Here is a 57,671-nt window from a genome sequence, read left to right on the forward strand (position 1 = left end):
ATCCCAAGGTGGAATCTATGGTTTGAGCTAAAAGAGCATCAAATTGCTCCATAATAGAAAAAATTCCTCCAAAAGGAGTGAGTTTCTCAGATTTTATTTGTATCTTTGCATGTCATATTAGAGTTTTGCTTGTCTTCTTTTCGCAACACTAAGGTAAGTGAAAATTCTGACATGGCAAAATCCTGGGCAACTTTTTGTTGCTCAGGCACTTATAAATAATATTAAACTATAGTGTTGCGGAATTAAGGTATACGAAAAAGCCCCAACCTTATGCGGGAACATAAGATTGGGGGAGAAAATGAATGTATGAGATGAGAACGGAAAATTATATGTGGAAATGGATGTTGGTGAGCCACTTCTTGACATCAAAACATGGACACTCCTTGTGGACACCGGGGAGATCTCTGTGGCCTAGGATCTCGGCTTCAGGATAGTCGGTACAGAGACTCTTCAGAAGCTCTCTCATCGCAGCCTTTTGGGCTGGCGTGCGGGTGTCGGCAGGACGACCATTGGCATCCAGACCACCCTCGTAACAGATGCCGATGCTGTGGGCGTTGTAATGACGGGCATGAGCGCCAGGCTCCGACTCCGGACGGCACGGATAAATCACTCCGTCTTTCGTGATGTAATAGTGATAACCGATGTCACGGAAACCACGTGCTAAATGACACGCCTCCAATTCGCCTACCGTGAAGTCCTGGGTGACTCGTGTGGCACTGCAGTGGATGACGATTAAATTGATCTTTCTGTTCTTGTTCATAGGCAACTCTTGTTAATGAATACTGAATACTGATTACAGAATACTGATTACTGATGATGGATTCATTCCTATCCCTTGCAGCTCTGCACGCAGACGGCAGAAGCAATGGCGGTAAGTACTGTGATGATAAGATTGATGATCTTCTTGATGGTTTCTTTTCTCATGGTCTGATGATTTACTAAAACTTGATTTACTAAAACTTGATTTACTAAAACTTGATTTACTAAAACTTGATTCAACTGAAATGTTCATAACTAGGGAGATATCCTAAAAAGGAAGCCCTATCACCCAGACACCCGTTCAGAGCTTGCTTTTGATGATTGTTGCAGATGATTCCTGCCTCTTGATGCTCTCGGAATGCCCCTGACGCCATACGGCTCCCTTCTTTCAGATTTTACTATTCTCGGCTACAGACTTACGTTGTCGTCGCCGCCTCCATCTGTCGTTCCGCTATCCGTGGTTCCACCGCCACCCTGCTGGGTGTTATCGGTGTTGCCACCGCCGCCTTCAGTCTGGCTGCCACCACCTCCGGTAGTCTGGCTGCCACCACCTGATGGATTATCCTTGCCGGTATCATCCGGATTTCCTGGATTCTCCGTTACAGGAGCTGCCAGATTGATGAGCTTGATCGTGGTGTCAAGATTCTCGGTCTTGAGCTCGCCAGTGGCTCTGGCTCTCAACTTCAACCCCAGGATGTACTTCGCCACGTTGTAGTTCTCCTTGTAGGTGCACCGCCCTTCACCTTCAGTCCGAGGGAGAAAATGGCGATGTCGGCAAACTTCACATTCTTGCCCAAGAGGAGCAACTCCTTGGTGCAGGCAGCTGCATCGGTCAGCATACCGAGGATGGCGCCCTTGCTGTAAGGGGTGTTGTGGCTAGCCATGTGAGCGGCGAGCTCTTCGAGTCCGATGGTCTCATCGGATACTACTCGTGGAAACCATTTGCCGCAAGCTTCGGCAATCTTCTGGTTCGTGTTCTGGTATAAGACAATTCTGATCATAACGTTTAAATGGTTAAATTATTAAAGTTAATCGGCGCTGCGCATTGCCCGTGGTTCTTTCTGAATCACAATGCAAAGATACAACATTCAGAATCCGCCATTCACGGTTTCTCACGTTTACTCACGGTTTCTCACTGATTTTCACGTCTTTTTCTGAAGATAAGCCCGGAAGGATGAATTTCTTCCTATGGCTCGCCCAGATAGTCGAAGATATGGCTACCTGTATCGGGCTGAATTCCTTCGACCATTTGGTGTAGCCGCTCTTCACCAGAACATCGTGGAGAGGCTTGCAGCGGTTGATCCATCTTCTGAGATGGGCACTTGCCACTTCGGGAGTGGCATCAGGGAAATACTCAAGAGCTAACTCTTGCTTGGAATAACATTTCTGTTCCATATTGATTGAAATTTAAAAGTGACTTGTTTACGATGCCTAAGTGACTTACTTACGAGCCGTAAGTGACTTGCTTAGGATGCCTGAGTGACTTACTTAGGATGCTGGAGTGACTTACTTCCGGGTGACAGGGTGACACCGGTGACAGGCTTTTCCAGAAATCTCTCTCACGTAGGCGGGCGGGAGGCTTTCTGGAAAATTTTCCTGCCTGCCCGCGTGAGGAAAGTTTTAGAAAACAGGTGTCACCGCCGTCACCCGTCATCAGAATGGAAGATTGCTGCTGGCATCGATTCCCTGGGAAATCTGATAGTTTCTGATCTCTTCTGCCGTACGGATGATGGCGATGAAACCACGACTGTGCTTGGTGCGTAACCTGTTGAATCCCAGGTCGCTGAATGCCTTGCTGATCTTCTGGCTGCTCAGCTTCTGAGTGATGTTGCAGCCGATGATCTGCATCGCTCGGGCTACGGACACAAACTCCCCTGTCTCTCCCTCCGAAGGCTTCCGGAAGTAGAGATCCACCAGTTCCTGTTCGAGGCGTGGCGTCTCGAATTTACTGTTGTGCCGGTTCTGCCGCTCTATCTCTTCATCCGTAAACCAGTAGCGGTAGCCGCTCTTGTAGAGGCGTAAGCCTGGGCATAGATGCCGGGATGATTGAAGGGATGCAGGCGAGGGGAGACGATGCTCTCTACCTCGAAAGGCAGCCAGCGGCGGGTACCCGTAGGATCGTTCAGAAACTCGGGATTGTTGCCCGTACCGCAGAAGCTATTGATATGCTTGCGCTGCTCGGCATAGTGGGCATAGGCGGCTCGCTCGTTGATATACTGCATCGTCACCGCAGCCTTCAGCTGGTTCATCTCCGAGGCAGACATCGTATCCAGCTCCTCGCAGCAGATGAGGGCGTACTGCGAGAGGGCGATGAGATCATCCTTCGTCATTCGCTTGGCATTGGTCTTCGTGTAGAAGTACTGCTTCAGCTCCGGCGGAAGGAGATGGTTGAACCAGGTGGTCTTGTTGGCACCCTGTCTTCCGATATAGACCAGGATGACATTGTTGACCGCCTCTTCGTCCAGCCAACCTGCAATCATTGCCACGAGCCACTTTTTCAGGCATTCCTCGAAGCTCAGCACGGAGCTGTCGGTATCCTTTACCTTCACGGTGGCAGCGAGTCCGGCGATGTAGTCCTTGTCGCCCTCCTTCCAGGGCGGGAGATGGGCGAAATAATCCTCGAAGGGATTGAATACGGGCGTATAATCGCTCTCGATGATATTGCGCATATCCAACTTGTTTACTTTCGCCGTGAGCGACATCTTGGTCCAGAGCGAGTTGACATGTCGGTCGAGGAGTATCTGCCATTTTGGCGGTTTGTCGGAAGCGGCGGAAGGTGATGCGCCTTCTGGGATTTCCTGGAACTCGTATCGCTGGGTGATGAGATTGTATCGGAGACGGATATGCTCATCGAGAAAAATTCTGATTTCCTCAACCGATGCGAAGCGGTTGTCACTGCCGCCGTTTCCACCGCCTCCACCACCACCTCCTGATGCCTTTCTGCTGGCACCGGGGGTGTTGTCGTAGCACGACTTAATGACCTGTTCCACATCATTATACTCAGGGAACTTCAGGAGAGCCCACTTCAGTACATCGGCATGGGCATAGCGCTTTCTGGCGAGCATATAGCCCGCCCGCATCACATATTTGTTGTGATTGTGCGGCTCGTAAATAATATTGTCGGCTGCGAGTTTCGGTTTGATGATTTGCTCGTAGTAGGTGTTGATGCGGTCCTGTTTCTTCAGCTGCTGATTCTTCTTCGTTGCCTCAGTATGAAATTTTGAAATTTCCTCGGCGGTGAAGGGTTTGGCACAGGATTTGTAGTATGCATCGGGATCGTAGGCGAGTCCGCTGAGCCGATTGACGTTCTTGCACTGGAAGTCGGCTTCTTTGCCAATGAGCTGCTGATAGTAGTCATTGCCCTTGGCGAAGGCAGCGGGGTAGTCATCTCCCTCATAGGGATAGATGACTCGGATACCATTTCCGCTCATCGTGATGTAGCAGAGCAGGGTATGCGGATCGTCGCAGAGTTTCTGTTTCAGGGCGTTGAGAGCTGTGATGTCGGGAGGCACCTCGGGGAAGAGCTCATCGAAATCTACGAGAGATAGGTGGGTGAGTTCCCGGATGTTGTCCTGACCTTTGCCTCCTTCGAGGTAGCAGGCTGGGGCGAAGAGGGGTGCATCCGCCTTAAAGGTTTTTTTGCCTGTTTGACGGTAAGACTGGGTGAGGAACATGAGTTTCTTATCGGTTTTCATGAATGAAACCAGGCTTTCGAGGTCTCCCTGTATGGGAGTCTTGCTGGTCATGTTTGCGAATTGTGATACTTTTTTCTTCATTTTATCATCTGCTATTGTTGGTAAAGCGGATTGTTCCGTTTACATGATTTAGTGAAAGGAGTTGGGGATAGGCAGTATCTCGCTGGTTTCATATCGCAAAGTTACAAAAAAGGATAGAAATGTTGATTCCCATAGTGGGAATTTTCAAGTATATTTTTTTAAATATTTTAAATTATTTTAATCATGTTTCATAGTAAAATTGACATTGACATGCATTTATTTGGCAAAACATTGTGCAAGATCATGCATGACAATGAGATTAACTGCGCAGATTTCGCAGCCAGCATTCAGCTGGGTCCAAAGTATCTTGCGGGAGTCTGAAAAGGTGAGGAAGTGTATAACCATGGTATTTATGTGAGAATCGTGGATGGGCTGAAAGGCTTTCCTTTGAAAGAGGATTATAAGTATATTAGAAAGAAACTTATCCGTGCTTCGTTTGGGGATGAGGTATAAAATAAAAGAACGCAAGCCCGCTAGGCGTTCCGCCGGATTTGAAATCCGGCGTCAAAAAATGTCCTTACCTATTTAGGCTCTGCGGATTTGCAATCCGCAGCAAAGGAGTATGCTTTTCCTTTTGTTGGGGGATTGCAAATCCCCCGGTTTTAATAGGTCGAACCTTTTTCTACGGCGGATTGCAAATCCGCCGGGACGCCTAGCGGTAGGTCTCCAAATCTGCGTAATCTGCGAAATCTGCGTGACCTAAAAAAATACTTACTGCTTATTCACAGGATGTCTTTTTCCTCAAGCTATACTTTCCGTGCTTATCGAATACAATCCAATAGAGCACAGGAAGGATGGTGGCGATGAGCACCATCGAGATGAGGGTTCCGAAGAAGATGACGGCTCCCATCGGAGACCACAATGTGTTGTTCTCTATCATCATCGGTAAAACACCTACAGAGGCGGCAGCCGAGGTGAGGAAGATAGGACGCATACGGCGCTCACCAGCCTGGAAGGCGGCATCTCTTACCGAAAGACCCTTGTCGCGGCGAAGCTCCTCGGCATAGTCGAGCATGATGATACCGTTTCTTACCAGAATACCCATCAGACTCACGACACCCAGAATGCAGGTGATGCTGACATCGAAGCCGGTAATCAGGAGTCCTATCGCTGCACCGAAGATGCAGAGCGACATGGAGGAAAGATTCACCAGAGCCAGGCTGATGCGCTTGAAATGGAAGAGCAGAATGAAGAAGATGATCAATACCGCTATCAGCACTCCCGATATCACCTGTGGCATGGTTTCGCCATCCTTTTCTGCCATACCGCCAATCTCCCAATCCAGATCGGTACCGAGCGGGAGTTTCGATATCTTCTCTTTCAGCTTGTTGGACAACTGGTTGGCATTATAACCTCTCAACGGTTCACCGACGATGGAAATGGTGCGTATGCCATTGCGTCGGACGATGCAGCCATCGTGCCAGTCGGGAGAAATCTTAGCCAGCTGACGGAGCGGCACACTCGATGTTCCGCCCATCACAGGGATGTATTCGTTGGCAAGGTCGCTGTCGTTCTCCGACTTCAGTACCATCTTCACCGGATAATCGCCTTCCCAGAGGGTGGACATCGGAATGCCATCACCAAAATGAATGGCAAGATCGGCAGAGAGCAGCGTCTTGTTCACACCCAGACGATTGGCCTCGGTAGCATCCGGCGTAACCCGGATGCCCGGCAACGGCTCCTCGAAATTGGTACGGATCAGATTGATACCTTCTATCTGATGCATGCAGGCGGCTATCTTCCTGGCGGCTGCCTTCAGATCGCTGATGCTGTCGCCGCTCACTCTTACTTCGATAGGGTAGCTGGCATTGTTGTAATCCATCTGCTTGAAGCGGATGTAGCAATCCGGGAAGTAGTTGGAGTAGCGGTCGGCATATCGGTCGAGTACCTCTTCAGTGGCACCGTTATCTACTGTATTCACGATGAACTGGGCAAAGTTGGGACCGCCAATCTGCGGAGCGTAGGTGGTATGGAAACGGGGTGAACCCTGTCCGATAAACGTGGTTACCGCCGTTACCTGCGAGTCGCGCTGCAGGACGTGAGCCATCGAATCTGCCACCTGTGCAGTTCTATCGGCTGTGGTTCCGTTAGGGAGATAGAACTCCACGGCAAACTGGTTTCTCTCGGCAATAGGCATCATTCGCTGCGGAAGATTCACGAAGATGACGGCACTGATGCTTACCAGTACCACGCCCACGATGAGGGTGATGCGAGGACTGGCGAAACAGTGCTTCAACAGCCAGGTGTAACCCATCTGAAGATAATCGAGCGGCTTCTTCCGGGCGTTGGGGGTAGGCTGACTGCTGATGCCCTGATGAATCACCCTATATTGTAAATAAGGTGTAAGCAGCAGCGAAACTGTGAGCGAGATGCTCAGGATGATGAACATTGCCCAAGGGAACGACTTGACGAAATCGCCCATGTCACCATGCATGGTAAAGAGGAACGGGAAGAAGGTGAGCGAGATGCTGAGCGTGGCGGAGAGTACCGACATGAAGAACTCACGTGGGGCAGCGATGGCTGCGTGCCAGCGCGACATGCCGTGGCCCAGCTTCTCCATATAGTTGTCGATAATGACAACGGAATCATCCACCACCATACCCAGGGTTACGATGAGGGCTGCCAGGGTGACGGTGTTCAGTTCCATACCGAAAAGATAGAAGATGCCCACCGAAGAGAAGATGGTGATCGGGATGCTGAGGGCGGATACCTCTGCCACGCGGCGTGGCATAAGCAGGATGACCACGATGATGACGGAGATGACCGATGTGAGCAGTTCTCGGAGGAAGTTGAGCACTGATTCGCTTACCACCTTGCTCTGGTCGGTGATGGTATTGATATGCACATCTTCGGGCAGGGTCTGCTCAAACTCATCCATCGCCTGGTGAACGTCTTTTCCCATCTTCACGATATCATTGCCCGGTCGCATCTCTATGGAGAGGAGCACGCATTTGTTGCCGTTGCTCTTGATGTATTTGCTCAATTTGGGATATTCTCTCCTGATCTGGGCAATATCCTTCAGGCGCACGATGTTGCCCTTGGGGTCGGAATAGACAATCTGTTCTGCCACATCGCGCTCGTTGTTGTAGGAGTCGGTGATGTGGATGGGCAGGTTGAGGTTGCCCAGCTCCAGGTTTCCACTCATGGTGGTGAAGCCCTGTAGGGCGAGCTGGTTGAGTACCTTGTAGGAACCGATGCCGTATTTAGCCAACTTGTTCTGGTCCAGATAGATACTGATCTGCTCGTTCTCCAGTCCGTAGGTACGGAGGTTGGAGATGGCATCGATGCGGCGCAGGCGGTCCTTCAACCGGTCGATGTAGGTGTTCAGTTCCCGATAGGTTTTCTGCTTGCTTTCCATCGTGATGAGCAGGGCAGAGGTATCGGCGATGTCGTCCACTGCCTGCAGGGCGAGAACGCCTGATGGGAGTGATGCCTTGAAGGCCTGCAGTCCGTGCTTGAACTTGCTCCAGAAGGCATCCCTGTCTTCTACATCATCGTTGAGTTCCAGAAATACGATCAGCATGCCGTCCTTGCTCTGGGTGTAGGTTTTCTTCTTGTTGACCTCCTTGTATCCGAAGATGAAATTCTCCAGCGGTTTTGCCACCCGTTCTTCCACCTCATCGGATGTGGCACCGGGATATACGGCAACGCAGGCACCCTGGCGGATGGTGAATTGCGGCATTTCCTGCTTAGGCATGATGTAGATGCCCAGAATGCCCACGAAAACGAGCATACCCATGAGGAGCATCACGATATTATGGTTGCACATCGCCGATTCGATGAACGAACGCTTGATGATGCGGTTGGGTTTTCTCGTAATGCGAGCCTTGATATGGTCGTGAAGAGCGGTGTCCTTGATATCTTGATTCATATCTTTTCCCTCCACAATTTATCGGTTGTTACTCTTTCCGGTATCCACCATCATACCTTCTGATACCTTCTGCTGACCATTGATGATGACCTGGTCGCCAGTATGAAGTCCCGAGAGAATGATGATGCCATCTCCCTCGAAATCGCCTATGGTTACAGGTTGCTGGTGCGCCTTGCCGTTTACTACGGTCCAAACGAATCGGGAGTTATCTACATCCAATTCAACGCTTTGCGGCGGAACGATGATATGAGCCGGTGCTGCTGCGCTGCCCTGAATCTGGGCATTGCAGACCATACCCGGGAGCAGACGACCCTGTGGATTGGTGATACCCACCTTGATGTCGTAGGTATGTGAGATAGGATTGGCATCGATGCCTTTTTCTGAGATGGTCCCATAGAAGACGGCTCCGGAAAGAGCGGCAACCGTCAGCTTCACCTTATCGCCTACGTGGAGATGCGAGATTTCTGCTTCGGGTACGGATACCTTGGCATTGACCTGAGCCACATTGGCGAGTTTCAGCACGGGCTGACCAGGAAGCACATAGGTTCCCATATCCACATTCTTGGCAGCGATGACGCCAGAAAACGGAGCTGTGAGTGTGGAGTGGGAGAGTTGCTGACGGGCGATGCTTTCGGCAGCCTTCGCCTGTTCCAGTTTACTTTCTATCTCCACCCATTTCATATCCGAGATGGTTCCTGACTGATGGAGGGGCAGGAATCTCCTGTAGGCATCTTCTGCCTGCTTCAGGGTGGTGAGGGTAGCCCGGTGAGCCTCCTTCACGGTAGTAGGGTTGATGGTGGCGAGCAACTGACCTTTGCTGACTCTGTCACCCTCATCTACACGGATGGAAGTGATATTTCCGGCGATTTCGAAACTGAGTGTTGATCCCATCTTTTCCTCGATGGTACCCACATAGTCTTTCGTTCCCCCCAGGTTTGTATTTCCTACAGAGATTGTTTCCACCTTGATATTCTTCTTTTCCATCTTCCTGGCTTTTTCCGTACATCCTGTCAACAGCAGGCAGAATCCCGTAATCATCAGACTGCATCCCATGAATATCAGACAGCTGCTACTGCATTTCATGAGCCATCCTGTCATACTATCTTTCTTTTTCATATCTTCTTCTTTTTGTTATTTTTTTGCAAAGGTATGAAATAATGGCGAATGTAAGGGGAACAAAGTATTAAATATGTTTAAGAACTAACGTTTTTTTAGAAAAAAGATGTACCTTTGCATATTGGAATAAACCATATAATTAAAATTCAATATGAAGAAAATCTTATCTATTGCTTTTGCTGCCTTATTGGCAACATCTTCTTTTGCCCAGAAAAGCGAAACGCTGCTGGAGCGCAACCAATTAGCAAAAACTCCTCCTATGGGATGGATGACATGGAACCTCTTTAAAGGTGACATCAGTGAACAGCTGATCAAGGAAACTGCCGATGCCATGGTAGAACACGGTTTCCGTGATGCCGGTTACGAATACATCTTTATAGATGACTTGTGGCAGGGAGGTCGTGACCGCCATAATAACATCATTCCAGACCCTAAGAAATTCCCGAATGGTATCAAGGCACTTGCCGACTATGTACACTCCAAGGGATTGAAGTTGGGTATCTATTCTGATGCCGCCCAGCTTACCTGCGGTGGATGGACAGCCAGTTATGGTTTCGAGGAGCAGGATGCCCGCACCTTTGCTTCGTGGGGTATCGACTATCTGAAATATGATTACTGCAATGCTCCAGAGGACAGTGCCACAGCCCGTAAACGCTATCATACGATGGCTCAGGCTTTGAGCAAATCGGGTAGAAACATCGTTCTCGGTATCTGTGAATGGGGACAGCGCAACGGCGAAGAATGGTGTGAGCAGGTAGGCGGTTCGCTCTGGAGAACCAGCTATGATGTAAGAGATATGTGGAAAGATATCGTGAAGCAAGGCGGTATGGGTATTCTCGATATCGTGAATATCACAGCACCGCTTGCCAAGGATGTTCGCCACGGACAGTGGCCTGATATGGATATGCTGGTTGTGGGACTGAATGGCAAGGGCGGACCATCCAGTGATCTGGGTGGAGTTGGCTGCAGCTATACTGAGTATCAGACCCAGATGAGTATGTGGTGTATGATGTCATCAGTACTGGCATTGAGCAACGACCTCAGAAAGCTTCTGCTGAGGATAAGCGCATTCTTCTGAACAAGGAAATCATCGCTATTGATCAGGATCCGTTGGGCAAGGCTGCTGAGCGCAAGGTAAATCAGGCTGATCATCAGATTTATGTTCGTCCTTTGGCAAATGGTTCTCATGCCGTTGCCATTCTTAACTGTGGTGATAAAGATAAGTCTATTCAGGCAGATTTCAAGCAGTTGGGCTTAAACGGCAAGTATCTGATAAGAGATGTATGGCAGCATCGCGACATTGCCAAGAAGGCAAACAGATGGAAAGGCACCGTGAAAGCTCACGAAACCAAGGTGTTTGTATTGAAATAAGCTATAAGTTGGGCTCTCTTTCTAAGTATGATGAGAGCCCCTACTTTTTTCTTTTAAGGGACGTTATGATAAATAGTGGTTATGAAAAGCATCGTTTAGGGAAATTCCTCTATCGGTTTAGGGAAAATCCTTACTATACCTCCATAAATCGCCTTATCTTTGCAGCAGAAATCAGAAAGATGACGGAATTGACGATGATTCGGGAATCTGATGGTTTCCTGGAAAATGGAAGTTTAACATATTAATAAGATAAGATTATGAAGAAGTTTATCATAGCACTAGTAGCAATGTTCATGATGACATTCACTTCTGCATCAGCAATGAGTTATGAACAGGCTCGCCAGCAGGCTCTGTTTCTGACAGACAAAATGGCTTACGAGCTGAATCTGACAGATGATCAGTATGAGGCAGCTTATGAGGTGAACCTCGACTATCTGATGGGCGTAGATACCTACGACGATCTCTACGGCATCTATTGGCGCCAGCGTAATCTCGACTTGAGCTATATCCTTCTGGATTGGCAGTATCGCTCATTCTGTGCCGCAAGCTATTTCTACCGTCCTCTTTACTGGGATGGTGGTTACTTCCACTTCGGCATCTATGCACGCTACCCACGCAGAGATTACTTCTTCTTCGGAAGACCTCATTTCTATGCTGTATATCGTGGTGGACACAGCTGGAGAATGAATGGTGGCAGAAGCTGGTATCACGGACGTGAGTTCGGCGGTCCTCGCCCTATCGGTGTTCGTGGGCAGGAACCTAGATTCGGTATGCGCGATGGATTCAACCGTGGCGATTATGGTCGTGGCAAGACGTTCGGTAACCTCAATCGTCAGAGCAGTACAAGAACTACGGTTACACGTGATCATTCTTTCGGCAACAGTCGCCAAAATAATGCTACCTTTGGAAGCGGTGTCCGTGGCGGTGGCTCTTTCGGAGGCAATAACCGAAGCGGATTCGGCAGTGGTTCTACCAACAACAGCCGTTCGTTTAACAATGGTTTTACTCCACGTTCCAGCACTCCAAGCAATGGTTCTTTCGGTGGTCACCGTGGCGGCAATTCGTTGAATAACAGCCGTTCATTCAACAGTGGAAGCCGTTCCTTTGGCGGAGGCAGCAATGGTGCCCGCAGTTCCTTTGGAGGTGGTTCTTCCCGTAGCAAGAGCAATAATGGCGGCGGTTCATTCGGTGGCAGAAGATAGTTAGACCAATTTATCAAACCAAATATATACCAAAAGAAGGGACATTCCAAGTGATTGGGATGCCCCTTTGATTTTTTAGTATGGTGAATTGATGTACTATCAAAGATCATCAAAAAAGATAATCTACAGAACTATATAATTGAATGACAAGTATATAGATGATAAAGAGAGGAGCAGACAGGCGAACCCCATCCGCCATTGCCTCTCCCATTGCCTCAATACTGTTCAGTCTTTGGCTGACTATGCCGAAAGACTGTGCCATGACAATGATCATAAAACAGATATAGGGCAAGATGCTTCTGGAAAAACTGCTGGAGGCATATCCTCCCATCACATTGAGCAGGATGGCATGAGGAATGAGCGTGAGCAACAGCATCACACCGATAAACAGGACGAATTCCAGGCAAACCAACCGCAAGGCATTGCGCTGTCGGTAAACCTTATGATCGTAGTTTAACAAGCCGCTAGCCCGTAACGTTCCCCAGGCAATGCTGATCAGCAACAGCCATACCAGCCAAGGTGACTGCAGGTTGGCGGTGAAAGTGCCGAAGAACCATCGGATACCTTCCGGGCTGAGCAATGACCGGGGAAAGACATCGGGCATAGCGGCAGTGATGAGCCATGAAGCCAGCATCAGTACGATCTGTGCCAGTATCAGCAGGAACATGGCATAACCGGATATCCTGCTGAATGTATGACCGGATATCCTGCTGAATGTATGACTATTCTTCATCAGCCTGCAAATTATCAATATCGATGATGCGTAACTCGCAGGCACGTACCACGAGTCGGGTCGCATTCACGCTCATGCCATTATTTCCATCAGGGAAGAGCTTCTGTACGAGTTCATTCTGCCGTTTTTCCAGACTCTTCACTCCGAATGGCATACCTCGCAGGTTCGTGATCTGCTCCTTGGTATAACCCAGGGCGAGATGGCGGAGGAATCGCTCGTCGTACTCATCAATCTCGTAATTGATCATCGCCTCCTGATGCATCAGCTGGCTTCCTACGCTCTGCTTGAATCTATCAACGATCTTCTGGAGAATCGGCTGGTTGAAAACCAGTTTCTTTCCACTCATGCAGGATGCCACATCACCACGGGTCAGCAATTCTCCGCTCTTGAGGATGATGCCTTCACAGCCTGCATCGAGCACATCCACCCATAACTTTTCGTTGAGAATCTCACCGGTAAAGATCAGGACCTTCACATCAGGATACTGTTCCTTTGTACTACGGCAAATTTCTACTCCAACAGTGGTTGAACCGCCTAAGCCAAGATCAAGCAGTACAAGGTCTGGCTTTTGCTGTTTGATGAGTTTCCAATAAGCGATTTCACTATCCGCAGTGCCGATGATTTCAGCTTCGGGTATGTCGTTCTTGAAGATTCCTTCTGTGCCTTTCAATTCCAGAGGCACATCTTCTACTATAATAACCTTAAAATTGTCCATATCTATGTCTTTAATATTTTTTTAGGTAAAACGATTTCTATCATGAGTTTGCCATCAACTGACGGCTTGGCAAGAATGCCGCAGCCACGCAGGTTGGTTGCCTCCCCTATTTCTCTCACAATCTGGCGTGCCACCAGATATTTCATATCGCTGGTGAGCGGTGTGAAGAGATGTGGATGACGGGTTGCGTCAAATGGAATATCGTGAAGGATATACTGGCAGGTTACATAGGCGGATGCTGAGGTCGCCTCCTGATAAGTGAAGTTCTTCACTCCGCCTGTGATAAGCTTCCTGAGATATGCCAGCAAGTCAGCGTCGCATTTCACGGTTCCTTCCACCTGCTCCATTGCCTGTGCGCTGAGCATCGTGTATATTGCCTTGTAGTAATCCACCAACTCCTGCAGGGAAGTAACATCCTCCGGTGTACTGTCGATAAGCTGTCTGATTCGCGATGGGTAATACATCGTTTCGTGCTTGAGCGTAGAGAGACAGTTGTCGAGTACGGAATTGGCAATGTGCAACTTTCCGTTTTCATACTCTGCACGATGCAGTTCGTCTTCAGCCATTTCTATATTCGTAGCCTCATTCTGCTGCATATCAATGCTTTGCTTCAGTGCCTGCGAGATACGTTCCACCACCTCATTGAGCTGAGGGAAAAGCTGAGCGTTACGTATGTTATTGCTGCCGGATGGAGTCCAGATTCCGGTAATCTGTTTCAGCTTATCCGTGTTGGAATCACCACTGAGCAACACCTTGTTAATGCCATTGATCTTTTCTACGGCATAGCGATAACGGAGGATGTGGCGATAGTATAGCAGATAATATGCCAGTGGCAATTGTAACAGCAGGATAATCAGCAAGACGATGGCTACCGCCTTCGAGTTTTCTGAAGTCTGCATGGTTCTTACGTAGTTATCGAGCGAATTATCCGCACTCCGTTCACGGAAGAGCTGGGTATATACCTTGTTGTTACTATCGTATAGCTCCCATTTGTGAAGCGCCAGCGCTGCCACGGCACTCTCATTGCGGATATCGAGTATGACCTCGTAGTTGGTTGGCAAACTGTCGTGCAGCCAATGGATTTCGGCAGCGGTTCCTTTCATGGGATGTGCCACCATCAGATATTTCCCATCAGGATTCAATGTCAGATAGTATCGGTTGAGATAGCTGCGAGCCGAATCTGCCATAGCCAGGGTCCGCTCGTAGGTACCATTGATATTACTGAAATAGGCACTGTCGGCATAGGATGCTGCTTTTTGCAGCAATCGCGATGTCTGCTTATTGCCCCAGTGCCTGTCAGTTCTGTGCTTGTCAGTTCTGTGCATAGAGGCATTATTCCGGGTGCTTCCCTGTACGGCAGATGGGATATTACAACCTATCAGCATCAAGGCAAACATCAGTATCATTTGCATTTTCCGAATACCGCAAGGCAGTCGGAAAGTGAACTTACTACCCTTTCCCGGCTCACTCTCTGCCTGAATATTACAAGGAGAGAAGAGCGAGCTGATTTTCTTGTACTTATCGATGATACCCTTACAGTTGAGCAAACCGAATCCATGTCCGCCGGTATACGTCCGGTCGAAGATGTGTTCCAGTGTTTTTTCATCCATACCTTTTCCCGTATCTTCTACAGATATTTCTACAAATGCCTGATGGCTCTTGGCGCTTACCACGACCTCACCTCCTGCAGGTGTAAACTTCCTGGCGTTGTCAGCGATGGTGTTAATCATGAATAGTGTCAGCGTACGGTCTGCCTTTACCGTGGCATCCGTAGGTTGTACGGTCAGTTTGACCCCACGCATCTGAAAACTCATTTTTCCTTTGGCTACAATATCGAAAAGTGGCTGGAGCGGGAAACTCTCTATGCGGAGATTGATGGCTCCCTGGCGCATCTGTATCCAATCGGTGAGAATGGAATTATATTGATTGATTTTATCAGTCAACTCTGAGATATAAGTATATCGCTCCTGTTTCACTTCTTCAGGATCATCTCCCTTCATCAGCCTATCTACCTCATGGATCATACGGTCGATAAACGGGGTGATGCTATTGACCAGAGAAAGCTTGGCACGCTGTTCCAGGTTGCGGCGTCTGTTGTCTGATATATGAAGCTGAACCATATTCTTGGCTTCTTCCAATTCTTCATGTTTTTCTGATAACGAATTGATATGCTGCATGTTCTGCTCTTCCCATTCATGTAAAGGTATCAGTAGGGATTCTACAGAACTTTCCTTGGTATTGCGGCGCTTCATTCTGTCGAATACATAGAGCAAGACCACAACCAAGACGATCATAAAGATTACCGCAGCAATCATCGTGTTCAGCTGGACGGCATTGTTGTCCAACTGAGTGGCACGCGCTTCCAGCTGCCTATCCTGTCGGCTCTGCTCCTGCAAGTCGAGGTAAATATTGCGGTTGTAATCGCTTTCCGGCTTATCATCGATGGCAGAATAAACCAGGCTGAGTCTTTCTCGGATAGATGCCACCAGGTCGGGCGCTTGCTGGATGGCCCTGTTCTGGTTGAGTGCCCTGTTCAGACAATCGCCTGCCGATTTATAATCCTTGATCTGCCAATAGCATTCCGCCAGTGTGCGGTATGCTCCTGCCGTCTGGTAAACGTCTCCATATTCAGAAAAGATATTGAGTGCACGTTGCGCAAAGTTACCTGCCAGAAGTTCCAAAGGCATCTGTTCAACATTGAGATACTGGAAAGCCGGAAGATTGTTTTTTACCAGGAAATCGCGCTGTTCCGGATCCTGAATATGTTCGCTGATAGATTGCAGTGCGTTTGCCTGCCAGTATGGATAAGGATTGCTGCCACTTGCCAAAAAGTAGAGGCGAATGAGCATATCAAATTCCGCCTGACAGATTTCCTGTGGGGTGCCATGAGTAATGGCGCCACCAGCTCCCATATTATAAAGATAGTTGAGATATTGTGCCGTATCCTGTTCCAGTTCATCCGGGTCAAGATCAGCCAGCGCATTGAGCATCGGCTTGTCTAGCTGTACATAATAAAAATAGGTGGCAGCTACGATATCAAACTCACTCTTCGCATAAATGGCGCGCTGACGCTCCCGAAGAGGAAGGTTATCTATTTCCTCACCGATTCTGCGCAGTTTACGGATGGCTTTTTCCCTGAAGCTATAAAAATCCTTGTTGCGGGCCTCACGCTGACAGAGTCGCATATTCTGAACGTCGGCAATAAGGAGTTCTATCTGGTTGTCACTGCGTTCGTTTACCTTGTCAAGCCATCGCTTGGCAGTATGGTAATCCATCTTGGCAATAGCCACAAAAGCCAGGTTGTTACAAGCCTCTGCATATCCGGCAGGGTAGTCTTCAGAAAGAGCCAAAGCCTTCTCTGCCAATACTTTAGTGGAATCAAGGTTACGATAGTGAAGCGCATAAGAAAGATAATTCAGCTCATCTACTTCGCCCTTATGCGATGGCGAACAAGCTGAAAAACAAACATCGCCACCATCATACAGATGATGGCGATGTCATAAATATGATGAAATTTTTTATGCATCCTGATTATGCACGTGCCTTAGCAATGTAGCCCAAAGCTTCCTGGCACTTGGCTGTGATGGCAGCCCAATCTGCAGCAGCAACAGTCTCCTTAGGGAAGAGCTTAGAACCCATACCTACACAGAAAACACCCGCCTTGAACCAAGGAGTAAGGTTCTCCTCTGTTGGCTCTACTGCACCTGTTACCATGATGTTGCTCCAACGCAATGGTGCCATTACATTCTTAACGAATGAAGGACCACCTACATTACCTGCAGGGAATACCTTGGTTACATCGCAACCTGCTGCCTGAGCATTGTTGATCTCTGTTACAGAACCACAACCTGGTGAATAAGGCACCAAACGACGGTTACATACAGGAGCAATGTCAGGGTTGAAGTTAGGACCAACGATGAAGTTTGCACCCAACTGGAGATACAAGGAAGCTGTACCAGCGTCAACCACAGTACCAGCACCCAAGATCATTTCAGGGCACTCCTTATCAGCCCATTTTACCAACTCACCGAAAATCTCGTGAGCGAAATCGCCACGGTTGGTGAATTCAAATACGCGAACGCCACCCTCGTAGCATGCCTTGATCACATTCTTGCAGATTTCGATATCTTTATTGAAGAATACAGGAACCATACCAGTCTCTTTCATAGCTGCCATGACCTGCATTTTGCTAAACTTTGCCATCTTCTTGTTTTAATGTTAAATGTTATCGCTGTACACGACCATTAGCGTTACCGCCAGCAAGGCTCTCAACCTCTTCAACAGAAACCAAGTTGAAGTCGCCAGGAATCGTATGCTTCAAAGCAGAAGCAGCAACAGCGAACTCAAGTGCCTCGCCCTGAGTCTCCTTAGTCAAGAGACCGTGGATCAAACCACCAGAGAAAGAGTCACCACCACCCACGCGGTCGATGATAGGGTTGATGTCGTAGTGTTTGCTCTGATAGAACTCCTTACCATCATAGATAAGAGCCTTCCAGCCATTATGAGAAGCAGAAAAAGACTCACGGAGCGTAGAAACGACATACTTGAAGCCGAACTCTTCCATCATACTCTTGAAGATGCCATAGTAACCCTCAGCATCAGTCTTTCCGCCTTCTACGTCAGCATCAGGCTTGAAGCCCAGGCAAAGCTGAGCATCTTCCTCGTTACCGATGCAAACATCAACATACTGCATCAATGGGCGCATCACAGAGATAGCCTTCTCTGATGTCCAGAGCTTCTTGCGGAAGTTGAGGTCAACAGATACTGTTACGCCATGACGCTTAGCTGCCTCACAAGCCAACTTGGTCAATTCTGCAGCCTTGTCGCTGATAGCAGGAGTAATTCCGCTCCAGTGGAACCACTGAGCACCCTCCATAATCTTGTCAAAGTCGAAATCCGAAGGATCAGCCTCTGCGATAGCGCTGTGAGCACGGTCGTAGATAACCTTAGATGGGCGCATAGAAGCACCTGTCTCTGCATAGTAGAGACCTACTCTATCACCACCGCGGGCGATAAACTCAGTATTGACGCCATAACGACGAAGACCATTTACTGCAATCTGGCCAATCTCGTGCTTTGGCAACTTTGATACGAAATATGCATCGTGACCATAGTTAGCAAGGCTAACAGCAACGTTAGCCTCACCACCACCAGGGATGATGCGAAGTGACTCACTCTGGATGAAACGATCGTTGCCTTCTGGTGACAAACGAAGCATAATCTCGCCTAATGTTACAATCTTTGCCATTGTTTGATAGTTTTAATTTCTTTGTTTTTATTGTTTGTTTACTAATAGACAATTTTTTATTGTAGTTGTCCGTAACCGTTGGCAAAAATAGCTATAATTTCTCGAATACCAAAATTTAATCGCAGTTTTTTTCATTTATCGCCCTATTTTTTCGTATTTTTCTCACTTTTTCCCTTTTTTTCTCCTTTTTTTTCGTTTTTTGTGCAAAAAAAGAGCTGTGCATTCGCACAATTCAAAAAAATGTTGTATATTTGCGCCCGAATGCTGACGGTGTGACCGCACACAAACCAGCAGTTCAACAAAACATAGTAAAAAGCACAGTTTGTGCGCACAGTTATTATATAATAATGTACGTGCGATGTGCTCAAACCATAAACTTAAAAACAATGGCCGAAAGAATCAGAATCAAGGATATCGCCGAAAGAGCAGGCGTATCTGTAGGAACAGTGGACCGTGTGCTCCACGACCGCCCGAACGTGTCGAAGCCGGCTCGTGAGAAGGTGGAACAAGCGCTCAAGGAAATGAATTATCAACCTAATATGTATGCCAGTGCATTGGCATACAACAAGGCTTATACTTTTTATCTTCTGATACCGAAGCATGAGTCGGAAGCCTATTGGGAAGAGATAGAAGAAGGTGCAAGGAAGTGCGAAGACCAGCGCCGGGATTTCCATATTGATGTTGAGATTCGATTCTACGAGCGTTCTATTGAGGATTCTTTCAAGGCTGTTTCACAAGAGATTGTTGATGCCAAACCGGAGGGAGTTATCATAGTACCATCATCTCTGGAAGTGACACGTGGTTTTACAGACCAGTTGCATCAGAAGGGTATTCCATTTATCCTGCTCGATTCTTATATGCCAGACTTGCGCCCTCTCTCCTTCTATGGACAGGATTCGTTCTGCTCTGGCTATTTTGCAGCCAAGATGCTGATGATGCTTGCGGGCAATGAGAAAGAGGTGATGCTGATGAGACAGACCAAGGATGGCCATGTGGTCAGCAAGCAGCAGGATAACCGTGAGGTGGGATTCCGTCATTATATGCACGATCATTTCCCACAGATTGTCATCAATGTGCTTGATCTTCCGCTCAATGGAACCCGCAACGAGTACCAGAAGATGATGGCTCAGTACTTTGATGAGCATCCTGCTACCCATCATTGTATAACAATGACATCGAAGGCACATCTCGTGGGAGATTATCTGCTGAAGTCCAATCGCCGTGATGTACAGATCATGGGTTATGATATGGTGGGCAAGAATGCGAAATGTCTGCGCGAAGGCAGCATCTCGTTCCTCATCGCACAGCATGCCTATATGCAGGGCTACTATTGCGTGGATACCCTCTTCCGTGCCATCGTTCTCAAGAAGAAGGTGAATCCGGTGAATTACATGCCTATTGAGCTGCTGATGAAGGAGAATATCGATTTCTACCGCAGAACGCAGATCTAAGCTCGCAACGAGTACAATGGCTATCGAGAGATTTCCATTTTCAAGAATGGAGTAACATTGTAATAACTTAAAAAGAAACATGAGTAATAAGAAAGGATTGTTGGCGTTGTCGCCATTGTTTTTGTTGATTGTCCTCATCGTGACATTCACCATCTATTCGGTAGATGCCAGTCATAAGGATACCAATTTGTCGCTTACAGTGGCATTTATGATCTCCAGTATCTATGCCATTGCGATTTCTGGTGGTATGCCCATCAAGAGTCGTGTAGATACCTATAGCAAGGGTGCCGGCGCCAACAATCTGATGCTCATGTTGTGGATATATGTATTGGCAGGTTCCTTCGCAGCTTCGGCTAAGGCGATGGGAGCTGTCGATGCAACTGTCAATCTTGCACTCAGCATTCTTCCGGCCAGTATGATTCTGCCGGGACTGTTTCTGGCTGCCTGCTTTATCTCCGTATCCATCGGAACAAGTGTAGGTACCGTTGTGGCACTTGTTCCGATAGCTGCGGGTCTCGCCCACTCCATGGACGTTAATATAGGTATGATGACAGCTATCATCGTGGGTGGAGCTTATTTTGGAGATAATCTCTCCTTTATCTCTGATACCACGGTAGTAGCTACCCAGACTCAGAACTGCAAGATGAGCGATAAGTTCCGTGTCAACTCTCTCATCGTAGTACCTGCCGCCGTCATTGTACTGGCTATCTATGCGTGATGGGTATCGGTCTGCAGGCACCTACTGATATTCCGGAGGTTGAATATGTCAAGGTGCTCCCTTATCTGGTAGTACTTGTCACAGCTGTGGCAGGTATGAATGTGATGGCGGTTCTTACGATGGGAACATTGCTCTGTGGTGTGATTGGTGTAAGCTGTCAGCTTCTGGGTGCTACCGGAGGTTACGATCTCTTCGGCTGGTTCTCAGCCATGGGTAACGGAATCATCGGTATGGGCGAACTGGTCATCATCGCAATGATGGCGGGCGGTATGCTCGAAATTATCCGTGAGAATGGCGGTATCAATTATATCATCGACAAGATGACGGCACACATCAGTAACAAGCGAGGAGCCGAACTTTCCATTGCAGCACTGGTTTCCATGGTCAATGTATGTACAGCCAACAATACGGTTGCCATCCTCACGGTAGGCAATATAGCCAAGAAAATCGGTGATAAGTTTGGAGTTGACAACCGCAAGGCAGCCAGTATCCTCGATACTTTCTCCTGTACGGTTCAGGGCTTGATACCATACGGAGTACAGATGCTTCTGGCAGCAGGTCTTGCCAATCTGAGTCCGATGGATATCCTTCCATACCTCTATTATCCTCTGGCTATCGGTATAGCTGCGCTGTTTTCGATACTATTTCGTTACCCGAAGCGATACAGCTAGAATGGAAGTAGCTTATTGCCAATTGTTTAACTTTTAAATGAATGCACGATGGATTTTTTACAGAGAAACCTTTTTGTCAAGCTGCGTTCCGATCACTTTCATACGAAGGAGGAGATGGAACCGATGACTACCTTCAAGCAGAAGAAGATAGCCCAGATGATGAAGAACCTCAGCGATGTGCCTGCGGGTGAAGTACGCATGAACAATGGTTTCCTGAACCGACGTTTAGCCAGCATACAGGAAAACGAGCGTCATGCCATCGACACCTCTATTGAGACCATCCACTTGCTTCGCATCATCGTATCCAATATCAATGGAATATTAGCCAATGGCGTTAATCTTGGCGGCATCATCGAGATGGGAAACTACCTGCGCACCAAGGGCGACAAGGTAGATTTCGTAAAACTGGAAAAATGGCTGCGCAAGCTCCGCATCCAGCGTATGGCGCAGTTGCAGGGCAGTGTACTTATCCTTTTCTTCGAATTTGAACAGGATGAGATACCTTTCGTGCGCCGTGTAGAACGTGGTGCCTACAAGCTGACTCTCCGTTCGCTTTATTATAACAGTCTCGATCAGCAGGAAATTTTATTCGAGCAGACTCAGGCTGGATTCGTTCGCACCACCGGTGGCACGATGCGCAAGAACCTGCGCCGCAGTATGCGATATCTGGAATATGCGCCCATAGAAACTATCAGCAATTTCTGCAATAACTTCTACCGCTCGCTCTCAGAAATCGAAGAATAATATAAAATATATAAAAAATAAGCATACTCTGTGACGAATTTCAAGCGATTTTCGTACCTTTGCATCTATGAAACGATTTTGTATAACAATAATATCATCAATTATAGCATTATGCGCAAGTGCGCAGGTGCAATGCGAGGATACCTGCAGTCATGTGCATGGCATAGACCTCAGCCACTATCAGGGCAATGTGTTCTGGGAAACGGTGGGCGATAACTCCAAGATGGCATATGTCTATCTGAAGGCTACCGAAGGTGGAACCAATGTAGATAGCAAATATAAGCAGAATATAGATCTGGCGCATAGATATGGACTCAAGGTGGGTTCATACCACTTTTACCGTGCCCGTATTCCGCAGAAGACCCAGTTGGAGAATTTCATGGCTCAATGCCGTCCGGGCGACCAGGATCTCTTGCCGATGATCGACGTAGAGACCAAGAGTGGTTTGGAAACAGAAGAATTTTGTGACTCACTCTTCAAGTTCCTGCATCTCGTGGAAAAGGCATACAGACAGAAGCCGCTCATCTATACGGGTGCCAACTTCTATGACCATTATCTCTTGGGAAAGCTCGACAGCTACAAGCTGATGATAGCACAATATACCAAGCGTGAGCCTGTGCTCAAGGATGGAAGAGACTTTGAGATGTGGCAATATACCGGTAAAGGAAAACTGAACGGTATCAATGGCTACGTGGATAAGAGCAGATTCATGGGCAGGCATCGATTGAGAGAGATTAGATTCAGACACAGATAAGACATTGTTACTTGGAACTTTGAACTTGGAACTTTGAACTTTATGATTAGTTTTAAGGTAAAGAGTGAATAGGGTCTGAAAGCATAGAAACAAGAATATATTTTAGTAAAACATAAACTTTAAATAAAACTATGGCAATTATTAAATGTCCAGAATGTGGCCGCCAGATCAGTGACAAGGCTCCAACCTGTCCTAGTTGTGGCGTTGAGATAGCTGGAAAAATCACTAAATGTCCTCATTGCGGTGAGGTTTATTTCAGCAGTCAGGAGATATGTCCAAACTGCCATGAGATAGCTGTGGGGGTAACACGTCCTCTTGAGGCACCTGCATCACCGGTGTCGTCCGCAGCATCGGTAGCAACACCGCAGGCTCCTGCGGCTCCAACAACTCCTCCTGCACCTCCTACCCCTCCTGTTCCACCAGTACCTCCTGTACCTCGTCCTGTAGTTGCAGCGAGCGGAAATGATGGCGGAGAAGGCAAAACTCCTCAGGAGCCACAGAAGAAAAAGAGTACCCGCTCTATCTTCATCATCTCATTCATCTTTGCTGTCTTGGCGTGTGGCATTATGTATTACTTCTACGACAATGCCAATCGCAACAAGGAGATGGAAGCTTATGAGTATGCGATGCAAAGCAGCGACCCGATGGTGCTGCAGAGTTATCTCGATACCTACAAGGATGCAGATGAAGCACATCGCGATTCCATCATGGCTCATCTTGACCTGTTGAAGCAGAACGACCAGGATTGGACCAATGCGGTAGTGAGCGGATCGAAAGAAGCTTTGGAAGCATATCTCCAGAAGTATCCTAACAGTTTGCATAAACAGGAAGCGTTGCTTAAAATAGATTCCCTCGACTGGAATGTGGCTAAAGCTACAGATACAGCTGATGCCTACCAGGCATACCTGAATGCTCATACAGATGGTGCTCATATCGAAGAGGCAGAAAATGCCCTGAAGAAGGTGAAGAGCCGTGACCTCCAGCCAGAAGAAAAGCAGATGGTGAGCGGATTGTTCCGTCAGTTCTTCCAGAGCATCAATTCCCGTAATGCGGATGGATTGACTGCTACCTGCGAGGATATTCTCTCTTCCCTGCTTGGTAAGAACTCGGCTACCAAGGCTGATGTCGTTACCTTTATGGACAAGCTCTATAAAGATAATGTAGCCAATATGAACTGGCACATCAACAACGACTACCAGATCAAGAAGCGTGAGGTTGGCGATGAGGAATATGAGTATCAGGTACAGTTCTCTGCCCGTCAGGACGTAGATTTGACAGATGGCACCAAGAAGGAACAACTCTTTAAGATTTCTGCAGTTGTTTCACCTGACGGCAAGGTTTCTGCCTTCAATATGAACAAGGTTTCTGAGCCACAGCAATAGATGAGTCCTGATTAAAAGATTCGTAAGTTCTAAAACAACATAAAAGAATCATAAGATTCAAAAACAATATAAAAAGAAAGCTCCGATGGTTTGTTGATTCCATCGGAGCTTTCTTTTTTCCTTTTACTTTGCTTCCTTCATCTGTCGGAGCAATTCCTTCTGTTTTTCATTCAGACCAGTAGGCAACTTCACGTTATAGGTAATCATCAGATCACCGAAGGTTCCATCACCTCTGTCATAACCCTTGCCGCGAACACGTACCTTGGTACCATTCTGGGTTTCCGGTTTGATCTTCAGTTTAATCTTTGAACCATTGCTCAATGTGATGATACCCTCACCACCGAGCAGTGCGGTGTACATGTCGATATTCACATTCATGTTCATCTCGCCCGTATTCGTTCTGGCGCTATGACCACCGCAGCCGCCGTTACATCCGCCTGTACCATATTCTGCACCGGCACCGAAACCAGCACCTGCTCCGCCGAATCCGCCAAAGCCACCGAAACCGGCACCTTGTGAACCGCGGGCACGACCTCCGCCGAAGAGATTTTCGAAGAAGCTGGAGAAACCACCTCCTCCACCACCGAAGCTGCTGAAGTCGAAGCCTTCGAATGGATTTCCACCAGCGGCACCTCCGCCGGCAGCTCCATCATAGCCTCCACCACCGAAGCCTCCTACATTCTTCCACTGTTCGCCGTACTGGTCGTACTTAGCACGCTTGTCCGGATCGGAAATCACCTCATACGCCTCGTTCAGCGCCTGGAACTTAGCCTTTGCCTTTGGGTCGTTAGGATGCAAATCCGGATGAAACTGTTTAGCACGCTTGCGATATGCAGCGCGCACATCCTTCTGCGGGATGTTCTTATCTACACCGAGAATCTTGTAATAATCTACAAATGCCATAGTATAATACCTCCTATTTTTATGATTTTTATAAAGAATCCAACAAAAAGTATGCCGTAATTGCTAACTTTTTTGTAATTTTGCAGTTGAAACAAATAAATTCGAGAAAAAAATGAAACAGTTATTCGCAGCGCTCCTCTTGGCGCTCACTTTTAATTCGCAGGCAATGGCACAGCAACGCACCGTTAAACTCAGAGTGATTCAGACGAGTGATGTCCATGGTTCTTTCTTCCCATACGATTTCATCAATCGCAAACCGAAGGCAGGAACCCTGGCACGCGTATCCTCTTATGTAAACGATCTGCGCAAGACCTATAAGGACAATGTCATCCTCTTGGAGAATGGCGATATCCTTCAGGGACAGCCTACCTGCTACTTCTATAACTATATCAACACCCAGGCTCGTAATGTGGCAGCTGATGTCGTCAATTATATGAAGTATGATGCCCAGGCTTTCGGTAATCACGATGTAGAGACCGGTCATGCGGTTTATGACAAGTGGATCAGGGAGTTAGATTGTCCGGTGCTGGGTGCCAATATCATTGATACCAAGACCGGTGAGCCTTATATGAAGCCTTATATCATCCTGAACCGTGAGGGTGTGAAGATAGCCGTTCTCGGTATGCTGACCCCAGCTATTCCCAACTGGCTGACAGAGAATCTCTGGAGCGGAATGAAGTTTGAGAATATGGTGACCAGTGCTCGTAAATGGATGAAGATTATCCAGGAGAAGGAGAAACCAGACGTTGTCATCGGTGTCTTCCACAGCGGTAAGGATGGCGGTATTGTCACTCCCGAATATGAGGAGGATGCCTCTCTGCGGGTAGCAAAGGAGGTGCCAGGCTTCGACATGGTACTCTTCGGACATGACCATACCCGCTACAATGAGACGATCCTGAATGTGGAGGGTAAGCCTGTGGTATGTCTCGACCCTGCCAATAATGCACTGAATGTGGCAGATGCCGAGGTGACCATCACCCTGGACAAGAAGAAGGTGAATGGCAAAAAACAGTATGTTGTGACAGACAAGAAGATAGTTGGCAGTCTGCCAGATGTGACAAAATGTCCTATTGATGAGGATTTCATGAAGGCATTCGAGCCTCAGATTGCAGAAATCAACAAGTTTGTCGGCAAGCAGATCGGAACTTTCAAGAATACCATCCACAGCCGCGAGTCTTTCTTCGGCAGCTGCGCCTTCAATGATTTCATCCTCAACCTGCAGCTTCAGATCACGAATGCTGATATCGCCTTCAATGCGCCCCTCCAGTTTAATTCTACCATCAATGCGGGACCTATCTACGTTGGTGACATGTTCAATCTCTATAAATACGAGAATCAGCTCTACGTGATGCGCCTTACCGGAGAGGAGATCCGCAAGCATCTGGAGATGAGCTATGATCTCTGGGTGAATACGATGAAGAGTCCTGATGACCATCTGCTCCTGCTCGATACCCAGACCAAGGGCGATCAGCAGCGTCTCGGCTTCAAGAACCTCTCCTTCAATTTTGACAGTGCTGCCGGCATCGATTATGAGGTAGATGTTACCAAGCCAGACGGCGAGAAGGTGAAGATTCTGCGCATGAGCAATGGTCAGCCTTTCGATGAAAAGAAGTGGTATAAGGTGGCAGTAAACAGTTATCGCGGCAATGGCGGCGGAGAGCTCCTCACCCGTGGTGCAGGTATTCCAAAGGATAGTCTGGATAGCAGAATCATCTATCGTAGTGAGCGCGACCAGCGTTACTACCTGATGGAAGCGATAGAAAAGATGGGAACCGTCGAGGCGAAGGCCAACAACAACTGGAAGTTCGTGCCTGAAGCATGGACCAAGCCTGCTGCCCAGCGCGACTATGAATTGCTTTTCGGAAAAAAGCAATAGCACGCTATCCACGGGAAAAACCGTCCAAGCATATCATAAAGTTCAAAGTTCAATATTCAAAGTTCAAAGTAAAGAATGAAGTATTGGTTTATATTTTGCAAGACAGATATCTTGCTAGAGAAGAGAGAAGGCGGAACCTATACGATTCCATGTAGTGAGGAAAGTCCGATAGCAACCAAGCCTTGGACCCATATTCTCAACATCACACCGATGAATGACGGTACGGAAGTGAAGACCTTCACCATTCCAGAGCCCGTAACCGACAATCCGAAATATGAGATGTGCGGTCTGCGTCCTAGCTTTACAAGCTCTCCCCTGAGTTGTATCAGAAAGCGGGAAAATGCCAGGAACTGAACTATTGGGATATGAACACCCAGTTTTGCGGCGTATGCGGTTCACCTATGAAGATGTCAACAGATATCAGTAAGAAGTGTACCGAATGTGGCAAGTCTGTCTGGCCTTCTCTCGCTACAGCCATCATCGTTCTCATCAAGAAGGGCGATCAGGTGCTGCTGGTTCATGCCCGCAACTTCAAGGGTAACTTCGATTCCTTGGTAGCCGGTTTTGTGGAAACAGGTGAGAGTCTGGAGGAAGCAGTTCATCGTGAGGTGATGGAAGAGACTGGTCTGACCATCAAGAACCTTAAGTATTTCGGTTCCCAGCCATGGCCGTTCCCAAGTGGCTTGATGGTAGGATATACAGCCGAATTTGTAGATGGCGAGATTCACCTTCAGAAGGAAGAGCTCTCTCGCGGCAAATGGTTCAGCAAGGAGCATCTCCCAATTCTGCCGGAGAAATTGTCGATTGCCCGCAAACTCATTGATGCCTGGCTAGAGAATAGAATATAAACTTCCCTAACTTCCCTTAACTTCCCCACATGCGAAAGTTCAGTATAGGGTAGAATCTTAAAATGAAGAAATACAGAAGAGATGAAAGAGAAACTTTGGAATGCGAATTACATCAAGGTGATGACCACCAACTTTCTGCTCTACTTTGCCTTCTATCTCCTCACCCCACTCCTCCCACTCTATCTGAGTGAGATTTTCGGGGCTACGAAGGATGTGATAGGCATTGTTCTGAGCGGATATACGGTGGCGGCACTCATCATCCGCCCGTTTAGCGGATATGTGGTGGATGGATTTTCCCGTAAGAAAGTGCTGATGACCTGTCTGGCAGCTTTTGCCATCTTCTTTGCAGGATACATAGCAGCCAGTACCATCTTGATGTTTGCCATCTGCCGAACCCTGCATGGTGGACCCTTCGGAGCGGTAACTGTTGCCAACAGTACCTGTGCCATAGATGTCTTGCCTGCCAGCAGGCGCAATGAGGGTATCGGTCTTTATGGATTGAGCAACAACTTCGCCATGGCGATAGCCCCTTCCATCGGTATCTATCTGCACAATCTGGTGGGTAGTTATATGGTACTTTTCTGGATAGCCTTTGTGGTAGCCATTGCTTCTGTAGTGATAGCAGGAACGGTGAAGCTCCCAGAGAAGGAAATCATCAGAAACAAGGAGAAGCTCTCGCTCGACCGCTTCTTCCTGACCCGCGCCTGGTTGTTGGCTGTCAACATCTGCATGTTTGGTTTCTGCTGGGGTGTATTGAGCAACTATCTCGCCATTTACAGCAAGGAAGAATTAGGCATTACCGGAGGAACGGGTACCTATTTTGCAATCCTCTCTATGGGATTGTTCCTGAGCAGATTGCAAGGCAGAAAGGCTTTGAGTCAGGGTAAGCTGACCCAGAATGCAGCCGAAGGAATGCTGATATCGCTCGTCGGTTTTACGATATTCGTAGCCATCAAGCATCCGGTAGCCTACTATCTTTCAGCTGCATTGATAGGATTGGGAAATGGTCACCTGTACCCAGCTTTCCTGAATATGTTTATCAATGTTGCCCGCCACGACCAGCGTGGTACGGCTAACAGCAGTATCCTGACCGGTTGGGACCTGGGATTCGGAATCGGTTGTCTTCTGGGTGGTGTTGTAGCCGAGCATTTCGGTTATAGTGGTGCCTTCTGGATGGTAGCAATCGAAAATGCAGCCGCAGTGGTATTGTTCTTTGCTGCCTCCCGAGCATTCTTTGAAAAAAGAAGACGAATCGATTCGTAAGAGAATAAAAAAGTATAAGTTTTTTCTAGGTTAAAGTTTAGCATCCATTAAGGGCTAAACTTTTTCCTTTAAGGATAGAAATATTTTCCCTTAAGGGAAATAATATTTTTCCTTAAGGATAAATTTATTTTTCCTTAAGGGTATTGTTTCAGCTGGTTAAACCGGCATAAAAGTCAAGTTAAAGAAAAAGAGCATTCGTAAGGATTGTGGAAACAAACCCTTTCGAATGCTCTTTGCAATTTTCTTACATACTTTCTCTCTTAGAATGGGAGATCGTCTGCGCTGCCACCTGCTGCTGGAGCTGCTGGTTGAGCTGGAGGGAATGGAGCAGTTGCACCCTGAGCAGGAGCTGGAGCTGCCTGAGGAGCCGCACTTACTGGAGGGAATGGAGATCCAACTGGCTGCATGCCACCCTGCATAGCAGCAACAGCATTAGGATCTACACGCTGAACATTCCAAGCGCGGACACTGTTGAACCAACGACCATTATATTCGTGTGCATCCAAATCAAAAGAAACCAAAAGTTCCTCACCACTCTGGATGTTGAACTGAGCAATACGGTCTGCACCGAAAACATCGAAGCAAAGCTTCTTTGGATACTGCTCATGAGTTTCAATGACATAAGACTGAGCCTTCCACTCACCTCTTGCAGAAACGCCGCTTTTTTCTGGTAAAACGGCAATTACCTTTCCTTGTAATTCCATATTATTATTTTAAAAATTGTTTCAATCCTTCGCCTGAAGAGCCCCATTTTCATCGGGAATCAAAAGATGTATGAAGAGGCTCAAAAACGAGTGAATCTATCTACTATTTTTCTTTCTGACTGCGAAATTACTAAAAATAGTTTTAAAACAAAAACATTTCTTCGATTATTTTTGTCTATCCCCAATATTTTTTGTATTTTTGTGCTCATAATTGCGCAAATGCCCCAATTTACCCGTCAAGTAAGGAGCATCAGCAATGAATATGAGATAAGTAAATTGAAAATTAATAATATAAAATAACGACTCATGAGATTTACAGTTTCAAGTTCAGCATTGAGCAGCAAGCTCAATATGCTTGCTAAGGTGATCGGCAGCAAGAATTCTCTGCCTATCCTTGACAATTTCCTGTTCCAAGTTGCCAACGGTGAGATGAACATCACCGCAAGCGACAGTGACAACATCATCAAGAGTACCATCGCTCTCACTGACAGCGATGGCGAAGGCGAGTTCTGCGTTGCCAACCGCGTCATCCTGGATGCATTGAAGGAGTTGCCAGAACAGCCTCTTAACTTCGATGTAGATACAGATAGTTTTGCCATTAAGATTGTATATCAGAATGGTCTCTATAATTTCACAGGCTTGAATGCTGAAGACTATCCTCCAACACAGGATATGGGTGATGCCTGCACTACTCTCGTCTTGCCAGCACAGGTGCTGATCGACAATATCAACCGTTCTCTCTTCGCAACAGCCAGCGATGAGCTGCGCCCTGTGATGAACGGTATCTATTTCGACCTGACTCCAGAATCGCTTGCCATCGTAGCAAGTGATGGTCATAAGTTGGTAAGAAGCAAGAACTTCACTCTCAAGAGTGAGACTCCTTCTTCATTCAACCTGCCTAAGAAGCCTGCATCATTGCTGAAGAACATTCTGAGCAAGGATGATGAGGCAACCATCAAGTTTGATGCACGCAGAGCTGAGATTCAGTTTAGTGATGGCGTATTGAAATGCCGCCTCATTGATGGTCGCTACCCTAACTACAACTCAGTGATTCCTGCCAACAACCCATGTGAGATAACCGTAGATCGCAAGGGCTTGCAGAGTGCATTGCGCCGTGTATTGCCATTTGCCAGCGAGAGCAGCCAGCTGATTCGTTTCCACATTGAGAGCGGCCGTTTCGAGGTTTCTTCAGAAGACATCGACTTCTCTACTTCTGCCAAGGAAGTATTGGCTTGCGAATATAGCGGTTCCGGCATCAGCATCGGTTTCAAGGGTAGCAGCCTGATGGAAATCCTGGGTAATCTGAACTGTGAGCAGGTTATCTTCTACTTGGCTGATCCTAGCCGTGCTGGTATCATTGTGCCAGCTGAGCAGCCAGAAAACGAGGATATCCTCATGCTCATCATGCCAATGCTCCTTAACGAATAAGGAGCTTGGCTAATCCAACCCCCCCTCTCTATCAGAAATATATAGTAATAAATACTTGAAGTAATGAAATTAAATCTTACTAAGCCTCTGATCGTATTCGACTTAGAGACTACCGGTCTTGACATGGTGAAAGACAGAATCATCCAGATCTCCTATATCAAGGTGTATCCAGATGGAACAGAGGTACGTAAAAACCAGTTTATCAATCCAGAGAAGCCAATCCCTGAAGAGGTGGTTGCACTTACTGGTATCAGCAATGATGATGTAAAGGATGCACCAACCTTCAAGCAGTTGGCTGCTACCTTCAACCAGGAGTTCTCTGGTTGTGATTTTGCTGGCTACAACTCCAATCATTTCGATGTTCCTATGCTTGCAGAGGAATTCCTGCGTGCCGGCATCGATTTCGATTTCTCTAAGTGTCGCCTCATTGATGCCCAGAATATCTTTATGAAGATGGAGCGTCGTAACCTGGCTGCTGCATACAAGTTCTATTGCGGCAGAAAGATGGAGGAAGACTTCGAGGCACACCGCGCCGACCAGGATACCGAGGCTACCTATTGCGTACTGAAAGGCGAGCTGGACCGTTATGCCCCTGGTGTTCAGGAGGAAGCCGACCGTGTGCTCAACAATGATATGGACGAGCTTGCTGAGTTCTCCAAGCGCAACGACAATGTAGATTTTGCCGGCCGCATCGTTTGGCAGGAGTTGAAGGATGCTGACGGCAATGTGATACTCGACGAAAAGGGAAATCCTCGCAAGCACGAGGTATTCAATTTCGGCAAGTACAAAGGATGGGATGTGGCAGAGATTCTGACTAAGGATCCTGGTTACTTCACCTGGGTATTGGGAAGCGATTTCACCAACAATACCAAGCAGGTACTCACCCGTATCCGTCTGCGCGAGTTCAGCAAGAGAATGGGAAAATAACAAGAGTTTGGGAAGATAATATGTTAAAAGGAAAGAAAATCGTTTTGGGCATTACGGGGTCCATTGCAGCCTACAAGTCATGCCTTATCATCCGTGGTCTCATCAAGAAGGGAGCTGAGGTGCAGGTGGTCATTACGCCTGCCGGTAAGGAGTTCATTACCCCTATCACCCTCTCTGCTCTGACCCACAAGCCCGTGGTAAGCGAGTTCTTCTCACAGCGTGATGGTACCTGGAATTCGCACGTGGATCTCGGTCTCTGGGCGGATGCGATGGTCATTGCACCATGTACGGCATCTACCATGGGCAAGATGGCGCATGGTATTGCAGACAATATGCTCATCACTACCTATCTCTCCATGAAGGCACCAGTCTTCATTGCTCCTGCCATGGACCTTGATATGTACAAGCATCCTTCTACACAGACCAACATGAAGACCCTTCTCGGCTATGGTAACCATATCATCGAGCCGGAAGTGGGATTCCTTGCTTCTGGATTAGAGGGAAAGGGACGTATGGAGGAACCGGATGTCATCGTGGATTACCTGGATAGATACTTCAACATGATGGAGAGTGCCGATGAGGTTGCTGATGTAGAATCAGAGAACCAGAAGACTACGGAGAAAGACCTCTGCGGTAAGAAGGTGATGATTACAGCTGGACCAACCTATGAGAAGATTGACCCAGTGCGTTTCATCGGTAATTATTCGTCAGGAAAGATGGGATTCGCACTTGCCGAAGAATGTCTTCGCCGTGGTGCGGATGTTACTTTGGTGGCAGGTCCTGTTTCATTAGACAGTAGTCCTGCTATCCACCGCATCAATGTGGAGAGCTGTGAGGAGATGTATCAGGCAGCCACAGCAGCCTTTGCTTCATCTGATGCTGCCATTCTCTGTGCAGCCGTAGCAGACTTCCGTCCTGCCAATGTAGCTGATAGGAAAATCAAGCGCGAAAAGGATGACCTGGAGCTGACACTGGTGCCTACCCATGACATCGCAGCAGCTTTGGGACAGATGAAACAAAAGAATCAGCGAATCGTAGCTTTTGCCCTGGAAACCAACGATGAAGAGAGCAATGCACAGAAGAAGAGAGTGAAGAAAAATGCCGACTTCATCGTGCTCAACTCTACCCGTAATCCGGGCACTACTTTCCGCACTGACGATAATCAGATTACCATCATCTCTGAAAAGGGAAAGAAAGAATATGAAAAGAAACCGAAGACTGAGGTGGCTCGCGACATCATTGACGAGCTGGCTCTCCTGTTTTAGTCCGGTAGCTTTAGCTGGTGGTCTCCTGTGCTGCAGTCCTTCTACGATTTCAGCACAGGAGCTGCAAGCTAAGATTACCATCAACCATGCCCAGATCTCGGGCACGGAGAAAGGCGTATTCGACAATCTGCAACAAACCTTGCAGCAATTCGTCAACAATCGCCAATGGACTCATCTTCAGTTTCAGAAGAACGAACGCATCATCTGCAACTTCAATATCACCGTCACCAAGTATGACAGAGACCAGAATCTCTTTACTTGCAAGGCGCTGATACAGGCCAACCGCCCTGTCTTCAATTCGGCATACACCTCCACCTTATATAATAATGTGGACGATAACTTCACGTTTCGTTTTGCCGAATACGACCAGTTGGAGTTCAATGAGCAGCAGATAGACAATCAGCTTACGGCTCTCTTTGCCTATTATGCATATCTTATCATCGGCATCGATCTGGATAGTTTTGCCCCCAAAGGCGGTGAAGACATTCTGCAGCGCTGCATGATTCTGACAAACAATGCCCAGAATCTGGATTATCCCGGATGGAAGGCTTTCTCTGATGACCGCAACCGATATGCTATCATCTCAGACTATTTGGATGGAGCGTTGGAACCCTTCAGACTGTTGCAGTATGACTACTATCGGAAAGGACTCGACGAGATGGCAAATAATGCGGAAAGAGGTCGTACCGAGATAACCGCGGCCCTGGAAACAGGACTGAAGAAGGCGAAGGAAAACCGCCCACTCAGTTTGTTGCCACAGATATGGACCGACTTCAAGAAGGATGAACTTGCCAACATCTATCGCGGCAAAGGAACCCAAAAGGAAAAGGAGAGCATATATGAACTCCTCTTCTCCATCAATCCTTCACAGAATAAATATTGGGATCAGGTCAAGGAATAATCTTTCAGGAAGAAGTCATCATCATAAAATCATCTTCCAGAACGGAAGCTTCTGAAAATCAGAATCAGCTTTCCCTTTATATCTTTATCAAAAAGTAGAATAAATATGCTCAAGCAATTATATATCAAGAACTTCACGCTCATCGACGAGCTGAATATTTCTCTTTATCCTGGCTTCTCCGTCATCACCGGTGAGACAGGAGCAGGAAAGAGTATCATCCTCGGTGCCATCGGACTGCTTCTGGGCAACCGTGCAGACAGCAAGGCGATCAAGGCAGGAAGAGACCGATGCGTGATAGAGGCTCACTTCGATCTCTCCAGATATGGTATGCAGAAATTCTTCGATGATCACGACATCGACTATGATGCCGATGATACGATCATCCGAAGAGAGTTGACTGCAGCCGGCAAGAGCCGTGCCTTCATCAATGACACCCCGGTGCCTCTCACCCGTATGAGAGAATTGGGAGAGCAACTCGTAGATATCCATTCGCAGCACCAGAATCTTCTTCTGCAGAAAGAAGACTTCCAATTGAATGTGGTGGATATCATCGCTCAGGATGCCGACCAGCTCAAGGTTTACCAAAAGGAGTATTATGCGTATCGCAAAGCCAAGGAACTTCTGGAAGAGCTGAAAGCCGAGATAGCCAAGAACCGTGAGAACGAGGAGTTTATGCGTTTCCAGCATAAGGAACTGGAGGATGCAAATCTACAGGAAGGCGAATTAGAACAGCTGGAGCAGGAAGCAGAGACTCTGAGCCATTCGGAGGATATCAAGACCGCTCTCTACGAGGCAGACAATTCGCTTTCGGGAGACGACGACAGCATACTTGACAAACTGAAGAACGCCACTCATCAACTGGAAAATATCTGTGATGTCTATCCAAGCATGGCTGATGTGGCTGGCAGAATGCAGAGCAGCTATATCGAACTGAAGGACATCGCTCAGGAAATCAGCAGTAGTGTTGATCACGTGGAATTCGATCCTAACCGATTGGATGCCATCAATACCCGTCTGGACAAGCTCTACACCCTGCAGCAGAAGTTCCATGTGGAAACGGTAACAGAACTTATCGCTACCCGTGACCGCATCGCAGAACAGCTTGCGCATATCGATAATGGCGATGAAGACATCGAAGAGAAGGAAAAAGAAGTGGCTGCTCTCCTTGCCAAGGCTGAAAAGCAAGCTGCCCTACTCACTTCCATCCGTCAGAAATCTGCAAAGGCCATCGAAAAAGAGATGAAGGGCAGACTCATCCCGCTGGGCATTCCGAATGTGAGATTCGAGATTGCCTTCGCAGAAAAGCCACTGTCAGGAAATGGTGCCGACAAGGTCAGCTTCCTCTTCAGTGCCAACAAGAGTACCCAGCTACAGCCCGTCAGTCAGGTGGCTTCGGGTGGTGAGATTGCTCGTGTAATGCTCTCGCTGAAGGCTATGATCAGTGGAGCCGTGAAGTTGCCAACCATCATCTTTGATGAGATTGATACCGGTGTCAGCGGTAAGATAGCTGAAAAGATGGCAGATATCATGGAAGAAATGGGACTCCAGAACCGACAGGTACTCTCTATCACTCACCTGCCACAGATAGCTGCCAAGGGTAGCCATCATTACAAGGTATTGAAGGAGGAAACCGAGAATGGAACCATCTCGCACATGAAAGAACTCAACAACCAGGAGCGCATAGAGGAAATTGCCCAGATGCTCAGTGGCAGTGACATCACGCAGGCAGCTCTTGCCAATGCCAAAGAATTATTGAGAATATGAAAAGAATAAATATGATCATGATGGGACTGATGCTGGGTGCATCATCCCTCTTCGCTCAGCCAGGCTCTGTACAGAAAGCCGCTAAGAGCGTATTTACACTCACCACCTTCAACAAGGAGGGTAACATCATCTCTTCTACACAAGGTGTGTTTATTGATAACAAGGGAACGGCTATCGGTACCTTCAAACCGTTTATCGGTGCTGTGAAGGCTACCATCGTGGATGCCAGCGGAAAGTCGATGGACGTGGATGCTATCCTCGGTGCCGATGAACTTTACGATGTGGCTAAGTTCAGAGTTTTGGGTAATACCACGGCTGCCAACATTGCAACAGCAGAATCACCTGCGGGCAGCAAGGTTTGGCTCGTTCCTTATTCTATCAAGAAGTCACCTTTCCAGCAGGAGGATATCGCAAGCGTTGAGAAGTTTAAGGAAACTTACAATTACTACATCTTCTCCAACACCGTACCGGACAATGCAGTGGGTTGCCCATTCGTCAACAAAAACGGTCAGGTGATTGGTATCATGCATAGCAACGGTCAGGTAACTGCCATTGATGCCAACTATGCCAGGGAGTTGAAGGTGACAGGTCTTTCCACGCTGGATGCAGCCCTTCGCGAAACAGGCATCCGTACTGCTCTTCCTGATACCGAACAGGAGGCGATTACGATGATGACGCTCAACAAGTCTCAGGTGTCCCGCGACATCTATGACAAGTATGCAGATGAGTTTATGGCAAAGTTCCCTGCTTCTGCATTCGGCTATAAGGAAAAAGCAACTCTTCTTGTAGATAAGAACGAGTTTGCCAAGGCAGCCAAATGTATGGAAGATGGAATCAAGAAATCTTCTGCCAAGGATGAAGCCCACTCTAATTATTCTGATGTCATCTATCAGAAACTGATCTATAAGGGTGATTCTGCCTATACAGCCTGGACCTACGACAAGGCGATAGAGGAAGCACAGAAGGCATACACCATCAATGCCAATCCTGTATATCAGCATCAGGAAGCACGTATCATCTTTACCAAGGGTAATTACCAGAAGGCATACGATATGTTCATCGCCCTGACCAAGACTTCGGTCAAGAATCCGGAAATCTTCCTGGAGGCAGCTCAGGCCAAGATACAGCTCAAGGCTCCTGCTACAGAGATTAAGGTCCTGCTGGACAGTGCAGTCAATGAGGCTAAGAACTCGGGCACCCTGGCTGGTCCTTACTATCTGGCTCGTGGTGATTTCCAGGCAGAACAGGGAGAGTATCGCAGTGCTATCGCTGACTATAATATGTATGATTCGATTGTCCGTCCTGTTAATCCTGCATTTTTCTATGCACGATACAAGGCTGAGACCAAGTTGCGCATGTGGCAGCCAGCGCTGATTGATATTGCCCGTACCTGCTACCTTGCGCCTAACGAGCCTACATATTTTGCAGAATGGGCTAGTCTTGACTTGCGTGTGAAGAGATATGCTGAAGGTATCAGTGCAGCCAAGCATTGCATAGAGATTGCTCCAGAATATGCCGATGGCTATCTCCTCCTCGGTTTGCTCCAGATGGAGAACAAGCAGAAGGAAGAGGCTCGTAAGAACCTGGAAAAGGCAAAGGAACTGGGAGATACCCGTGCAGAGGGGTATCTCAAAAAACTGAAATAATAAAATTATAGTGCATCAAAGGATTGCACATTCAAACGCCCTAAAAGGGCAGAAGCTCATAGCCCAGGGTAACACCCTGGGTTTTTTGTTGCATCTGCTCTGCGCCCTGTAAGGGCAACAGCTTTGAAATAATCGATGAAGATGCTTTTGGTAATAAGGAATAACGTAAAAGTTGCGTAATATTGAAATAAAAGAAAAAAATATCCCAAAATATTTGGTGGTTTCGCAAAAAAGTATTACCTTTGCACTCGCTAATGAAAAATGGCAGTGTTGGTTCCGTAGCTCAGTTGGATTAGAGCAACAGCCTTCTAAGCTGTGGGTCTTGGGTTCGAACCCAACGGAATCACAAAAGTGGATTAATCGAAAGGTTAATCCACTTTTTGTTTATATACATCCCGGGAAAAATGAAAGCAATATATGTTTTAACTAAAAAAGGCCGATGCAATATGCACCAGCCTTTTTCTTATCTTCCACTTATTATTCTGTAATCAGTGTAAACTCTGAACCAGAAGCATAATCCTGACCATTCTGCTCATTCAATGCACGCAGACGGAAGTAGCGAGCCTTCACAGGCTTGTTCAACATCACCTTCTGCAGCTTGGCTGTCTTGGCAAAATGACCCTTCAAGATTGGCTCACCCCAAGTCTTGTTGTCGTTGCTAACGTAGATTTCATAATCCTTGATGCAACCATTCAAAGAACCATCCTGGCGTGCCAGATAAGTAAAGCCCTTGATGACCTTCTGCTTGCCAGCATCGAAGTCAACCCAGTGAGGATACTTAGCCAATGTAATGGAATACATCGTATGCCAGAATGTAGAAGGATCGCCATCTACCAAGTAGGCTGCATCACCCTCATCAGGCTCCTGGCTGGAAGCAAAGGCTATCTGAAGATTGGATGTCTGCTGATTCTGCTGCATCTTCTTCATCATCTCCTTCACCTTTTCACGACCGGTAGCTGAAACCTTCACGATATTTCCAAGCTCTGACTTCACCGCTGGACGGATGATGAATCCGAATGTGGTAGGAGTACTGCGTACCTGATCTGGCGTCAAAGGACCACCCTGTCCACAGCTGGCACCGCCCAATCCTGTAACCTTTGCATCGAGGTGCAAGTGAGTACCGCTGCTCTTTGGCAACTGATATGGATGTGCTGCCAAAGTCAACTCCTGCTGACTCCAAGGCAATGCTGAGGCAGACATTGTACTGTCAGAGATGAATACTACACCCTGCTGGCTGTCGTTGGTAACGGCACACCAGCGAACCTCCTCGCGGTTGCCCTGTGCCTGTGGCTTAGGAAGCATGATGCCCTGCTCTGCTACCGGACTGTGGTACCAACCGATAAACTGGCTGGTCTTGCGGTCGTTATAGTTGTTGACAGGTCCGCGTCCATAATAATCATACTGGTTCAACTCGCTTGGCAATACCATGGAATAGCCGATGCGAGGCAAGATGACCTTGGAACGGTTAGCACCAATGGCACTCTGCATCTCGATAGAACCATCCTTATAGATAGTATAGATCTGGCGTGAAGTGAACTTCAGGTCAGCATCTGTCAAGGCACGCTTGTTCTTCTCGAAGTTATAGCAAGACTCTGGGTCACGGTCGCGGTTGCTGTAATTCACATCGCATCCCTCCTTACCCTGACTCTCTACAGTAAATTCGAGCTGGTAAGTACCATCCTTCTTGGCTGTATAGTTCCAGTTCTTCACTACATGCTGCAGGTCGTACAGACCATTCTTGAACCAGGCATTGTGGTATCCGATACCAGCATCGTTGTCTGTAGGAGCACGATATGCATCGAGCTTAGGACCATTGCCATCCTTGATGATATCCTGACTGCCATACTTCAAGCTATAGATAGCACCGGTATTCAGATCGAAAGCCACCTGGAAGTTGCCACCATTGATGTTGGCACGCTTAGCCGCCTTATCTACCAAAAGCTTCATCGCCTTACCGTTCTTGGCAACAGTAGCAATAGAAGGAGCAGCCACATCAGCGCCCTTCACTCTCAACTGCTCTTCCATCTGAGGATAACCCTTGGCAGCCCATGGCATGTCCTTACCCAGAAGGAACTGAATGGTTACGAAGTACTCGCTCTTCGGATCGAGGCTCGCATAATCGTATGGCAAGGTATAGAAGCCCTTCTCGCGAGGACCCACGATATTCTTGGCACCCTTCAATGGCTGATTCTTAGAAATGCAGACACCATCCTTATAGAGAGACCATACAATCTGGTAATTCTTGAGAGGCTCGAAGTAGTTCTTATTGAAGATTTCAATCTGTCCCTGCTTCATATCTACAGCCTTCACGCCTACATTCTGATAAACCTTCTTCACCTCATAGTACTGAGCCTTAGGTGAGAAGTCTGGGCGAACGATACCATTCATACAGAACATACCGTCGTTTGGCTTGTTGTCCTTGCCGAAGTCACCACCGTATGCCCAGTAGGTCTGTCCGGTTACAGGATCCTGCTTGTCAAGAGCCTGGTCCACCCAGTCCCAGATAGCTCCACCCATGAAGAAGTTGGTGCTCTCGATGGCATCCCAGTAATCTATCAGGTTACCGCAGGCATTACCCATAGAGTGAGCATACTCAGAGATGTGGAACGGATACTTCAGCTTGTACTTGCCCTGTACGGCTCCCTGAACCCAGGCGATAGAAGGATACTGGTTAGAACCCATATCCACGATATCATTGTTGCGCTCATACTGAACCGGGCGGCTGGTATCATAAGCCTTGATGGCATTATAGCAATCTACGAAAGTCTTGCCAGGTCCAGCTTCGTTACCCAAACTCCAGATTACTACAGAAGGATGATTCACGGTAGCGTGTACCATCTCCATGTTTCTGGCGATATGAGCGTTGCGGAACTCAGGTACATGAGAAAGACTCTGCTTGCCATAGTAGTACTCATGGCTCTCGAGGTTAGCTTCATCCTCCAGATAAATACCATACTTGTCGCAGAGATAATACCAGTAAGGCGCATCAGGATAGTGGCAGTTGCGCACATGGTTGATATTGCCACGCTTCATCAGGAAGATTTCGTTCTCCATCTGCTCGCGGGTAGCAGTATGACCTAACAGTGTATTGTTCTCATGACGGTTGACACCCTTCAGCTTGATAGGCTGTCCGTTGAGATAGTAATATCTGCCAGCCAATCCGAACTCATCCTTCTCGGCAGGAGTCTCCTTGATTTCCACCTTTCTGAAGCCAACGATGGTAGAGAAGGTCTGAACAGTTCTGCCCTTGGCATCCTTCAGTTCTCCTACCAATGTATAGCGGTAAGGAGCTTCTGCACTCCAGAGCTTCACCTTGTTGGCAGCATCGAGCGTCGTCTCCAGAACAATCTCGCCCTTGGAATTCAGTTTTCCTACGAGAGGAGTAGAAGCAGTAACGCCTTCCATCAGATCATTGTCGTCGGAATAGAGACGGTTGGCATAGAGTGAATACTGCAAGGTATAACCCTTGATGGCCTTCTTGGAAAGGTTCTGCAACTGGGCAGTGATATGTAAGGTGGCATGGCTGTAGGTTTCATCCAGGTCAGGAATAGCCTTGATGTCTCTTACCTGAACCTGTGGTTTGGCAACCAAAGCCACGGTGCGGAAGATACCAGGCAAGCGGAACATATCCTGACTCTCCAGGAAAGAACCGTCTGAATGGCGATAAACCTCTACAGCTACAGTATTCTCCTCACCCTCCTTATTAAGATAAGGTGTAATGTCGAATTCTGCCAGGTTGCGTGAGTTCTTGGAGAATCCCACATACTTACCATTTATATATAGGTAGAAGAATGAATCTACACCATCGAAGTTAAGATAGATCTGCTGTCCCTTCCAATCTGCAGGTACGGAGAAGGTTCTGCGATAAGAACCCACCTCATTGCGGTTGCGATAGGTCATCCAGTCGGTAGGAGGTGTACGCATCACTCCACCCTTCCAGTCGTTCATCGGCTGCCAGGAGTGCTGGAAGATGACACGCTGGTTAGAATAGAGCGGATCTCCATACTTGTTGTTTCCATCTTTCTGCAGTCCTGCCAGATTCCAGTTCATAGGCACCTTGATGTCGTCCCACTGAGAGACATCATAGTCAGTACGGTAGAAATCCTTAGGACGCTCATCTGGATTTGGAGCCCAATGGAACTTCCATAATCCATCGAGAGATTTCCAGTAAGAACTGTTTTCTGGTAAAACTTTTCTCGCCTCTTCTACATTGCGGAACGAGAAGAACCAAGCATGCGGCTGCTGCTTGTTGACAGCTACGGAATCAGGACTTTGCCACTCCCATCCCGTAGGTGCAGCCTGCTGGTTGTAGAAGTAGCCTCCTAAAGTACCATCTGCCCATGCTGATGAGCAAATGAGTCCGGTTAAAAGTAATAAATAAGTTTTCTTCATAAGTTGATGTTATTGTTTCTAATTATTCCTTTGCAAAGTTACGCTTTTATTTTGAAAGAGCAAAATTGTAGAAGGGAAAAAGCGAGAAAACACCCGATTTTTTGAGATAAGTCTTTAATCTTTGCCCTACCCGATGATTTTTTGCACGAAAAACTTGACGGAATCGCAGAAAAACTGTATCTTTGTCGCATACAAACAATCGTATGGCAATATAGATATACTAAATATACTATTAATTAATAAATTCAATCTTAAACAAAGACATTTATGGTAAACAGATTCATTCTTAATGAAGTTTCCTATTTCGGTCCAGGTGCCCGCAAGGAACTTCCTACAGTAATCGCTAGTCGTGGTTGGAAAAAAGCATTGGTTGTAACAGACAAGGGCTTGATGAAATTTGGCGTTGCCAAGATGGTACTCGACGTATTGGACGAGGCTAACATCGCTTACGAGGTATTTGATGACGTAAAGCCAAACCCAACAGTTTCCAATGTTACTGCAGGTATTGAGGCTTGCAAGAAAGCTGAGGCAGACTTCATCATCGCTATCGGTGGTGGCAGTTCTATGGATACCGCAAAGGGTATCGGCGTGGTTGTTACCAACCCAGAGTTTGCCGACATCGTTTCTCTGGAGGGTGTTGCTCCTACCAAGAACAAGTGCTTGCCTATCGTAGCTCTTCCTACTACTGCTGGTACCGCAGCAGAGACAACCATCAACTATGTGATTATCGACGAGAAGCGCCAACAGAAGATGGTATGCGTGGATCCTAACGATATTCCTGCCGTTGCAATCGTAGATGCAGAGCTGATGTATTCTTTGCCAAAGGGTCTCACCGCAGCTACCGGTATGGATGCGATGACTCACGCCATCGAAGGTTTGATTACCAAGGCAGCTTGGGAGATGAGTGATATGTTCGAGCTCAAGGCTATCGAGATGATTCATAAGTACCTGCCTATCGCAGTGAATGATCCTACCAATCCAGAGGGTCGCAACGGTATGGCTGTAGCTCAGTATATTGCCGGTATGGCATTCTCTAATGTAGGTTTGGGCGTTGACCATGGTATGGCTCACCCTATGAGTGCCCTTCATGATGTTCCTCACGGAGTAGCTTGTGCCATCCTGCTTCCTACCGTGATGCGTTTCAATATGGAGGTAAGTGTTCCTAAGTATGTACAGATTGCCAAGGTTGTGGGTGTTTACAAGGATGGCATGACCGACCAGGAGGCAGCAGAGGCAGCCTGCAATGCTATCGAGGAGTTGTCTAAGTTGGTAGGTATCCCACAGCATCTCAGCGAATTGGGCATCACAGAGGCTGACATCCCTGCCCTTGCCGAGCAGGCATTCACCGATGTATGTACTCCAGGTAACCCTCGTGAGGTTTCTAAGGAGGATATTGTCGCCTTGTATCACAAGATTTTGTAATATAGGCTAAAGATAAGATAATACTTTAGTAGTTTAATCGCCCCAGAAAGGACAAGCATAAACGATGCTTCCCCTTTCTGGGCGATTTTTTTATTCATTTAATCCCTCAACTGATGATGGGATGGAATTTATGTTTACTCGCCAAATTCCTCCTTCACATCAAAGCAGGGACAATCCTTGCTGGCGAACTCATTGTGTCCATGAACCGTCGCCTCGGGATATTCCTCCTTCAGCTGCTCAATAAGAGCTTTCAGCGCCGCCTTCTGCTCGGGGGTTCGGGTATCCTTCGGCTTGCCATCCTTGGAAAGACCGCCAATGTAGCATACTCCGATACTCACGGTGTTGTGACCCTTGCAGTGGGCGCCCACCTCTTCTACTGATCTGCCCACGTGGATGCTTCCGTCACGGTAAATCACGAAATGATAACCGATGCAGAAAAAGCCACGCTCACGATGCCAACGGTCGATGTCGGCTACGGTGTAGTCGCGACCTTCTCGGGTCGCACTACAATGAATGATGATTTCCTTGATCTTGCGCATAATGGTATAATGTATTTTATTTGTGATTGTTATTTACACGAATATAATTCGCAGGAGTATTAGTTGGAAGAACAACCATATACTCTTTAGGAATCTCGTCTTTTCCCCAGTCCTTGATAACCAGAGTAACTTTTTCTTTTTTCTCCAAAGCCTCGTCGATCATCTCGCAGAACTCCTGGAACTTCTCCTCGTTGTAAGCCACAAGTCCCGTCTTCAACGACTTGCCCATCACGATGCTTCCGTACTTCAGGGCAAGCGGACCAAAGCCCGGCGTGATATAGGGCTTGCGAAGCACCGGCTTCTTAGGAACTCGGGCTTTCGTCTCCAGAATTGTAGGCATGGTTCTAACCTCCTCTACAATCTCAATCTTGAACTTCTTCTCCTCCTTCTCACCATTTTTCTTATTCTTCTCTTTCTCCTCGTCGGTCTCCTTGACCTCTACCTCAATTTTCTTCTGAAACCTGATAGGTACAGGCGCAATCTTGTAACGACCCGCAGACAGGAATTTCTTAGGATGTTCTACGGTACCGGTGAAAAATACTCCGTTAATAACCATTGTGCCATCTACACCCCATGGAGTGAAGCGACGGCGAAATATAGTAATATGCATAATGATTAATTTTAAAAAAATGACAATTGATTTTTGGGGGTCATAATCGGCCATTAGGGATTTCAATGAATAAGAAAACCAAAATGACCGAAAATGACCATGACCGGAAATGACCGGATTTAAACTATAGACGAAACCTTCTGATAACGCTTGTCAGGCAGAATTCCAATCAGTCCCTGCCGCTTCCAATTCTTCAACATCTGTCTCACAGTCTCGTTGGTAACACTCGCCCCTTTAACGGAAATACTCTGCTGCTGTGCCTGCTCGAAAGAGAAGGTCACGTCCAAACGTTCGAAGATGGAGTCGTTTTTGCCTCGGTGAGAGCGATCATACGTCGTCTGTCCGCAATATTCTTTCGAAGAGAATGCGTCTTCGATGCGGCTACGGAAGAAGTAAAGCGCATTGTCCAACTGATAGTCAGCCAGCACATTGAACACCCCCATCATGGTAGGTGTCTGCATCTTCACGATTAAATCCTTCCACCCCTGCGGATTCTGCTTCAACAGCTTCTCAGCTCCCTGGAACCCGTGCTTCTGAATCAGCGTCTCTGCCACCTTGCAGAGCAGGATGCAGGTCATCATTCTCATCGTAGTTGGGCAGATACGGAAACGCTGACGGGCTTTCACCTTGTCATCATTCTTCATCGTCTCCAGTCGTATCTGTTCCAGCCACTCCCTACCCTTGGCTTCCAGCTTCGGTAGTTCTACCTCGCCTTCCATCAGGGGCAGCAGATGGGCTACCTGAATGATACGGTCGCGCTGGCGTTCAGTGAGCACATACAGATTATCCGTCAACGGAGTAAACGTATTATCCGGAGTTCTTGCCACGGTAATACGGCTCTGAAAACCATCCGTATAGTTATTCACCACACGGTAGAGTGCATCAGGCGTTCCGCACATCACCACATTCCATAACAGTCTGTCTATATGCACATTCACAGCTTCTGCACTTCTTGCCTCACGCTCGTAGCTCGTACCGTCGTAAGCCTGTCTTAACATCACGGAGAAGTCGCTCATTGCAGATTTCCACTTCTGAGCCACGGTGTCAGCTTCCGGGGTAAACGAGAAGGCGTGCTTGCCTTCGGTGTTAGCCAATCTTTCTGCCAGATTCGCCACCGTATTGTTCAGCGTCAGACATCTTACGGGCAGTTTCGGCTCTTCCGGCTGCTCCTTCTTGTTCTTCGCTGCACGCTTCTTGGCTCTCCATTCATCCTCCTTCTGCTGGTACATTTTATCCATATCCTTTATCTCCGAAGTCCAAGCATCAATCACGGGGTCAATGCTTCCCTTACCGGATGCGAAATCTCCGGCGATGTAGGAGATGAGGTTCAGCGAGTTCATCTTGCCGTGAACAGAGACCTTGACGCCCGTAGCCAGCATTCCGATGGCTGGGCAGATGGCGGTAATCACCGGCATTGCCAGTGCGGGACCCACCGCATCGAGCGAATCCCTTACACCCAGCGGCATTCTGGGCAGGGCGTTGTAATAAAACAGATCGTCCTGGGCATTAGCCTCGTCCAGCGCATTTACCAGCGCATCGCTTCCTTCTAGATTTCCGCTCTTTCCAGCCCCCATCTTCATTCTCTCCTGTCGGATGGCAGCAAGCACATCTTTCAGTCGCTTAGGCATTTGGGTGATTTTCTCGTTTAATGCCGAGTTGATGCAAGCCATCTTCTCCTGCTCAGGAAAACCATCGTAGCAGGGGATGATCTGAGCCATCAGATTGCGGTCGAAGCCACAGATGTGACGCAGGTTCACCGCAAGCTCGAAGGTCAGCGTGTTACGGTTGGAGCGAACAGGCTCGTGCCCGTCATTATACATCTGCCACCATTTCTGGATGATTTCGGAATACGGGATTCCGAGGTAATCATTGCTGGAGGATGAAGAGGATGATGGAGAGGATGGTGAAGAAGAGGATGATGGAGAAGCAGAAACAGACTGAGCCTGATTCTTAGAAGAATTCTGAGGATTCTGAGAGTCATGAACGTTCTGAGAATTCTGAGGGGCTTGAACTTTCTGAGGATTCTGATTCGCTTGATTCATCAGAGGGTTCTGAGTCTTCTCCTCCACTTCTTCCAACCAAGCTTATAATGCTTATTCGCCTTATGCGCCCCAGGAGGCAGCTCCTCCTGCCCATACTTCTCACGCTCTTCCAGCACCTTGCCTTCAGCCGCCACGGCAGCCTCCTCATAACTATCATTGAAGAGTTCGGGAGACAAGTAAAGCAAATCATCTGCATCAGCCGAAGTGGTGAAATAAACTCGGTTAATATCGTGAGCCGAAGTATCCATTTCGCACTCCAGCATCTTGGCGATTCTAACCTGATTTTCGAGAATCGTCTTGCCCATTTCTCGCTTACACACCGCATGACCACCTTGTCGTGCGCTGCGTTCCAGCATCAGCAATCCATACTTTTCCGGCTCCTGCAGCATCAGCTTAGCTGCCTTCTCGAAATCCTGCTTATCATCCAAATCGAAGCCGAAAGCCCGGCTTGGCAGCTTCATACCCTTCACTACCCCCTGCGGATAATGTCCGGAATAATTAAACTGCACCAGTCTTCGCTTCGCTCCATCGTTTCCTTCGCGAGCCAGTCGCAAGTTCGCCTTCTGCTCGTAGCTTCCACGAATATTTCTGTATTCCTCTTCCGAGGTGATGGAGCGGGCAACTTTGTGCCCGTTCTCCACCCTTATCAAATAACAGCTCATCTATGTTTTTCTACTTACTATTATTAAGTTGAACATCCATATATTTTATCGCTTCAACTGGTATTCTATCAAAGCATCCGCAGCCTCTTCTGCCTCCTTCACCAGCGTGCTGCCTATATTAATCCCCTCATCACAGAATACCTTCAAGGTGAGCTGGACAGCTCCATCTTTGGTCTTGCTCACACGACCGTGAGCCAGCTTTCTGATCAGTACAGACTGAGAACGTACTCGTGGTTTAACCACGAAATCAAAAGTGCCATCCGAAAGCTGCTGGGCAACGCCCTGCGAACGGAATCCCAGCACCTTCTCTCCCCCTCCATGCTCATTAGGAGCAAAGAGGAAACACTTGCTTTCATCGTAGAAAGCCATACCACCCAGCTGCACGTGCTGGCTACCATTATTCACCTGCTGGCCATTAACCTGCTGATTATTTACCTGCTGATTGTTTACATTTTTCTTCATATTCTGAATTGATTTGCGAGAAGAAACGTGTGGAATATTGCGCGCTTTACCATGGAAGATCCTCCGCAGTCCCAACTCAGTTAATAACTAAAACTACTTTTATCCCTTCAGCTTTTCAATATCCGTAACGAGGATATCCTGATAAACCTGCCCATTATACTCACGAGCCGTGAATCGGAGCGTAACTGCAACCAGTGCTCCCGGAGCAAACTTACACTGCGCCATATTGCCCAGCATAGCCGCAGCATATTGGTTCTCGTACTTGCCGCCCATCTCCTGCAACACGATGTTGCACTTCATCATCTGGCCGTTCTCGCTCTTCTGGCTCTGCACGGCGAAAGCCTCGCCCTGCTTCACCACTCTCATAATCTGAGTATTCATATTATAAAGTAGTCGGAAGTTGTTTCAAGATCACCAAACCATTTCGGCGTTGTCTTGTTTCTTCGACGCTGCAAAAGTACTGCGGAAAACAAGGCAAAACAATCCTTTTCCCACAACTTCCCCGAAAAACCCGTGATTTTGGGAAAAATCGGGCATTTCTTGGGAAAAATAAAAAGCCTACACGCTCAGCAGGGAAAAATTAAAGGAAAATTGTATAATCTTAACAAAATGGCAAGAAAACACCCCCATTTTCCTGCAAGTCTTTTCCCACACTTTTCCCCAAAAACTAATGATTTTGGGAAAAAAGAGGGGTATCTTGGGAAAAATCGGTGTATTCGTGGGAAAAATCCCTTGTTTTTGGGAAAATTGGTATTATTAGGAAAAATCTAGAATAACTTGGGGAAATCCTAGCATTAGGAAGAACAAGACAACTTTAAGAAGAGCAACGAAACCATGAAAAGCCCTCGAACGTAGAAACATTCGAGGGCTGTATATATTAAAGTATCACTATATCTTTATTCTTTTCTTTCTCTAGGGCTGCATATTTTCTTAAAACCCTAGCAACTTTATTTCTTAAATTGATGGTATTATCGGCAACCACAATTTCTTCCTTGTCGATAATGTGATTTGACACCAAAATAGAATAAGAATTGCCCATTTTGAAGAATGAAGACAATTTATTGTTAGGACTATACATATCCTCTATGGTGAGCCTTGGCGCATCTTCCTCACTCTTGCCGGAGAAAGAGGAAATGTGCTTGCTCATCTTTCCAAAAGCATGAAAAATGCAGAATGTGACATAAGTCATGATTACTGCAAAAATCGAGATACCTAACATAATTCTAAAGTTTATTATTATCTTTGTTGCAAATATAATAATAAAAACAGAATATGCAAGTTTTTAATGTTAAATCTTTGCTTTTACCCTATTGTTTAGGAAGGTGCGACCTCGCATCGCACCTTCCCTCAAAACTCCCCCTAATCCCTTCTCTTATATTCCTCCCTTTTCTCCAGCTTATAATACAGCTCCTGGGCGGTATGATAATCGGGATCGGAATCTGCAAGCCACTCATCAAAGGGGCGGTTGTGGTTCATCTGCGTTTCCTGCTTTCTGAACGACTCCACCACGCACCTCTTTTCTATTTCCGGAAACATCAGGTTCATGCGGGCGGCAAAGGCAGACTTGTCCTTATCCTCCTTCACCATGTGGAACGTATATTTCATCAGACACCACACAATGTACCAGTCCTGCTGCTTCGTGATGTTGCCCTTTAGCCAGAACTCCAGCTTCTCCTTCAGCTTGGCTGGATCCACCCAGTTGGCAAAGAAAGAATCGCCATTTCGCTCATACTCATCAGCCCTGGCTATTTCTACCGCCAACATATTATGCTCTCCCTGAAACTTAAACAGCGTTTCAAAATCACCGGGCGAAGCCTCCTCTCTTACAAGCATGTGGACAAGCTCCTCCTCATTCTCCTCATCCTCCACATTATTGAACCAGACAGAACAAAGCGTATAATTGTTGAATTTCCCCTCTACTTCACTCATCACTTTCTGCAAGCTCAAAGTGGTAATCTCTATTCTTCTCTCTTTCAGATGACGCTTCTGCACCTTGGCTACATGCTCCAGATGAGCAGGTAGCGTATGCTCATCAAAATCTCTCTTGATGTAACGATAAATAATCACAGCCTCCTGGTCGGTGCGGAACCCCCGGGTTCTATACAGGTCAGTAAAGTCTTTGTAAATAGACGTAACCGTGGTGACGGTCTTCTCCAAAGCCAACTTCAATCCACAAGAGATAAAGTTCTTGTAGCGAGACTCATAGTTAGAGAGATCAGCGTCAGCCGGAGCCTCCTGCTTCTCACACTGCTTGAAAAGATTCTTAGCACTGGGTATCTGACCATATTCCTTCACATCCAGCAGATAGTCTGAATGCTTTCGGGCGATGGTCTGAATGTCTTTCAGCACCTTCTCTAAGATTTCCGTATAGATAGCCATCAGTTCATTATCATAGTTTTTGTAGATGGTAATATAGACTTTCTTATGGAGCTTATGAATATATTTAAGAAAATCTGTCAATTGCTCGGCAAGGTCTTGGTAAATATGATAATAATGGGTAAGTCCCTTATGCTTTCCTGCATTCCATTGAATGTCTTCTATAGCATATTGAATCTCCTTACATAAATGTTCAGCCTCTTTTTTAAACTGGACAACATCTTCCATGGTTATAGGAGTGTATTTCTTTTCTCCTGTAGCCTCATCCATTTCTAACAGGTCTTCCTCTGATTTGATTTTCAGACAGAAAACGTAACGATTATCTGTATTGGGTAGGTCTTCTGATTCCATCTTGTTTAATGTTGTTTAAAATGTAGTTGTTTGAAAAACAGCGTGGGTGTTCCCTGTAAGCACCGGTATTCAGGTACCTGCAAGAACCTTCGGTAAGGTACAAACAAGCACTGCCCACGCCGTAGAGGAGTGGACGCCTTGCTGTCACCGTCTTCTTACCGAATTTCTGAATTTGCAGGTTCTGAATGCCGTAGAAGTGTCAGATAATCAGCGTCTATCTTTTTATGATTATTATCTGTTTACTTTCTGTTTTTTAATTCAATTTTTTTTAAAAGGGGCTGTGTTATAAGTCATAATTCACCTAGTAATGCGTTCTGCGGATAGCAAGCATTTTGACACATCCCTTCAATTAAACAAATGTCTCGGCTGGTAATAAACCTTCCTTGACGATAACTAACTCAATCGCCGATTAGCGATACTTACGAAAAGTCTCGTTTACCTTCTATATTTTTAAAGTCTGCTGATCAGTTTACCGATGGTAGTATCAGTAAAAGTTCGCCAGATTTTCAATTCCACAGGCTTGTAGTCATCAAAGAGCTGCTTTACGAACTGCACCTCAAGTACCAGTCGGAGATCGTTTTTATCTTCTTCGGGCGTTCCCTCCTTGCGGTAGCCGAGTCGTGCTATTCTGATAAGGAAGAGATCGCGCACTCCCTTGCCCTTAATATAAGGCATAAAGTAGAAAAGCTTATTGAGAGCCACGGATGCAGGGAACTTCTTGCCTGTATAGTAGATGGTGGCAGAGCCGTCAAGGAACATCTTCTCGTTGTCTTTCTTTACCAGCGAGATGAGTACATTCTTGGTTTCATCCACCATAGGCTCCATCTGCGGCTTTTCACCATATTTCTCCCAATTAATATCTTCGTGCACCATACAGTTATCAGCAATACTATTAAGTGCATATTGATCGAAGAGATCAAGGAAGTTAAGCTCGTGATACTTATTTGTAACAGTTGAAGTCTGCGTATTATGATCCTTTACAACAACTAATTGCGACTGCTTATGCACAATCTCTCTAACAGCTTCTGAACAATCCTGTGTATCCTCAGGCATAATATTCTGAATATCATTGAAGAGCCGGATAAGTGAGCGACCTACTGCCCACGCTAAATTAACGGGAACCGCATTACCTATTTGCTTATATTTATCGCTCATACTTCCTTGGAAATTCCAACTATCCGGAAAAGTCTGAATACGTGCATATTCTCGAACACTTAATGGACGTGTTTCTAAAGGATGACAACGCTCTGTCTGTTTTTGGCAAGGAGAGCATGTAAGTGTCAATGATGGTTCATCAAGTGACAATCTTCTTGCCATACCGGTTTTTCCACCACCGAGCAACCAACTACCTCCCATATAGTCCTTGGCAACATCTTCTGGCAGATTTCTCCAATCGCCACCTTGGGGAACCATTGCCAAAACTCGCTTTTTCTTCTCTGGATACAGTGCACCCTCAGAAACAGGAACATCACTATCAAAGATTACGCTCTGGTAGAGAGCATCACGAAGAGTTAATACTTCATGATAAGGTGTAGGCCAATGAAACTCTACGCGTTTAGCAATATCGTTGCGAATTGCAATGAGAATCAACCTCTCTCGTTTCTGCGGTACTTGATACATGATTGCACGCAACACACGAGGTTCAACAAGCGTGTATCCCAATTCAGCTATTGCATTTTTTATAGTCTCAAATGTTCGTCCATTTTCATGTGAGATTAACCCCTTAACATTTTCTCCCATAAAAACTTTCGGCTGAATTTCTTTTACTGCTCGGGCTAGTTCAAAGAACAGAGTTCCACGGGTATCGTTGAATCCAGCCCCCTTTCCCGCATACGAAAACGCCTGACAAGGGAAACCACCTGACAGAAAATCTACCTTACCTCTTAAAGGAGTGAAATCTATGTGGCGCACGTCACCCTCTATCACATTCCATTCTGGTCTGTTTGTTTTTAGCGTCTTGCACGCAGCTGTTTCAAACTCGTTCAACAACACGTGATGAAAACCTGCCAGCGACATGCCTAAAGCCAAACCACCACCACCAGCAAAAAGTTCTACTGAATTGAATTGTCGCACAGGAATAACTCTAGATTCGTTTTCCCAATTACTCTTAAGCATAGAATCTATCTCCGGTATAACCTTAAGGTCTTCCATCTCAAACCCAGAGATACCATTCTGAATCCGAAGTGGATAAAGCCCATTTCTACCCCAAGTTTGAACCGTACGATTGGAGGTTCCAATAAGTGCTGCTAAATTATTTTCCGATATAAAAGTCATAGTTACAACCCACCTTTCTCTCTGATTTCCTCTGCGATTTCTTCCACTTTGGCTAGGATAAGTGCACTTCCATTTATGCTATCTTCATCTACTACCTCACCAAAAGCCTTGGCCAAACGATGATAAAAGTTTTCATCGCCAGTAAGATGCATCCAAAAATCTGCACCGCACAATACAGGATAATGCGTATCTATCGCCTTATAGAAAGCTGATATGTTTTCTTTTTCACCATACAATACCCCTACTACAAGATCATCAAACTGCAACCCCATTCTGTCCAGTCTTGACTTGTTTAGAAGATATTTAAAATGACTTAAAATTGTGGTAATATCATCCTTATTGATTGTTTTTGGACCCGCCTTACATTGACAGTATTTACGGCGACCATCAATTGCATCAACGAATTCAATATCTATACCATCAATGCCAGATGCTCCACCAACTACCTCCTGGAGTTGAGCAATAAACACCTGAACATTCTGACCGAAACTTGTACTAAGACTTGTGCCAAGGATACGTGGATAGACTAGAGCTTTGGCCAAACTAATTGGTTGCGTATCTCCACATAAGAAAGCTGCAAGATAATTGATAAGAAACGGATTAATATCAAAACTGCTCAGATGAAGCTTATTCAGATTCTTCAAATGATTAGGTATGATAATAGAGCGGAAATATTGCTTTCCACTTTCTATAATGGCTTGTTTCTGTTGTTCTGTCATCACTGTATATTTTTAAATATTTATGTTATTCTGCGCACCATGCACAGAATTCGCCCCCAAAGTTACAAAATAATTGCGAGAAATCGGGCATAATTATATAGATTAACACAAAAAACATGAGAAAATCCTTCAAAAATACGAAAAAAGTAGGATTTTCATAGCTTTTTTTGAACGCTCAAAACATTAATAATTATATTATACTCAATATCCACATATCTTGCATATTTTCAGTATTTTACAAAATATGCTTATGTTATCTATGTTATGAAAGATTGCATTATCTGGGCGGAATAGTGGAAGAGAGAAAAAATGGTTTTTCGCAAAATGATTAGTAGAATTGGGCTCTCGGAGCACTAAAAATGTGCCTCCGATGGCATTTTTACCCCCGCAGAAGGGTAAAAATACAGAGGTGAAAAGCAGGTTGGAGGGGCGAAAATGATTGATTTTTGGAATATGTTTTACAAATTCGCAGGTAATCTGATACTGAGTGTGACTGACGAATATGAAAAACGCACGAGAAATGTAAAGATTACGCAAGCAAAGAACATTGAAGCAGTAATACGCAAAACGAACATACCATATTAATAATCAGTATTTTATATAGACCAACAAAACCTCAGGTAGAGCATCCTTGGAACCCTCTATCCGGTCATTTTCGGTCATGGTCATTTTCGGTCATTTTCGTTTCGGGGGCGCAAATCTCCCCTATAGTATAATATAAATAATATTTATATTATACTATAGATTAAAATGACCGAAGTGGATTTTGAAAATGACCGAAAATGACCATGACCGGAGATGACCGGAATGCAAGCAATGTGTAAAAATAGCGTTTACTTACATAGCTGATTGTCAAATACTTACGCCATTTTTACCATCTTATTTCGATAAAAACTTGATTTCGCTTTCGAAATTTTGTATCTTTGCACCGGCAATCGAAGGAACAGTCTATTGTGCCGAAAAACGGTCATCTATGAAGACCGAGGCTGGGCTTAAATGATGGCAGGCGCCGGTCATCTATTAAGACCCCCAAAAGCACAAGGAAACGGGCTTTCCGGGTAGTTGTGATTCAGTGAACTCTTAAACACAGAACAGAGTATGATTAACTACAGCATCGTAATGCGCAGCGTGAACGCAAACCTCCTTGAGATCAACCAGGCAAAGTCACGTATCAACCAGGCTAAGAAGGACGGCAAGGAGCCGGACAAGAAGGACACCGACCTGGTGAAGACCGAGAAGCAGAATGCGTTCGCCATCTCGCAGTACACCGATGTGATGACCATCGAGAAGTTTGCCAAGCACATCACTTCTCACGGCAGTGTGTATTCTAGAGCTGACATCAGCGCCATCCTCTACATGGCAGTGGACTGCATGAGAGAGATGCTGCTGGAGGGCAAGAAGATCCGTCTGGGCGATCTGGGCGATTTCTCTCTCCTGCTCGGCTCCAAGGGTGCAGAGACTGCCGACAAGTTTACGGCGCAGAACATCACCAACGTGAAGGTTCAGTGGGAGCCTGGACAGCAGTTCAAGAACCTGCTCGACGACGCAGAATTCAACCTCGTGGCTAGCCGCAGTGCTCAGGCAGCCGTGATCAAGGCAATCAAGGAGGGCAAGACCAACGTGGACCTCAACGTGCCTATCAATCCAGACGGCGGCGGTGATGGTGACGGAACCACTGGCGGAGGAACCCAGGGCGGCGGCAGCAACGCTGGCGGCAGCGGAACTACCGGAACTGAAGGTAGTGGAACGCAGGGAGCTGGCGGTAGCGGAACCACTGGTGACCAGGGTACCAGCGGCGGCAATACCGGCAGTGAAGGCGGTGGCGATGACAACGTAAGTCTCTAAAAAGTAGAAGTCTATGAAGAAGGATACTTGGAAAATGGTGATTCAGATTGCGATCAGCATTCTCACCGCAATAGCCACTTCGCTCGGAGTTTCCAGCTGCGTGTAGCAGCAGGAAAGCAAAAAGTAAGATGCAGGAAAGCAGAATGAAATCTGCATGTGATTAGTTTTTGAGATGATTTTATCTATTACAACCGCTCCTCCTATATATAAATAGGTGGAGCGGTTTTATTTATTTCCCCGGTCATTTCCGGTCATGGTCATTTTCGGTCATTTTCATTTTCGAATTCCTTCTTCCAGTCATTATTCTATCGTTTAGCTTCCCTTTCAAAAAGAAGGAAACGTATAAATCTTACAACTCATTCAACAAGTCCTCCAATGTTTTAAGCTCTAGCTTTCCTTCCCGATAGGATTTCAGCTCATGGAGGGCATTGTCAAAACCTGATAGAATTTCTTCTTTAGTCATACAAGACACTTCTTGAACCATACACGCCTCATTTGTCTCTTTGGCTGACGTAATAATCGTATTGGTAGTCTTTTGCATATCTACAGAGATTATAAAAGTCTAGTAAGGGCGTACAGAAACTACCTTTGCCACATGTCCCTCAGGAATTCCTGGTACTACTATCGAATAGCTAACAGGATATTTCTTTTCAAACTCCTCAATAGGAAGAGCAAATACTTTTAATTTCTTTTTCTTCATAATTTACTCCTTTCTTATCTTATTTACTTATTTATTAGTTACATCAATAATGCAAACATTATGCTATCTTAAAATATTTAGACTGTCCAAAGAATATTCTGCCCAAATTATCCTTGATGGAAATAACCAATCCCATAAAAGGATTGTGCTCTACATCAATAACCTGGCCCTCAATCCAGTCTGTCAAACCTGTCAAAGAAGGATTTACCTTCATCATATCTCCTAATTTTGGTTCCATGACAATCTGTTTTAAATATTTATTTTGTGCAAAAATACACAGAAGTTTTCAAAATACCAAATATTTTATAGAGAATCTAGAATTTAGTGAAGTATAGCCTCAACATCTTAGAGCGGAGCATCATTTTATCGCCCTTGAGCTTCTCTTTGTAGAAGCTTCTCGCAGATTATTGATACCATAGCTTCTGATGCTGTCATTCACCACGGTTGCAGGAATATCACCACCATTTTCTCCATGATCCTGATGCCAGTTGTTCTTGTAAGGCGAATGCAGGATCAGACTGTCACCCTTCTGTTCGAATCGGAAATAATAGCCACGGAAGCTGTACATATTCGTGGGGGTAATACAGGCACAAGATATCAGCTTATGCTGCACTCCCCAGAATACTCGTTCCTTGGAAAGGTCGAGATAGTTGCCCGTAGCCAACGTATCTACCCGTTCCAGATGCCAGAATCCATCAAAATCTCCATTATCGCTCGTCTCTAGGGTACAGGAACTCAGTACCAGACTGATAGCTGCTATCAAATATATCATTCTTTTCATAATCTTTTCTCTTTCATAAAGTTAGAACTTGACGATACCTTGTCTTGTCAGGGTAATTTGGAATCCTCTATTGTGGCCCAGCATCTCTGTACTGCCGAAATCCATTCCGTAAGCAGCCTTTACCGTATATCTTCTCAAGAAGTGGTAGCTGCCTTCTGCCATGAAGCTTACATTATGATGCTTCTTGGTAAATGGCAGGACATAGGTTCCCCATCCCTTCTGATAGGAGGCGAGTACACGATAGCCGAATTTGTCGGAAGGCTGACCATCGAATCCTAGGTGATAGGCGATGAAACGGTTATCCTTCACCTCAATCTTTCCATCTGTATTATAGATTGGCGAACGATAGAGCGGATTACCCATTACCTGTCCCCAATGCTGCCAGCCAGTATAGTTACTATGATTGTAATAATTGTCCATTCCAGCCAAATGATCAGGAATATTCACTGTATGATCATGG

Annotated in this window: 50 protein-coding genes, 1 tRNA gene and 2 pseudogenes (1 of these 53 running past the window's edge); 22 read left to right on the forward strand and 31 right to left on the reverse strand. The window is 46.6% G+C overall.

Going from position 1 to position 57,671, the window contains the following annotated elements:
• Positions 1-325 precede the first annotated feature (325 nt).
• The 9 genes from DW830_RS04620 to DW830_RS04650 form a co-directional block, all read right to left on the reverse strand.
• Complete coding sequence (locus tag DW830_RS04620; RefSeq protein WP_119249063.1) at positions 326-760, reverse strand: N-acetylmuramoyl-L-alanine amidase; 435 nt, start codon at positions 758-760, stop codon at positions 326-328.
• Positions 761-828: 68 nt separating this feature from the next.
• A complete protein-coding gene (locus DW830_RS15790; protein WP_153096108.1) occupies positions 829-924 on the reverse strand; it encodes a smalltalk protein in 96 nt (31 codons plus the stop codon).
• A 243-nt stretch (positions 925-1,167) separates the two neighbouring features.
• A complete protein-coding gene (locus DW830_RS16325) occupies positions 1,168-1,467 on the reverse strand; it encodes a hypothetical protein (RefSeq protein WP_233544378.1) in 300 nt (99 codons plus the stop codon).
• Positions 1,443-1,760 carry a hypothetical protein gene (locus DW830_RS16330; RefSeq protein ID WP_233544379.1) on the reverse strand — a complete coding sequence of 106 codons (318 nt, stop codon included), beginning with the start codon at positions 1,758-1,760 and terminating at the stop codon, positions 1,443-1,445. The genes DW830_RS16325 and DW830_RS16330 overlap by 25 nt, the downstream gene beginning before the upstream one ends.
• 121 nt (positions 1,761-1,881) lie before the next feature.
• Entirely contained in the window at positions 1,882-2,154 is a 273-nt protein-coding gene (locus DW830_RS04630) for a DUF4248 domain-containing protein (RefSeq protein WP_233544380.1), read from the reverse strand.
• A gap of 258 nt (positions 2,155-2,412) precedes the next feature.
• Entirely contained in the window at positions 2,413-2,673 is a 261-nt protein-coding gene (locus DW830_RS04635) for a hypothetical protein (RefSeq protein WP_119249064.1), read from the reverse strand.
• A gap of 56 nt (positions 2,674-2,729) precedes the next feature.
• Complete coding sequence (locus DW830_RS04640) at positions 2,730-4,535, reverse strand: VapE domain-containing protein (RefSeq protein WP_119249065.1); 1,806 nt, start codon at positions 4,533-4,535, stop codon at positions 2,730-2,732.
• Positions 4,536-5,253: 718 nt separating this feature from the next.
• Positions 5,254-8,406: an efflux RND transporter permease subunit gene (locus DW830_RS04645; protein WP_119249114.1), complete on the reverse strand. Its 3,153-nt coding sequence runs from the start codon at positions 8,404-8,406 to the stop codon at positions 5,254-5,256.
• Between the two features lie 18 nt (positions 8,407-8,424).
• On the reverse strand, positions 8,425-9,522 hold the full coding sequence (locus tag DW830_RS04650) for an efflux RND transporter periplasmic adaptor subunit (protein ID WP_119249066.1): 1,098 nt from the start codon (positions 9,520-9,522) through the stop codon (positions 8,425-8,427).
• Positions 9,523-9,673: 151 nt separating this feature from the next.
• Between DW830_RS04650 and DW830_RS04655 the strand changes: the two genes are divergently transcribed.
• From DW830_RS04655 to DW830_RS04665, 3 genes are all read left to right on the forward strand, one after another.
• Entirely contained in the window at positions 9,674-10,600 is a 927-nt protein-coding gene (locus tag DW830_RS04655; RefSeq protein WP_410524484.1) for a glycoside hydrolase family 27 protein, read from the forward strand.
• On the forward strand, positions 10,525-10,893 hold the full coding sequence (locus tag DW830_RS17265; protein ID WP_410524485.1) for an alpha-galactosidase: 369 nt from the start codon (positions 10,525-10,527) through the stop codon (positions 10,891-10,893). The genes DW830_RS04655 and DW830_RS17265 overlap by 76 nt, the downstream gene beginning before the upstream one ends.
• Positions 10,894-11,150: 257 nt before the next feature.
• Positions 11,151-12,095, forward strand: a complete 945-nt coding sequence (locus DW830_RS04665) for a hypothetical protein (RefSeq protein ID WP_119249068.1) — start codon at positions 11,151-11,153, stop codon at positions 12,093-12,095.
• 109 nt (positions 12,096-12,204) lie between these two features.
• On the opposite strand, the gene DW830_RS04670 is transcribed toward DW830_RS04665, so the two are convergent.
• The 5 genes from DW830_RS04670 to DW830_RS04690 form a co-directional block, all read right to left on the reverse strand.
• Positions 12,205-12,828: an AbgT family transporter gene (locus DW830_RS04670; RefSeq protein WP_233544381.1), complete on the reverse strand. Its 624-nt coding sequence runs from the start codon at positions 12,826-12,828 to the stop codon at positions 12,205-12,207.
• Positions 12,818-13,543, reverse strand: a complete 726-nt coding sequence (locus DW830_RS04675) for a DUF5932 domain-containing protein (protein ID WP_119249069.1) — start codon at positions 13,541-13,543, stop codon at positions 12,818-12,820. The genes DW830_RS04670 and DW830_RS04675 overlap by 11 nt, the downstream gene beginning before the upstream one ends.
• A 2-nt stretch (positions 13,544-13,545) precedes the next feature.
• The gene (locus DW830_RS04680) at positions 13,546-16,962 is read right to left on the reverse strand and encodes a DUF5112 domain-containing protein (protein WP_119249070.1); all 3,417 of its coding nucleotides are present in this window, start codon (positions 16,960-16,962) and stop codon (positions 13,546-13,548) included.
• A gap of 112 nt (positions 16,963-17,074) precedes the next feature.
• On the reverse strand, positions 17,075-17,746 hold the full coding sequence (locus DW830_RS04685; RefSeq protein WP_119249071.1) for a bifunctional 4-hydroxy-2-oxoglutarate aldolase/2-dehydro-3-deoxy-phosphogluconate aldolase: 672 nt from the start codon (positions 17,744-17,746) through the stop codon (positions 17,075-17,077).
• Positions 17,747-17,768: 22 nt separating this feature from the next.
• On the reverse strand, positions 17,769-18,791 hold the full coding sequence (locus DW830_RS04690; RefSeq protein WP_119249072.1) for a sugar kinase: 1,023 nt from the start codon (positions 18,789-18,791) through the stop codon (positions 17,769-17,771).
• A 386-nt stretch (positions 18,792-19,177) separates the two neighbouring features.
• Between DW830_RS04690 and DW830_RS04695 the strand changes: the two genes are divergently transcribed.
• The 5 genes and pseudogenes from DW830_RS04695 to DW830_RS04715 all read left to right on the forward strand — a co-directional run bounded on the left by DW830_RS04695 (position 19,178) and on the right by DW830_RS04715 (position 24,511).
• Complete coding sequence (locus DW830_RS04695) at positions 19,178-20,242, forward strand: LacI family DNA-binding transcriptional regulator (protein ID WP_119249073.1); 1,065 nt, start codon at positions 19,178-19,180, stop codon at positions 20,240-20,242.
• 79 nt (positions 20,243-20,321) lie between these two features.
• Positions 20,322-21,631, forward strand: a pseudogene (locus DW830_RS04700) (Na+/H+ antiporter NhaC family protein).
• A 48-nt stretch (positions 21,632-21,679) separates the two neighbouring features.
• Positions 21,680-22,375, forward strand: a complete 696-nt coding sequence (locus DW830_RS04705; RefSeq protein ID WP_119249074.1) for a hypothetical protein — start codon at positions 21,680-21,682, stop codon at positions 22,373-22,375.
• Positions 22,376-22,442: 67 nt separating this feature from the next.
• Positions 22,443-23,129 carry a glycoside hydrolase family 25 protein gene (locus DW830_RS04710; RefSeq protein WP_118311421.1) on the forward strand — a complete coding sequence of 229 codons (687 nt, stop codon included), beginning with the start codon at positions 22,443-22,445 and terminating at the stop codon, positions 23,127-23,129.
• Between the two features lie 131 nt (positions 23,130-23,260).
• Positions 23,261-24,511 (forward strand): double zinc ribbon domain-containing protein, encoded by a 1,251-nt coding sequence (locus tag DW830_RS04715; protein WP_119249075.1) that lies wholly within the window; start codon positions 23,261-23,263, stop codon positions 24,509-24,511.
• Positions 24,512-24,634: 123 nt separating this feature from the next.
• On the opposite strand, the gene DW830_RS04720 is transcribed toward DW830_RS04715, so the two are convergent.
• Positions 24,635-25,414 carry a DnaJ domain-containing protein gene (locus DW830_RS04720; RefSeq protein ID WP_119249076.1) on the reverse strand — a complete coding sequence of 260 codons (780 nt, stop codon included), beginning with the start codon at positions 25,412-25,414 and terminating at the stop codon, positions 24,635-24,637.
• Between the two features lie 112 nt (positions 25,415-25,526).
• Between DW830_RS04720 and DW830_RS04725 the strand changes: the two genes are divergently transcribed.
• The 3 genes and pseudogenes from DW830_RS04725 to DW830_RS04735 all read left to right on the forward strand — a co-directional run bounded on the left by DW830_RS04725 (position 25,527) and on the right by DW830_RS04735 (position 29,401).
• The gene (locus DW830_RS04725) at positions 25,527-27,290 is read left to right on the forward strand and encodes a bifunctional metallophosphatase/5'-nucleotidase (protein WP_119249077.1); all 1,764 of its coding nucleotides are present in this window, start codon (positions 25,527-25,529) and stop codon (positions 27,288-27,290) included.
• A gap of 75 nt (positions 27,291-27,365) precedes the next feature.
• A pseudogene (gene nudC, locus DW830_RS04730) lies at positions 27,366-28,138 on the forward strand (NAD(+) diphosphatase).
• Between the two features lie 81 nt (positions 28,139-28,219).
• Positions 28,220-29,401: an MFS transporter gene (locus DW830_RS04735; protein ID WP_119249078.1), complete on the forward strand. Its 1,182-nt coding sequence runs from the start codon at positions 28,220-28,222 to the stop codon at positions 29,399-29,401.
• Between the two features lie 260 nt (positions 29,402-29,661).
• Here DW830_RS04735 and DW830_RS04740 read toward each other — a convergent pair whose 3' ends face one another.
• Positions 29,662-30,105 (reverse strand): DUF3127 domain-containing protein, encoded by a 444-nt coding sequence (locus DW830_RS04740; RefSeq protein WP_119249079.1) that lies wholly within the window; start codon positions 30,103-30,105, stop codon positions 29,662-29,664.
• Between the two features lie 306 nt (positions 30,106-30,411).
• Here DW830_RS04740 and dnaN point away from each other — a divergent pair, with 306 nt between their 5' ends.
• From dnaN to DW830_RS04780, 7 genes are all read left to right on the forward strand, one after another.
• Positions 30,412-31,533 (forward strand): DNA polymerase III subunit beta, encoded by a 1,122-nt coding sequence (gene dnaN / locus DW830_RS04750; RefSeq protein ID WP_119249081.1) that lies wholly within the window; start codon positions 30,412-30,414, stop codon positions 31,531-31,533.
• 63 nt (positions 31,534-31,596) lie between these two features.
• Complete coding sequence (locus tag DW830_RS04755; RefSeq protein ID WP_119249082.1) at positions 31,597-32,460, forward strand: 3'-5' exonuclease; 864 nt, start codon at positions 31,597-31,599, stop codon at positions 32,458-32,460.
• Positions 32,461-32,480: 20 nt separating this feature from the next.
• Positions 32,481-33,725 (forward strand): bifunctional phosphopantothenoylcysteine decarboxylase/phosphopantothenate--cysteine ligase CoaBC, encoded by a 1,245-nt coding sequence (coaBC, locus tag DW830_RS04760; RefSeq protein ID WP_119249083.1) that lies wholly within the window; start codon positions 32,481-32,483, stop codon positions 33,723-33,725.
• Positions 33,661-34,626 (forward strand): DUF4835 family protein, encoded by a 966-nt coding sequence (locus DW830_RS04765; protein WP_119249084.1) that lies wholly within the window; start codon positions 33,661-33,663, stop codon positions 34,624-34,626. The genes coaBC and DW830_RS04765 overlap by 65 nt, the downstream gene beginning before the upstream one ends.
• 105 nt (positions 34,627-34,731) lie before the next feature.
• Positions 34,732-36,390 carry a DNA repair protein RecN gene (recN, locus tag DW830_RS04770; RefSeq protein ID WP_119249085.1) on the forward strand — a complete coding sequence of 553 codons (1,659 nt, stop codon included), beginning with the start codon at positions 34,732-34,734 and terminating at the stop codon, positions 36,388-36,390.
• On the forward strand, positions 36,387-38,036 hold the full coding sequence (locus DW830_RS04775) for a tetratricopeptide repeat protein (protein WP_119249086.1): 1,650 nt from the start codon (positions 36,387-36,389) through the stop codon (positions 38,034-38,036). The genes recN and DW830_RS04775 overlap by 4 nt, the downstream gene beginning before the upstream one ends.
• A gap of 272 nt (positions 38,037-38,308) precedes the next feature.
• A tRNA-Arg gene (locus DW830_RS04780) sits at positions 38,309-38,382 on the forward strand.
• A gap of 131 nt (positions 38,383-38,513) precedes the next feature.
• On the opposite strand, the gene DW830_RS04785 is transcribed toward DW830_RS04780, so the two are convergent.
• Entirely contained in the window at positions 38,514-42,428 is a 3,915-nt protein-coding gene (locus DW830_RS04785) for a glycoside hydrolase family 2 TIM barrel-domain containing protein (RefSeq protein ID WP_119249087.1), read from the reverse strand.
• A 267-nt stretch (positions 42,429-42,695) separates the two neighbouring features.
• Between DW830_RS04785 and fucO the strand changes: the two genes are divergently transcribed.
• A complete protein-coding gene (gene fucO / locus DW830_RS04790; protein ID WP_119249088.1) occupies positions 42,696-43,850 on the forward strand; it encodes a lactaldehyde reductase in 1,155 nt (384 codons plus the stop codon).
• Positions 43,851-43,984: 134 nt separating this feature from the next.
• On the opposite strand, the gene DW830_RS04795 is transcribed toward fucO, so the two are convergent.
• The 6 genes from DW830_RS04795 to DW830_RS04815 all read right to left on the reverse strand — a co-directional run bounded on the left by DW830_RS04795 (position 43,985) and on the right by DW830_RS04815 (position 48,546).
• Complete coding sequence (locus DW830_RS04795) at positions 43,985-44,389, reverse strand: N-acetylmuramoyl-L-alanine amidase (RefSeq protein ID WP_119249089.1); 405 nt, start codon at positions 44,387-44,389, stop codon at positions 43,985-43,987.
• A 16-nt stretch (positions 44,390-44,405) separates the two neighbouring features.
• Complete coding sequence (locus DW830_RS04800) at positions 44,406-44,999, reverse strand: hypothetical protein (protein ID WP_119249090.1); 594 nt, start codon at positions 44,997-44,999, stop codon at positions 44,406-44,408.
• A gap of 119 nt (positions 45,000-45,118) precedes the next feature.
• Positions 45,119-47,041, reverse strand: coding sequence for a DUF3987 domain-containing protein (locus tag DW830_RS04805; RefSeq protein WP_233544382.1), 1,923 nt, complete (start codon positions 47,039-47,041; stop codon positions 45,119-45,121).
• Complete coding sequence (locus tag DW830_RS16335) at positions 47,041-47,703, reverse strand: hypothetical protein (RefSeq protein ID WP_233544383.1); 663 nt, start codon at positions 47,701-47,703, stop codon at positions 47,041-47,043. The genes DW830_RS04805 and DW830_RS16335 overlap by 1 nt, the downstream gene beginning before the upstream one ends.
• Positions 47,704-47,748: 45 nt before the next feature.
• Entirely contained in the window at positions 47,749-48,165 is a 417-nt protein-coding gene (locus tag DW830_RS04810) for a hypothetical protein (RefSeq protein ID WP_119249091.1), read from the reverse strand.
• A gap of 99 nt (positions 48,166-48,264) precedes the next feature.
• Positions 48,265-48,546: a DUF3127 domain-containing protein gene (locus DW830_RS04815; RefSeq protein ID WP_118312308.1), complete on the reverse strand. Its 282-nt coding sequence runs from the start codon at positions 48,544-48,546 to the stop codon at positions 48,265-48,267.
• Positions 48,547-48,705: 159 nt separating this feature from the next.
• Between DW830_RS04815 and DW830_RS04820 the strand changes: the two genes are divergently transcribed.
• The gene (locus tag DW830_RS04820; RefSeq protein ID WP_147487212.1) at positions 48,706-48,936 is read left to right on the forward strand and encodes a hypothetical protein; all 231 of its coding nucleotides are present in this window, start codon (positions 48,706-48,708) and stop codon (positions 48,934-48,936) included.
• Positions 48,937-49,042: 106 nt separating this feature from the next.
• Here DW830_RS04820 and DW830_RS04825 read toward each other — a convergent pair whose 3' ends face one another.
• The 4 genes from DW830_RS04825 to DW830_RS04840 all read right to left on the reverse strand — a co-directional run bounded on the left by DW830_RS04825 (position 49,043) and on the right by DW830_RS04840 (position 53,885).
• The gene (locus DW830_RS04825) at positions 49,043-49,384 is read right to left on the reverse strand and encodes a hypothetical protein (RefSeq protein WP_147487213.1); all 342 of its coding nucleotides are present in this window, start codon (positions 49,382-49,384) and stop codon (positions 49,043-49,045) included.
• A gap of 140 nt (positions 49,385-49,524) precedes the next feature.
• The gene (locus tag DW830_RS04830; RefSeq protein ID WP_119249094.1) at positions 49,525-50,892 is read right to left on the reverse strand and encodes a hypothetical protein; all 1,368 of its coding nucleotides are present in this window, start codon (positions 50,890-50,892) and stop codon (positions 49,525-49,527) included.
• Positions 50,893-51,342: 450 nt separating this feature from the next.
• On the reverse strand, positions 51,343-53,166 hold the full coding sequence (locus tag DW830_RS04835) for a DNA cytosine methyltransferase (RefSeq protein ID WP_119249095.1): 1,824 nt from the start codon (positions 53,164-53,166) through the stop codon (positions 51,343-51,345).
• Between the two features lie 2 nt (positions 53,167-53,168).
• Positions 53,169-53,885: a PmeII family type II restriction endonuclease gene (locus DW830_RS04840; RefSeq protein ID WP_119249096.1), complete on the reverse strand. Its 717-nt coding sequence runs from the start codon at positions 53,883-53,885 to the stop codon at positions 53,169-53,171.
• Between the two features lie 1,098 nt (positions 53,886-54,983).
• Between DW830_RS04840 and DW830_RS04845 the strand changes: the two genes are divergently transcribed.
• Both DW830_RS04845 and DW830_RS15795 read left to right on the forward strand, forming a co-directional pair.
• Positions 54,984-55,730, forward strand: a complete 747-nt coding sequence (locus DW830_RS04845) for an HU family DNA-binding protein (protein WP_119249097.1) — start codon at positions 54,984-54,986, stop codon at positions 55,728-55,730.
• Between the two features lie 13 nt (positions 55,731-55,743).
• Positions 55,744-55,836, forward strand: coding sequence for a smalltalk protein (locus DW830_RS15795; protein WP_153089932.1), 93 nt, complete (start codon positions 55,744-55,746; stop codon positions 55,834-55,836).
• 456 nt (positions 55,837-56,292) lie between these two features.
• Here DW830_RS15795 and DW830_RS15800 read toward each other — a convergent pair whose 3' ends face one another.
• The 4 genes from DW830_RS15800 to DW830_RS04865 form a co-directional block, all read right to left on the reverse strand.
• Entirely contained in the window at positions 56,293-56,430 is a 138-nt protein-coding gene (locus DW830_RS15800; protein ID WP_158573442.1) for a hypothetical protein, read from the reverse strand.
• Between the two features lie 58 nt (positions 56,431-56,488).
• On the reverse strand, positions 56,489-56,647 hold the full coding sequence (locus tag DW830_RS04855) for a hypothetical protein (protein WP_233544384.1): 159 nt from the start codon (positions 56,645-56,647) through the stop codon (positions 56,489-56,491).
• A gap of 141 nt (positions 56,648-56,788) precedes the next feature.
• Complete coding sequence (locus DW830_RS04860) at positions 56,789-57,211, reverse strand: lipocalin-like domain-containing protein (RefSeq protein ID WP_233544385.1); 423 nt, start codon at positions 57,209-57,211, stop codon at positions 56,789-56,791.
• A 21-nt stretch (positions 57,212-57,232) separates the two neighbouring features.
• On the reverse strand, positions 57,233-57,671 hold the 3' end of the coding sequence (locus tag DW830_RS04865; RefSeq protein ID WP_119249100.1) for a capsule assembly Wzi family protein. Its footprint extends 1,145 nt past the window's final position; only the last 439 of its 1,584 coding nucleotides appear in the window; the start codon falls outside the window, past its right edge — the gene reads right to left on this strand; it ends in the stop codon at positions 57,233-57,235.

It is taken from the genome of Prevotella sp. AM34-19LB (assembly GCF_003468525.1).
Classification (GTDB): Bacteria; Bacteroidota; Bacteroidia; order Bacteroidales; family Bacteroidaceae; genus Prevotella.

Bases quoted from the DNA above. Each gene is read 5' to 3' on its own strand.
- DW830_RS15790 (WP_153096108.1), bottom strand. From the start codon at position 924: ATGAGAAAAGAAACCATCAAGAAGATCATCAATCTTATCATCACAGTA.
- DW830_RS04800 (WP_119249090.1), bottom strand. From the start codon at position 44,999: ATGCATATTACTATATTTCGCCGTCGCTTCACTCCATGGGGTGTAGAT.
- DW830_RS04690 (WP_119249072.1), bottom strand. From the start codon at position 18,791: ATGGCAAAGATTGTAACATTAGGCGAGATTATGCTTCGTTTGTCACCA.
- DW830_RS04825 (WP_147487213.1), bottom strand. From the start codon at position 49,384: ATGTTAGGTATCTCGATTTTTGCAGTAATCATGACTTATGTCACATTC.
- DW830_RS04815 (WP_118312308.1), bottom strand. From the start codon at position 48,546: ATGAATACTCAGATTATGAGAGTGGTGAAGCAGGGCGAGGCTTTCGCC.
- DW830_RS04670 (WP_233544381.1), bottom strand. From the start codon at position 12,828: ATGAAGAATAGTCATACATTCAGCAGGATATCCGGTCATACATTCAGC.
- DW830_RS04705 (WP_119249074.1), top strand. From the start codon at position 21,680: ATGGATTTTTTACAGAGAAACCTTTTTGTCAAGCTGCGTTCCGATCAC.
- DW830_RS15795 (WP_153089932.1), top strand. From the start codon at position 55,744: ATGAAGAAGGATACTTGGAAAATGGTGATTCAGATTGCGATCAGCATT.
- DW830_RS04725 (WP_119249077.1), top strand. From the start codon at position 25,527: ATGAAACAGTTATTCGCAGCGCTCCTCTTGGCGCTCACTTTTAATTCG.
- DW830_RS04775 (WP_119249086.1), top strand. From the start codon at position 36,387: ATGAAAAGAATAAATATGATCATGATGGGACTGATGCTGGGTGCATCA.
- recN (WP_119249085.1), top strand. From the start codon at position 34,732: ATGCTCAAGCAATTATATATCAAGAACTTCACGCTCATCGACGAGCTG.
- DW830_RS04765 (WP_119249084.1), top strand. From the start codon at position 33,661: ATGAAAAGAAACCGAAGACTGAGGTGGCTCGCGACATCATTGACGAGC.
- DW830_RS04630 (WP_233544380.1), bottom strand. From the start codon at position 2,154: ATGGAACAGAAATGTTATTCCAAGCAAGAGTTAGCTCTTGAGTATTTC.
- DW830_RS16335 (WP_233544383.1), bottom strand. From the start codon at position 47,703: ATGAGCTGTTATTTGATAAGGGTGGAGAACGGGCACAAAGTTGCCCGC.
- DW830_RS04645 (WP_119249114.1), bottom strand. From the start codon at position 8,406: ATGAATCAAGATATCAAGGACACCGCTCTTCACGACCATATCAAGGCT.
- DW830_RS04685 (WP_119249071.1), bottom strand. From the start codon at position 17,746: ATGGCAAAGTTTAGCAAAATGCAGGTCATGGCAGCTATGAAAGAGACT.
- DW830_RS04665 (WP_119249068.1), top strand. From the start codon at position 11,151: ATGAAGAAGTTTATCATAGCACTAGTAGCAATGTTCATGATGACATTC.
- DW830_RS04735 (WP_119249078.1), top strand. From the start codon at position 28,220: ATGAAAGAGAAACTTTGGAATGCGAATTACATCAAGGTGATGACCACC.
- DW830_RS04835 (WP_119249095.1), bottom strand. From the start codon at position 53,166: ATGACTTTTATATCGGAAAATAATTTAGCAGCACTTATTGGAACCTCC.
- DW830_RS04720 (WP_119249076.1), bottom strand. From the start codon at position 25,414: ATGGCATTTGTAGATTATTACAAGATTCTCGGTGTAGATAAGAACATC.
- DW830_RS04675 (WP_119249069.1), bottom strand. From the start codon at position 13,543: ATGGACAATTTTAAGGTTATTATAGTAGAAGATGTGCCTCTGGAATTG.
- DW830_RS04785 (WP_119249087.1), bottom strand. From the start codon at position 42,428: ATGAAGAAAACTTATTTATTACTTTTAACCGGACTCATTTGCTCATCA.
- DW830_RS04710 (WP_118311421.1), top strand. From the start codon at position 22,443: ATGAAACGATTTTGTATAACAATAATATCATCAATTATAGCATTATGC.
- DW830_RS04620 (WP_119249063.1), bottom strand. From the start codon at position 760: ATGAACAAGAACAGAAAGATCAATTTAATCGTCATCCACTGCAGTGCC.
- DW830_RS04855 (WP_233544384.1), bottom strand. From the start codon at position 56,647: ATGATGAAGGTAAATCCTTCTTTGACAGGTTTGACAGACTGGATTGAG.
- DW830_RS04650 (WP_119249066.1), bottom strand. From the start codon at position 9,522: ATGAAAAAGAAAGATAGTATGACAGGATGGCTCATGAAATGCAGTAGC.
- DW830_RS04640 (WP_119249065.1), bottom strand. From the start codon at position 4,535: ATGAAGAAAAAAGTATCACAATTCGCAAACATGACCAGCAAGACTCCC.
- DW830_RS04830 (WP_119249094.1), bottom strand. From the start codon at position 50,892: ATGGAATCAGAAGACCTACCCAATACAGATAATCGTTACGTTTTCTGT.
- DW830_RS04805 (WP_233544382.1), bottom strand. From the start codon at position 47,041: ATGAATCAAGCGAATCAGAATCCTCAGAAAGTTCAAGCCCCTCAGAAT.
- DW830_RS04755 (WP_119249082.1), top strand. From the start codon at position 31,597: ATGAAATTAAATCTTACTAAGCCTCTGATCGTATTCGACTTAGAGACT.
- DW830_RS16330 (WP_233544379.1), bottom strand. From the start codon at position 1,760: ATGATCAGAATTGTCTTATACCAGAACACGAACCAGAAGATTGCCGAA.
- DW830_RS04695 (WP_119249073.1), top strand. From the start codon at position 19,178: ATGGCCGAAAGAATCAGAATCAAGGATATCGCCGAAAGAGCAGGCGTA.
- DW830_RS04860 (WP_233544385.1), bottom strand. From the start codon at position 57,211: ATGAAAAGAATGATATATTTGATAGCAGCTATCAGTCTGGTACTGAGT.
- DW830_RS04810 (WP_119249091.1), bottom strand. From the start codon at position 48,165: ATGAAGAAAAATGTAAACAATCAGCAGGTAAATAATCAGCAGGTTAAT.
- DW830_RS04795 (WP_119249089.1), bottom strand. From the start codon at position 44,389: ATGCGCAAGATCAAGGAAATCATCATTCATTGTAGTGCGACCCGAGAA.
- dnaN (WP_119249081.1), top strand. From the start codon at position 30,412: ATGAGATTTACAGTTTCAAGTTCAGCATTGAGCAGCAAGCTCAATATG.
- DW830_RS04715 (WP_119249075.1), top strand. From the start codon at position 23,261: ATGGCAATTATTAAATGTCCAGAATGTGGCCGCCAGATCAGTGACAAG.
- DW830_RS04655 (WP_410524484.1), top strand. From the start codon at position 9,674: ATGAAGAAAATCTTATCTATTGCTTTTGCTGCCTTATTGGCAACATCT.
- DW830_RS15800 (WP_158573442.1), bottom strand. From the start codon at position 56,430: ATGAAGAAAAAGAAATTAAAAGTATTTGCTCTTCCTATTGAGGAGTTT.
- fucO (WP_119249088.1), top strand. From the start codon at position 42,696: ATGGTAAACAGATTCATTCTTAATGAAGTTTCCTATTTCGGTCCAGGT.
- coaBC (WP_119249083.1), top strand. From the start codon at position 32,481: ATGTTAAAAGGAAAGAAAATCGTTTTGGGCATTACGGGGTCCATTGCA.
- DW830_RS04840 (WP_119249096.1), bottom strand. From the start codon at position 53,885: ATGACAGAACAACAGAAACAAGCCATTATAGAAAGTGGAAAGCAATAT.
- DW830_RS04740 (WP_119249079.1), bottom strand. From the start codon at position 30,105: ATGGAATTACAAGGAAAGGTAATTGCCGTTTTACCAGAAAAAAGCGGC.
- DW830_RS04845 (WP_119249097.1), top strand. From the start codon at position 54,984: ATGATTAACTACAGCATCGTAATGCGCAGCGTGAACGCAAACCTCCTT.